This is a genomic window from Citrobacter sp. Ce129 (genome assembly GCF_030334545.1).
Classification (GTDB): Bacteria; Pseudomonadota; Gammaproteobacteria; order Enterobacterales; family Enterobacteriaceae; genus Citrobacter; species Citrobacter europaeus.
The window spans coordinates 1-57671 of sequence record NZ_JAOWDS010000060.1; the positions used below are offsets into that span (position 1 = coordinate 1).

Genomic DNA, 57671 nt, shown 5'->3' on the forward strand with positions numbered 1-57671 from the left:
GCCCTGGATTGTGATTAAGGTAGCATTCAGATATTGGCGACGATTTCTTTAATCAACGGCGGGCCTTTAAAAATAAAGCCTGAATAAATCTGTACGAGGGTTGCACCGGCAGCTATTTTCTCACGCGCGGCAATCACCGAGTCGATACCGCCAACACCAATAATCGGCAGATGACCTTTTAATTCCTGAGACAGCTGGCGAATAATTTCTGTACTTTTTAATTGCAATGGTCGACCGCTCAGGCCCCCCATTTGATCGCAATTTTTCATTCCCTGAACGAGAGAACGATCGAGAGTAGTGTTAGTTGCAATTACGCCATCAATATTATGACGAACTAAACTGTCAGCAACCTGGATCAGTTCTTCCAGAGAAAGATCCGGCGCGATCTTTACCACCACCGGAACATATTTATGGTGGATCGCTTGCAGATCATTTTGCTTATTTTTAATTGCCGTCAGGAGATCGTCCAGCGCCTCGCCGTATTGCAGTGTACGTAATCCCGGCGTATTTGGTGAAGAGATATTAATCGCGATATAACCGGCGTAAGCATAGACTTTTTCCATACAAATCAGATAGTCATCTTTGCCATTCTCTACCGGAGTATCTTTATTCTTACCAATATTAATCCCCAGAATACCGTCAAAATGCGATTTTTTAACGTTCTCAACCAGGTTATCAACCCCCAGGTTATTAAACCCCATGCGGTTGATCAAACCTTCCGCATCGACCAGACGGAACAGACGCGGTTTATCGTTACCCGGCTGAGGCCGCGGCGTCACAGTACCAATCTCAATGGAGCCAAATCCCATCGCGCCGAGTGCGTCAATGCACTCCCCGTCTTTATCCAGTCCGGCAGCAAGCCCGAGTGGATTTTTAAACGTCAGCCCCATACAGGTAACCGGTTTTGCGGGTACTTTCTGGCGGACAAGCGCTTCGAGCGGCGTGCCGGTAATGCGACGTAATTGCTGGAATGTCAATTCATGGGCGCGCTCTGGATCGAGCTGAAAAAGGGCTTTACGAACGAAGGGGTAGTACATGAACTCTCCTGGATTCCCGGTGTGCAAACCGGGGGCGTATTATGTGCGATCGCGAGCAAAAAGGGAATTGACCTGCGGCAATAAATAGCAATCGTTTTCCTGTATACAAATTTGGCAGCTAGTGTAGAGGGCGTTTATACCTCGACTGCGAGATTCAGGAAAATGGTACCCGAGGACCTTTTTTTGGCTGTCCATATTCAGCAACTACTCTACTTTTTCAATATTGAATCCGTCACGACGAACAAAATCAACTAAACGCTCAATATTTCCAAGTCCCCATTGGTTTGAAATGGCCACAAGCTCGCCTGATGGTAACTCAATCATCGCATCATCATTCATATGAAACCTGTTCTTGCGCCCTTCAGGGATATGATCTGCTAATGCTATTGTTCTGCTTTTTAATATTTCACTTAATTTTGATTTCAGCTCACTAAAATCGCTTGGGTTATGCTTCGCGATCCAGTCGGTAAAGAGCTCAAGAGCAAGTTTTCTTTTATTGAAAACCAGTCCCTTATACTTATATTCAGAGTAATCTCGATCTGATTTCTGGCTACTTGCGATTTGCTCTACGCGCTTTTCTCTGAACTTCACCTGATACTCTTCAAGCTCCGGAACAGGGATTATCTGCTCCGCATTGATTAAAACTTCACCGTTGAAGTTATATGGCGTCAAGCGGACACAACGAATATCTACTCCCTTATCTCTCAACCAGATAGCTGTTGTCGTCAATTCTTTACTAAAATCGGCTGAAGCCAGAATAATTCTGATATCTTTGCCAAAATCCACAAGTTCAGTATCTTCCAATTCAACAAAATCAAGTATCTTTGCTTTAGCATCTATATCTAAGTCGTGCTTTTGCAGATAAGCTTGATAATACTCACATGCTTTCGCAAAACTCATTGTAGAAATCATCGCGGCATATCTTAATGCTTGCAATTCCATATGTGCGCCGGCTTCATCACGTTTTAGTTCAATGACAACTAAATTAGCTTGTTTATCAATGGCTAATAGGTCTATTCTTCGTCGACTGTCTTCCCAGTCTGAAAACTCTTCCGATATAACGAGACAGTCTGGTGCGACAATATCGATAGTTTTCTTAATAGCCTCCTGCAAGTCGTAACGTTCTTGTAAGCCTTCAATAGTAAATGTCGTTTTTGTTAATGCAGTAAGGTTTTTATCAGAGATGCAGTACAGTGCCACGCTGAAATCCTTTTATCTAGTTAATTACTCGGAAACTGTAACCCATCAGCTCACTTAATTCTTCTAAAGGAAATGGTGGGGTTTGACGGTGTGACATGGCATGACAATTTGGACTCTCAGGGATCAGGTCATTGATGGGATCAAGGCGGTAGTCTTCTTTTATTACCGATAAGGGTACCAAGTGATGAACATGGATAAACCCTTCGGCAATCTTACCATAGACCTTTGACATATCCATGCCAAACACTTTGCACTAATAGCCGTGGTAGTGAAGCGCTGCCTGCCGGGCATTGCGGTCACGCTCATAGCGATTCACGGTCACCTGAGTCGCAGCCCCCTCGATATATTCAGTTTGAGCCTCGAGTTCTTCAGGGAAGATCGTGTCGCTCACCACAGCAGCACGATTTTTATCCTGAACAATATGAAAATCTTGCTCAGTCAATAATCTGACGCATTTCGAAGTGATACCGCCGGAGAAATCCTGAGGGGTAAACGCTTTGCCCGTCAAAAGCGTCGCCGCAATTCCGGTAATAGCTTTTGATGGATAGCGACGCCCCTGAGATTCCAGCTCATAAAGCTGTGCCTCTTTGAAACGATGTGAGAAGCCCGAGTCAAAGGCGTGAATGGCCTTGATGATGTACTCGCGCGGCAGCGTGTCAGGTAGTTCATTCATGGTGTGGGTTCCATTAACCAAAGGCTTTCTGAAAAAACGGCATGCGATAAAGTGACATCGATAATGCATCGACCTCACTTCTCTTGATCAGGTGATATTTTGCGAGCATCATCGCAATTATTTACCTGATTATGAAATCAATGACTTCCAGTAAAACCCTGCAACAGGCAATTGCCGACATCACCATCTGGCGTAAAGGCGAGCAGCGTACGCCGCACAAGCCTCTGTTGCTGCTTCATGTGCTGGCAAGTTATGGCAGCGATGGCATTGGATTAGCCAACCTGATAAGCGAGGCCTGTTGAGTGCCTTACAGTTGAGCCATATCCTGAATACCGAACACTGGTTCATATCCCAGATAATCCACGGTATTACCTAGATGTCAACGCCCCAGACTATCAGGCAGTTTACGATAAACTCACTTTCCGTCTGAGCTATTTTGCTAAAGAGCGAACCAAAAGCTACTGCAGCGCAGAACGTTCATTCGGGTGCAGTCAGAACTGAGAGGAAAGTAGCCGGTATCCGACAGTATTTCAGCGTCTGCTTCGTAATTACGCCGGTTATAGCGCCCGTCCTTTGGCAACAAGGGCTCGTACGCTATCCATTTTCGCGACTGGCCTCACTCCACGGCCTCTTTCAGGATCTCAAATTCCATCGTCTTCTTACCCAGAAGGTGCTGAAGCTCCCGGACCTGCTTCAGAGCAGCAGTAAGCTCAGAAGCGGGAACGACTTCCTTACGGCCGCAACGGCGATAGGGCCGCCTTCCTGGTACTGCTTCTTCCACATAAACAGCAGGCCTGGCTGAATACCGTGCAGGCGGGCACATGGGAGACATTCATGCCTGGCTCCGCCGTTTGCTGGATAATGGCGATCTTCTCCTAAAGGATTTTACGTTTACGGACTTCTTGCCCTAACAGGATCCCAGTCATCTCAAAATTGGCGTTAGTGTTAGACATATATTCAAGCCTATCTCATATCTGGAGGTACAGCTACCGTCTGGTGTTTCAGGGGGGCTACATCAGTAACAATACTGACACTGAGGGCATCAGGTCTTTCCTCAATCTCACACGCCAATTATCTGAGCAAAAATTTCTGTATATTTAGTGCATTTACAAATATATCTGAATTCGTAAACTAGATTTCAGAATTGAAAATTGGTTCTGAAAAAGGTAGACCAGTTTAGAACCTGAGCTGACTGCAGGAAATGGAATGGTTTATTCGATAAAACACGGCATTGTCGAGCAGGACGGGTATCCAATCGATCCCAAATTGCTTTTTAGACTTGGCAAATTTGTAGCTGATGATAGAGACAGCGAAACTTCTTTGGTCATCTCAAAACGCCCAGCTGAACTGAAATTTCGGTTCAGCCATGAACCATCGCCTTCATTCAGATTGTTTTTCAGGGAGGCAGAGCTTACTCCTGATCAGGTGAATTCTTTGGTGGAATACGGTTATTTTATTGCTGATGGCAAACGGGTGTATTTTGTCAGTGACAGACTTAAGGATTTCTCCGTATCTGCCTGCAACAAGCTGTCACTCCCCGGATTGCTCAAACTACTTCGCAAACTATACAGTGATGGACTTATTGATACTCTTCCATCATCACTTGTAGAGAAGCTCAGGGCACAGCAGCAGAAAATATCACTCCACGATAAACTCTTTGTCAGGGAACTCTACCCCTACCAGAATGAAGGGGTTGCATGGCTGACCTTCTGTGCAGCCAACGGAGTGGGTACCATCCTTGCCGATGATATGGGTCTGGGTAAAACTGCTCAAGTGATTGCCCTGTGCTGCGATGTTCTCGAACACAATCCTGAAGGTAGGATCCTTATTGTTGTTCCCAATCCTCTGCTGGCCAACTGGATCAGAGAATTTTCTTTTTTTGCTCCTTCACTCAGACCTTTTCTCCATTATGGGCAGAACAGGAGCGGTCTCAGTTCAGATCTTTCCGAGCACAATATAATTGTTACTCCCTATACCGTATTGAGTTCCGATATTTCGATGCTGGAAGAAATCCCGTTTGACCTTGTACTTTATGATGAAGCCAGTATGCTGAAAAATCCTCGGTCGGGAAGATCTCTTGCAGCAAGACGTCTTGATTCTGTTGCTTCCGTTGCAATGTCGGGAACTCCTGTCGAGAACTGCCTTCTTGACGTCTGGGCTCTCTGTGACCTTGTTTTCCCCGGTTTTCTCGGAAACGAGCAGGATTTCAGATCTCGTTATGTCCATCGCGAACTGTCCAAAACGCTCAATACGGATCTAAACGGGCTTGAAAACAGTCTCCGGCAGATAACCCTGCGACGTATGAAAAAAGATGTCCTGACACAGCTGCCTGAAAAAATGGATATTCACAGAGCTGTTACCGCAGGAGACAAGGAACGACATACCTATGAATCCATCATTGAGGAGATGCAGCTGGATGCGGCAAACGGAGGAGGAGGTATGCTACCCCTGATCAACAAACTACAGCAGTTTACTGCACATCCGGCTCTTCTAGATACGAGCATACCCCATGATGTCAAATCCCTATGCCTCCACAGCGCCAAATTCGAACTACTGATGATGGAACTGGACGGCATAGAACAATCCGGAGAAAAAGTCATCATCTTTGCCACATTCCAGAAGGCAATCGATCTGCTAGGTGCCGCAGTCAGGGAACGTTATGGCATAACCCCAGGAGTGATTGACGGACGGACTCCAAATGAACAAAGGCAGCCGCTGATTGACAGATTTTCCAAATCGTCCGGATTCGATCTGCTGCTGTTGCACCCTAAAACAGCCGGTATGGGGCTAAATATCACCGCTGCCACCAATGTAATCCACTATTGCCGACAGTGGAATCCGGCCCTTGAGGCACAGGCTACGGCAAGAGCATGGAGAAACGGACAGAAATCTGTGGTTAGTGTTTATTACATGTATTACGCGGATACTATCGAAGAAATGATCGATGAACGGATACGAATGAAACAGAAGCTTAGCGAGCAGGTTATTGCAGTGGCCGACTATAAAGAAACAGACAAACAGCTGATGCTGGAATATTTGGAATCGATAAAAAAATGACAGATCAAATTGAATTACAGGAAAATGATTTCCGCCCTTCTGCTGCCAGGCTGGTCGAAAGCCTCCGTGATACGGGATACAGTGAAAAAGCAGCATTTGCTGACATTATAGACAATTCAATAGCAGCTAATGCTACGAAAATTGCCATCGAGCTCCAATATCTGATGGGTGAGTTCCGAGTAGTCATTACCGATAATGGTGATGGAATGACTGAGTCCGAGCTGAAGAATGCGATGCGGTACGGTTCCGAAAAACGGCCGAATCCTAAGTCACTGGGCAAATTCGGAATGGGGCTGAAAACTGCGTCTACGGCATTCTGCCGTAGACTGGTGGTACTTTCACAGAAAGAAGGAACTGCAGTAGGCCGTATCTGGGATCTCGATACCATCAGTGAAAAAGATCGCTGGGAACTCGAGACTCCAGATGAAAACGACTATTACGACGATTTCGAAGTTCTTGAGGATTACTCCGGAAATTCAGGCACCATGATTGTCTGGGAAAAAATTGATCGTCTGATCAAGCCAGGCAGCGAAAGACAGATGCGTGATCAGATCCGGACCCTCGGCAAGGAACTTGTTGACGAACTGAGTGCCGTCTTTTTCAAATATCTTTCTTCCGGAAGCGTAGAAATTTCACTCAAAATTGCGGATGAACCCGAAATCCTTCTCCAAGGATGGGACCCCCTGTCTACTGAACTTGTTACCAGTGGTGGGGCCCGTCCCCAGCTCTTGAAAGAAAAGAAAATCCACGTCGAGTTCAACGGAAACAGCTATTCTTTCACAATCAGAGGAAGCCTGATTCCATCGCAGAATGAGCTGACTGCGGAAGAGCAGGAGGCTGTGAGATACGGATTGGATAACCAAGGGTTCTATATCTATCGAGAAGACCGGTTAATATGGAATGACGGCTGGCCTCACCGAATGTATAAAAAGGAAGGTAAGATCACCCGTCTGCGTGTCGAGCTTGTTTTCTCCCATGAACTTGATGATGTATTCAGTATCGATTTCCGCAAAAGCCGAGTGATAATCCCTGTTGAAATCCGTAGGAAACTGCAGGCGCTGATTGCTCCATGGCGTCAGGCACTACTTTCCGTTCCGTCAAAAAATCAATCTGAACAGTCCGGTTCGACACGTGCACATGGTCCTGCTGATAATGCGATAGATAAGCAGAAAAACCGTACAAAAAACTCCGATATAAAGGTTGATGGCGAAACAGTTACCATCAGAAACCAGAACCAGCCCAAACCTGCAGTAATCAACGATATACGCGTCTACGAGGACAAGACTGTCAGGGTCCACGAAGAAAACTCCCTGTTGGGTGACAATCTCTGGGAACCGTCATGTGACATAGATGGAAATACCTGCGTAACACTAGGGAAGTCGCATCCATACTTCCTGAAAATGTATGATGTCTGCAAGAACAATGTAGAAGCCATGAAAGCTCTCGACATGCTTCTGTGGAGCCTTGCAAATGCCGAACATGGTGAATACTCAGAAGCGAACAAATACACCCTGAAAGGATTCCGCCAGAAGGTCAGTGAGAGTCTTCGTTATCTCAGCCTTGAACTGCCGGATCCGGAAGAGGATTCAGAATGAGTTATGAATACGATCTGGCCGATTTCAAACGTTACCTTTACGACAAAAACCACAGTTACAGGGTAGATGGACTGATTTTCTGGCAGAACAGGATTCCGCTGCCGATTGACCTGTTCAATCGAATATTCGATGAATCTGATCTGATAATTGCAGATTTTGTCTATCAGGTAGCAGCAAGCGCTGCCGTTTTCAGCGAAAAAGAGTCATTCGAGAGTACCTTCGGGCTGGAAGTAACAAATCTTCCAACCGACAAGCTTAAAGCGGAAATACCAGCACTGTCCACGTGGGTGGATGAACATCTGCCTGAAAATTGCAGAATTGTCCGTATGATATATGAAATCGCGGAGCTTCTGGGCCTTTCAGAGTTCAGGTTTTCCGGTGATAGGATCGCAAAATCGCTTGCTCACCAAGGGAAAAAGTATGCCCGTCTATTCATGCCGAGTCCGGTAAAGGATCTGGTGAACAACATTCAGGGATGTGACACCATCGGGCAGGACAATACTGACATGTTCGGTAATATCATTGCCGACCGTTATAACATTTACCGTTCAGGTTTCAGTGATGCCTTGGCTATCATATTCAATGCCCTACTCGAATTTAGGCTCCTGTTTTCTGGAAACAGCGGCAATCTGCCTAGATTTAGGGTAATGATGACTGCTCCTGACGACATCGATATTCGTTTCGGTAAAACAGCCGACGGTTCATTGTGGGAACCAGGTTACGGGGACGATCATTTCATAACAATCAATACTGAACATCCCGTGATGAAAAATCAGGCAAAAGACCAAGGCTGTGCACTGGCCGAATTGCTGTTTTTTATGGGGCAGTATGAAAACTCTCAGTTTTCGGACCAGAACAAGAAATTTATTGAAAACATGCGACAGACAATATCCAGAAATCTCTGGATCAAGTATGACTAGTTTTTCTCATGCAAGGACGGGACAAGTATGCTTTCAGAACTGGATATGGTGATGAACTGGTTCAAAAATGAACCAGAATCGGCATGGCAATTCGATGAGATCGGATTCGATGATGAAACAAGAACGGTTCTATCAAAAACCGGACTGACATTGCTGGACCATACAGCACGGATGGAAACTGGAAGCGGGTATCACTGTTATATACCATGCCAGTATCTGATGTATATGCTAAAGATCGGGCCATTTGTAAGACTACTGGACAACTACATCTCTGTATTCGAAGAAATCAAAAAAAATATGTTTCCGGCAGAATTCGAAGCAATGATCGAAAGCGGAACGTCAAACGAGCAGGCGCTCGTTTCGCTGGACATCTACAGCCGCAGCAACTTTTTCTGGGCTTTCAAAGATCCCAGAACAAGACTTGAGGCAAAAAATCTAATAAACACGAGCTCAAAAACTGGGAAAAAGAGTTATAGGCAATCCGATGATTTTGTCAAATCGGTCTTGCTGGCATCATTGCCGGTCCCGAATGTAAGCTCGGAAACACTCGGTACCCTGATTCTTGATCTGGTGCGTTCTCAAGAAACATATGATTACCTTCAAAGGAGATATATGCCCAGTCTTCCTTATATGTTCAGTGTTCCTGAAGGGGATGAACTACTGTTCAGAATAATGACAACGATTGGCTGGTCCGGTCAGTTTGAGCCTTTACTGGGGTCTGACCCCGATGCCGAATTTGTTTCATGGAATGATATAGACAGGGCATTTCTTCTCCGCCCATCTAGGGAACCCGGCAATGCGCTGTATGTCCAGAATCCCGTCCATTTTTCTGTTCCGCTGGAGAAATATATTTTCATCAGAAAGGGTCTCTTGGATACTCCCGATTCACTTGAAAAAATATCGGTTCTGGTTTCCGGTTTATGGCTGGGGATGAGTATCCGGAACAGAGAGGGCAAGTTCTTTTTCGAGTCATCGACTAGAGCCTCAGTATCCGGACCTAGAGTGACCGGTGGAACGAACAGAATCTTCTATGGGGCACCCGGTACGGGAAAAAGTTACAGGGTCCATGGTGAAATGAGTGACGGTGCAGAAAAGATTGTCACAGTTTTCCATCCTGATACTCAGCATAACGATTTTGTCGGTGCCCTGAAGCCTAAAATGGAAAAGAATGAACAGGGCGAAAGCAGCATAACCTACAGTTTCAGACCAGGCCCTTTTACCTGCGCTCTCATACTGGCCATTGCTCGTCCAGACAGAAAGGTCTGTCTCATTATCGAAGAAATCAACCGTGCTTCTGCTGCAGCTGTCTTCGGCGAGCTTTTCCAGCTTCTAGACAGGGAGCCTGATGGAACGAGTACCTACAGTATCAATGCCACTGATCCGGATATGCTCGAGTATATTAATATGGAACTAGGTACTATGGGATGTACTCCTGTCGATAGCCTACGGATCCCGTCCAATATGTCTCTACTGGCTACCATGAACAGCAGTGATCAGGCAGTTATGCCGCTAGATACTGCATTCAAACGGCGCTGGAATTTCGAATATCTGCCAATCGATTTATCAAAACCGGAGATCCCACAAACCGAAATCGTTTTCACCACCAATTCAGGAAAATATTCGGTACTCTGGCGCGATTTTGCTCAAATTATTAATGACACCCTTGTCGAATGTGAAATAGCAGAGGATCGTCTGATCGGCCCGTTTTTCCTAGATTCTAAAGAATTGGAAAATGGGGAAGCAGCGAAAGCTGCCCTTGGCGGAAAACTGTTCATCTATTTGTGGGATGATGTGCTGAGACATGTCGGACACCAGAAAATATTTGCGTCTACCTTCAGGACTTTCGGCAACCTATCTGCAGCATTTCGCAATGACATGGCTGTTTTCTCTACTGCCGTAGAGAACAGACTTGAAGGGGTGGGCACTCCTGTTGACATGTACAGAGATCCGCAAGATGTTGCCAGTTGATATTCTGTATCTTTCAGACAGGACACCTGTCACCGATCGCAGTATTCCTGTGACCGTGCTCGATGAGCTGAGAAACAGGGGGCTGCTGGCCCCCGACATGCAGAAAATCCATTTCTGTGGAGTCATATCTTTCAGTGGAGGTCTGGCTGTATTTCTGCCACGAAATAACAGTTCTTCTCGTGAATCGCAGGCTCTTTCAGCACATTATCTGCTCCGCTCACTCCTGAAATTTTACCGAGATAGAGACACCGGTGTTTTTGATGGGGATGCAGGAACCGGACTTATCGGTGGTGAATCCCTGTCGTTGGCAACTGCACTGATTGACGACTATCAGACGAATGGTCTCTATGTCCGCCGGATTAGAGTCGATACAACCAACTCCGGAAAAGTTGTATGGCCGGAGACTATTGCTCGAGGGACTGCCTATCCTAGCCCATCTGGGCCTGTATATATCGATACTGTAACCACACGTTCGCGCTACCTCACCGATAGCGAGACAGCAAAGATTCATGCCTCTGTAATGAGGGAGCTCTATCAGGTATACGGAATGCTCTGGACAGGCAGTCAGGGCACTCCTGAACAACTGCAGAATGTTCCGCGTCCTGAGGGAAATGTTTTCTCATGGGTTGTACACCTAAGAAGAGAACTGCAGTTCAGCTATTCCGAAAGGGATATTTTCCTTTTGCGCAGACTGATCATGTATCTTGAAACAGGGAGAGGAACGGGGAATGGCGGGGTTCTTATCGGTGTCAGGAAGTTTCACAGTCTGTGGGAAGCCATGCTGGATGAATGCTTGGTGGGTAAATACCGAGTTAATAATAAATTGCCTATACCCGTGTATCTGGCCGGCAGTGACAAGTTTGTTCCCGTTGCCAACAAGAACCAGAGAACGGATACGGTTCTCCACAATGAAGAAAAAACGCACGTCGCGATCATTGATGCCAAATACTATGATGCGAAGACACCGGATAGTGCTCCTGGTTGGCCGGATCTGGTAAAACAGTTTTTCTACCAGAAGGCGCTTTCTTACCTAGTGCCGGTCGGTACCCACATCACAAACCATTTCATTTTTCCTGGAACAGAAAAGCCACTCAGGGCTGTCCATGTTGCGGAAAGGGGAAAGGTTCTGGTTACGGAAGCTGACTGTCTGTCCGAATATCCGCCGATTCATTGCCATTACCAGGATCCCCTAGAACTACTTCGGCTGTATTCAACTGGAGAAAAGCTGGTAGAACTGACCCGCGAAATTTTTACAGTCTGAAAAGATTCGGACTATGCCTAGAAATGTCGATAGACATGAGACCCCCTCATTGATTGATCATCCGTACAGTGATACTATCGCCGGGAATAAAACCGGATAAGGTGAGCATGGGATGGACAGTAAGAATAAATTCCAATATATCAAAAATATGAGAAAAAAATTAGGCATAGGTCGCACCGAATTTGCCAATCTTCTCGGACTCGGTGCAGCCGGAGAACGTACGGTCCGAGGATGGGAAGAAGAGGAACATGAACCGTCTTCCGTCAAATGGCAGGCCATTCTCGATTTGGAAAAGAAGATGACTGAATATCTGGAAAACGCACCTTTCCGCCAGAAGCCAGCAAATGAATGCAATTTCACCTTCATCGATCTGTTTGCTGGTATCGGCGGTATTCGTCTTCCTTATCAGCAGCAAGGAGGGCACTGTGTATTCTCATCCGAATGGGACAAGTTCTCCCAGAAGACCTATCTAACGAATTTCGGCGAAATGCCCCAAGGTGATATCACTAGAATTCCGGCATCCGACATTCCTGATCACGATGTACTGCTTGGCGGATTTCCATGCCAGGCTTTTTCACAGGCCGGTTTGAAAAAAGGTTTCAGCGATACCCGTGGAACCATGTTCTTCGAAATCCAGCGGATCATGACAGCCAAGCGTCCAAAGGCATTCATGTTGGAAAATGTCAAGCAACTGCAGGGACATGATAAGGGTCGTACCCTGAAGACCATTCTCGATATCCTGCGGGGCAACGGACCCCATTCCGTTCCGGACGATATCCCGATTAGTGAGGATGCCCGCAATGCTCTGTCCGAAAAACTCAATTACTGGGTCGATTACCGTGTACTGCGTGCAGGTGACTTCGGTGCCCCTCAGAACCGTGAACGTATTTTCATCGTTGGTTTTGACCGTGACTATTATAGGGGCGTGGATTTTGACAGTGTATTCAGATGGCCGGTACCTCCTATGACTCCGACCCGTGTTGGTGACATTCTGGAAGACCTCGATCGTCTGCCTCTGTCACAAGACAGATATACCATCTCGGATAGACTGTGGATGGGTCACCAGAAACGAAAACTGGAACACGAAAAGAAAGGAAACGGTTTCGGCTATTCTCTTTTCAACAAGGACAGTGAATACACTAATACCATCAGTGCCCGTTATTACAAGGACGGCTCCGAAATCCTGATTGACCAGTCACATTTGGGTAGGAACCCGCGCAAGCTAACTCCGCGGGAATGTGCACGTCTACAGGGATTCCCTGACGACTACATCGTCGATGCTGTTTCACAGGGCCAGATCTACAAGCAATTTGGCAACTCTGTCTGCATGAATGTCATCCGTGCGGTCTCGGAACAGTTGGTCGAAACTATGAAAAAAGCCGAAATACTGGCTGGTAAGAACCAGAGTCTGGAGCGAACAACAGGCTAATGACCCTGCAGTGGAAGAAAATGTCTTGATGTGATGCCCCTCCTTTACTGAAGCAGCCAATGTAATACTGCCACGGTTTGCGTTTGCTATGGCAGTAAATCACATCACTACATACGTACCCTTTTCATTATCACAATATTCCTCATTGTTAGACTGCATACTGCGCCATCCACTTCCGATCTGATGGCTTCACCACTTTTTTGCCAATCTAAGCATCCCTTCAAACGAACCATTCACTTTTAGAGATCTTCCTTCCGACTGCTCTTGACCCGCCATCTCCGGACAGCTTTTGTAGCTTAAATTAACGATGCCCGCTGCCGCGGGTATTCTCTCGGAAAGAGATATCCCAACGCACTGTGCGGGTGTGCTCCTCTTTCATCTTCATGCCGCGGTACGAGTAACGCACACCTTTAATTTCTTCTCGTTTTGCAGGTACTCGCCAGAGAGATTTATCGAAGTCGAACTCATCCCAACGCGCGAAATGCAACTCACTGGAACGCACAACATATTGATTTTTAAGGAATAATTGGGCTTTTTCGGATGGTCTTGGAAGTACTAATGGTGCCGAAGGCCGGACTCGAACCGGCACGTATTTCTACGGTTGATTTTGAATCAACTGCGTCTACCGATTTCGCCACTCCGGCACGGAAGGGATGCGGAAAACGTTGTGGATTATACCTGTCGTGTGCCACCATGCAAGTGCCAGCGTGTGTCCGGCTCGCTAAGTGTTGAAAATTTCAGCATTACCTTTCTTAGCTGCAATCAACATCACGGTTTCGCCCACGCAAGAACCCCCTTAATCCCCCCTTCTGCGAAGCGTCCCGTTTCCCCATGCTCTACACTTCCAATTCAACACCACACTGAGGGAAACACGATGTCGATGATAAAAAGCTACGCTGCAAAAGCGGCGGGCAGCGAACTCGAACTCTATGAATATGATGCGGGCGAGCTTAAGCCGGAAGATGTCGAAGTCCAGGTCGATTACTGCGGTATCTGCCATTCCGATTTGTCGATGATCGACAACGAATGGGGATTCTCTCAGTATCCGCTGGTTGCCGGGCATGAGGTGATTGGTCGCGTGGCGGCGCTCGGCAGCGCGGCGCAAGATAAGGGTCTGAAGGTTGGTCAGCGCGTTGGGATTGGCTGGACGGCGCGCAGCTGCGGGCATTGCGACGCCTGTATCAGCGGCAATCAGATCAACTGCCTGGAAGGCTCCGTGCCCACCATTCTTAATCGCGGCGGCTTTGCCGAGAAGCTGCGGGCCGACTGGCAGTGGGTGATCCCCTTGCCGGAGAGCATCGACCTGGCGGCGGCCGGTCCCTTGCTGTGCGGCGGCATCACGGTGTTCAAACCGCTGCTGATGCACCATATCACCGCCACCAGCCGCGTTGGGGTGATCGGCATCGGCGGCCTGGGGCATATCGCCATTAAGTTGTTACACGCGATGGGTTGCGAAGTCACCGCGTTCAGCTCCAATCCAGCGAAAGAGCAGGAAGTGCTGGCGATGGGGGCGGATAAGGTGGTCAACAGCCGCGATCCGGATGCGCTAAAAGCGCTGGCGGGCCAGTTCGATCTCATTATTAACACGGTTAACGTCGATCTCGACTGGCAGCCCTATTTTGAAGCGCTGGCCTACGGCGGTAACTTCCACACCGTCGGCGCGGTGTTGAAGCCGCTGCCGGTGCCGGCGTTCACTTTGATAGCTGGCGATCGCAGCATCTCCGGTTCGGCGACCGGTACGCCGTTCGAACTGCGCAAGCTGATGAAGTTTGCCGGTCGCAGCAAGGTGTCGCCTACCACCGAGCTGTACCCGATGTCGCAAATTAACGACGCTATCCAGCACGTGCGTGATGGCAAGGCCCGCTACCGCGTGGTGCTGAAAGCCGACTTCTGATGCCGGGCTCAGTCCCGCAAGGGGCTGGGCCTATTGCCCGTTACGAAACGCGAGCACCGCCTGGCGGCACTGTTCCGTCACATGCTCGATGTCATGGTTCACGTCGATGCGGGCAATATCGCGTTCATCCTCCTGCGGACACTCCAGCGCGTCGAACTGGCTTTTGAGTAATCCCACCGGCATAAAATGCCCTGCCCGACGCTGCATGCGCGCCAGAATGGTCTCGTAGTCGCCGTCCAGCCACAGGAAATGCACATTCGGGCTGCCCTGACGCAATATATCGCGATACTGTTTTTTTAATGACGAGCAAACAATAAACCCGGTCTCATTCTTTTTATATAAACTGTATGAGGCATCATTTAATCGTGCTAACCACGGCAGTCGGTCTTCATCGGTTAATGGAATACCTTCAGACATTTTATCAATATTTTTGGCCGGATGGAGATCGTCGCCATCAATAAATTTAGCCGATAACACTGCGGCAATTTTGCTGCCAATTAAAGATTTACCGCTACCCGAAACGCCCATCAAAATATAACTTTCCCCGGCCATCTAAAAAACTCCAGATTTATATTCCATGGCGCGATACTACGCCTTCCACATTGCAGAATTCACCTTTTTTCGCCGCGGCTGCGTAGATTTACAAGGCGCATCACGTTATGCGTAACATTGTAGTGTAACAATTTTCCAGCGTGACCTGCGTCACAAATAATAACAATCAAAACCGTTTAAATGCTGCCGAGGTTACTACCTGACCAGTGAGGCATTTATGCAAGTCAAAACCCAATCCTGCGTTGTTGCGGGTAAGAAAACTGTTGCCATAACCGACCAAAATATTGAATGGGATAATAAAGGAACATTAGTGCAAATTACCCGCGGCGGTATCTGTGGTTCCGATTTACATTATTACCAGGAAGGGAAAGTCGGTAATTTTACCGTTAAAGCGCCGATGATTTTAGGCCATGAAGTTATTGGTAAAGTGGTGCGCAGCGATTCAAAAGAATTACATGAAGGTCAGTCGGTGGCTATTAATCCGTCGAAACCATGTGGCCACTGTAAATACTGTTTGCAGCACGAAGAAAACCAGTGCACGGAAATGCGCTTTTTTGGCAGCGCCATGTATTTTCCCCACGTCGACGGCGGTTTTACCCGGTTTAAAACCGTCGATACTGCGCAGTGCATCCCTTACCCCCAAGAGGCTGATGAAAAAGTCATGGCCTTTGCCGAACCGCTGGCGGTAGCGATCCACGCCGCGCATGAAGCAGGTGACCTGCAGGGCAAGCGTGTGTTTATCTCCGGCGTCGGTCCTATCGGCTGTCTGATCGTCAGCGCGGTGAAAACGCTCGGCGCAGCAGAGATTGTCTGTGCTGATATCAGCCCGCGCTCGCTGTCGCTTGCCCAGCAGATGGGGGCTGACACGCTGATTAACCCGCAACAGGACTCGCTCGACGAGTGGAAAAAAGAGAAAGGCTACTTCGACGTCAGCTTCGAAGTCTCCGGCCATCCATCCTCAATCACCACCTGTCTGGAAGTCACCTGCGCAAAAGGCGTGATGGTGCAGGTCGGCATGGGCGGCGCGGTGCCGGACTTCCCGATGATGATGCTGATCGGCAAAGAGATCGCGCTCAAAGGCTCGTTCCGCTTTACCACCGAGTTCAACACAGCGGTGTCGTGGCTGGCGAATAACGTTATCGATCCGCTGCCGTTACTCAGCGCCGAATATCCGTTTACCGAGCTTGAACAGGCGCTGATCTTCGCCGGGGATAAAACCCAGGCGGCGAAAGTCCAGCTCGTTTTTGCAGAAACAAAATAAGGAATAACATGATGAACGATCTTTTTTCACTGGACGGCAAAAACATTCTGATCACCGGTTCGGCTCAGGGTATTGGTTATTTACTGGCGACCGGGCTGGGTAAATATGGCGCGCAGATTATCGTCAATGATATTACGCCAGAGCGCGCGGAGGCCGCCGTCGCCAAACTGCAGCAGGAAGGGATCCGCGCCGTTGCCGCGCCGTTCAATGTTACGCATAAACAGGACATTGATGCCGCCATCGAGCATATCGAAAAAGACATTGGCCAAATTGATGTGCTGGTGAATAACGCCGGTATCCAGCGTCGCCATCCGTTTACCGAGTTCCCGGAACAGGACTGGAACGATGTGATTGCCGTTAACCAGACGGCGGTATTCCTGGTCTCGCAGGCGGTAACGCGTCGCATGGTGGAACGCCAGGCCGGGAAGGTCATCAACATCTGTTCCATGCAGAGTGAACTGGGCCGCGACACCATTACGCCGTACGCCGCCTCCAAAGGCGCGGTAAAAATGCTCACCCGCGGGATGTGCGTTGAGCTGGCACGCCATAATATCCAGGTCAACGGTATCGCGCCGGGCTACTTCAAAACCGAAATGACCAAAGCGCTGGTCGAGGATGAAGCTTTCACCTCCTGGTTGTGCAAACGTACGCCAGCCGCGCGCTGGGGCGATCCGCAGGAGCTGATCGGCGCGGCGGTATTTCTCTCTTCTAAAGCATCCGATTTTGTAAACGGTCACCTGTTGTTTGTCGATGGCGGCATGCTGGTCGCCGTCTGATACCACACAACGCAACATCACGCAGCGCCCAGGCGCTGCATTTTTGGCTCCCCCCTAAATAATTCGAGCTGTAGCCAACACACCTGCAACTTGAAGTATGACGGGGATATAAGAGAAACGATTATGCCATTAATAATAATTGCGGCAGGCGTCGCGCTGCTCCTGGTCCTGATGATTGGCTTTAAAGTTAACGGCTTTATTGCTCTGGTCCTGGTGGCGGCGGTCGTTGGTTTTGCCGAAGGGATGGATGCCCAGGCCGTTCTGCACTCAATACAAAATGGGATCGGCGGGACGCTCGGCGGGCTGGCGATGATCCTCGGGTTCGGCGCGATGCTCGGTAAGCTGATTTCCGATACCGGCGCGGCTCAGCGCATCGCCACCACGCTGATTGGCACGTTCGGTAAAAAACGTGTGCAGTGGGCGCTGGTGATCACCGGTCTGGTGGTCGGTCTGGCGATGTTCTTCGAAGTCGGCTTTGTTCTGCTGCTGCCGCTGGTATTTACGGTGGTGGCCTCTTCCGGTCTGCCGCTGCTGTATGTTGGCGTGCCAATGGTGGCAGCATTGTCCGTGACCCACTGTTTTCTGCCGCCGCATCCGGGGCCTACCGCGATTGCCACCATTTTCGAGGCCAATCTCGGCACCACCCTGCTGTACGGATTTATTATTACTATCCCGACGGTGATTGTCGCCGGGCCGCTGTTTTCTAAGCTGCTGACCCGCTTTGAGAAAGCGCCGCCGGAAGGGTTATTCAACCCGCATCTGTTCACTGAAGAAGAGATGCCGTCGTTCTGGAATAGTATCTTTGCGGCGGTAATCCCGGTCATACTGATGGCGGTCGCCGCAGTGTGCGAAATTACGCTGCCGAAAACCAACAGCGTGCGGGTGTTCTTTGAGTTTATCGGCAACCCTGCGGTCGCGTTGTTTATCGCTATCGTGCTCGCCATTTTTACCCTTGGTCGCCGTAACGGACGGACGATCGAGCAAATTATGGATATCATTGGCGACTCTATCGGCGCGATCGCGATGATTGTGTTCATCATCGCCGGGGGCGGCGCGTTTAAGCAGGTTCTGGTCGACAGCGGCGTGGGGCAATACATCTCGCACCTGATGACCGGCACGTCGCTTTCTCCGCTGCTGATGTGCTGGACGGTAGCCGCGTTGCTGCGCATCGCGCTCGGTTCAGCCACCGTGGCGGCGATCACTACCGCAGGCGTGGTGCTGCCGATTATTAACGTCACCCACGCCGACCCGGCGCTGATGGTGCTGGCTACCGGCGCGGGCAGCGTGATTGCCTCCCACGTTAACGATCCGGGATTCTGGCTGTTTAAAGGCTATTTTAATCTCAGCGTGGGGGAAACGTTGCGCACCTGGACGGTGATGGAAACGCTGATTTCCATTATGGGTCTGCTGGGCGTTCTGGCGCTGAACGCCATCCTGCATTAAAACGGTCATCACCGGGGAGCACAGGTCAGCGCTCCCCGGTACTGGAGAGAAGATGAGGAACCACAGAATTTCTTTGCAAGACATCGCCACGCTGGCGGGCGTGACCAAAATGACGGTGAGCCGCTACATTCGCTCGCCGAAAAAGGTCGCAAAGGAAACCGGTGAACGCATTGCGCAGATTATGGAGGAGATTAATTACATCCCTAACCGCGCGCCCGCGATGCTACTGAACGCGCAAAGCTATACGCTCGGCGTGCTGATCCCCTCGTTTCAAAACCAACTGTTCGCCGACATTCTGGCCGGTATTGAATCGGTCACCTCCGACCATAATTATCAGACGCTGATCGCCAACTACAATTATGACCGGGAATCCGAGGAAGAGTCGGTGATCAATCTGCTGTCGTATAATATCGACGGCATTATCCTGTCCGAGAAATATCACACTCTGCGCACGGTTAAATTTCTGCGTTCAGCCAACATACCGGTAGTAGAACTGATGGATATTCAGGGCGATCGTCTGGACATGGAAGTAGGGTTCGATAACCGTCAGGCGGCGTTTGATATGGTCAGCACCATGCTGGACAAACGCCAGCGCCGCAAAATCCTCTACCTTGGTTCAAAAGATGATGTCCGCGATGAACAGCGCTATCGCGGCTATTGCGATGCCATGACGCGTCGGGGTCTGACGCCGCTGCGCGTCAATCCGCGATCTATTTCCTCTATTCATCTTGGCACCCAGATGATGCGGGACGCGCTCACCGCGCATCCGGATTTAGACGGCGTATTTTGTACCAACGACGACATCGCGATGGGCGCACTGCTGCTGTGCCGCGAACGCGAGCTGGCCGTTCCGGAGCAGATCTCGATTGCTGGTTTTCACGGGCTGGAAATGGGCCGGCAGATGATCCCCAGCCTCGCCAGCGTGATCACTCCGCGTTTCGACATTGGCCGTATGGCGGCACAGATGCTGCTGAGCAAAATCAAGAACAACGACCATAATCACAACACCGTGGATTTGGGGTATCAGATTTACCACGGCAATACGCTTTAACTCATTTTCTCTCGCCATCGCATATTCTCTTTGATGGACATTGCCTATACTCCAGGCAGGATAAATGGAGGAAATCTCAATGAGCGCACCCCTGCTAATTGCCCGCACGCCGGACACCGAACTGTTTTTATTGCCAGGCATGGCCAACCGTCACGGGCTGATTACCGGCGCGACCGGGACCGGTAAAACCGTCACGCTACAGAAGCTGGCCGAATCGTTGTCCGAGATTGGCGTGCCGGTATTTATGGCCGATGTGAAAGGTGACTTAACCGGCGTAGCCGAGGAAGGACAAGCCTCTGAAAAGCTGCTCGCCCGACTGAAAAACATCGGCATTACCGACTGGCAACCGCATGCTAATCCGGTCACAGTGTGGGATATCTTCGGCGAAAAAGGTCACCCCGTGCGGGCCACGGTATCTGACCTCGGTCCGCTGCTGCTGGCCCGTTTGCTGAACCTCAACGATGTGCAGTCCGGCGTACTGGATATTATCTTCCGCATTGCCGATGACCAGGGTCTGTTGCTGCTCGATTTCAAAGACCTGCGGGCCATCACTCAGTATATTGGCGATAACGCCAAATCCTTCCAGAATCAGTACGGCAATATCAGTAGCGCCTCGGTCGGGGCTATCCAGCGCGGACTGCTGTCGCTGGAGCAACAGGGTGCGGCGCACTTTTTTGGCGAACCGATGCTGGACATCAAAGACTGGATGCGTACCGACGCCAGCGGCAAAGGGATGATCAACATCCTCAGCGCCGAGAAGCTCTACCAGATGCCCAAACTGTACGCCGCCAGCCTGCTGTGGATGCTCTCCGAACTGTACGAACAATTGCCGGAAGCGGGCGATCTGGAGAAACCAAAACTGGTGTTCTTCTTCGATGAAGCGCACCTGCTGTTCAACGATGCCCCGCAGGTGCTGCTGGATAAAATCGAGCAAGTCATCCGTCTGATTCGCTCGAAAGGGGTCGGCGTGTGGTTCGTCTCGCAAAACCCGTCGGATATTCCGGACAACGTGCTCGGCCAGTTGGGCAACCGTGTGCAGCACGCCCTGCGCGCCTTCACGCCGAAAGACCAGAAAGCGGTGAAAACCGCGGCGCAAACCATGCGCGCCAACCCGGCATTTGATACCGAAAAAGCCATTCAGGAACTGGGTACCGGCGAGGCACTAATCTCGTTTCTTGATGCCAAAGGCAGCCCGTCAGTGGTTGAGCGAGCGATGGTGATTGCACCGTGTTCACGGATGGGACCGGTGACAGATGACGAGCGCAACGGGCTGATTAATCACTCTTCGCTGTACGGCAAATATGAGGAAGAGGTCGACCGTGAATCCGCCTATGAACGTTTGCAGCAAGGCGTGCAGGCCAGTACCGAGCAGCAAAATACGCCTCCCGCCAACGGTAAAGCGGTTGAGGTGGACAGCGGTATTCTCGGCGGGTTGAAGGATATTCTGTTTGGCAGCACCGGACCACGTGGCGGCAAGCGCGATGGCGTAGTACAGAGCGTGGCGAAAAGCGCGGCGCGCCAGGTCACCAATCAGATAATCCGCGGTATGTTGGGAAGTTTGATGGGCGGGAGAAAACGTTAACAGGAAGCCCCTCCCGCACAGCGGGAGGGGTAGATATTACGACTTACGCAGCATCAGCCACAGGCTAATCAAGAAGAAGCTGGCGCTTGGCAACAGCGCACCGATAATCGGCGGAATGCCGTACACCAGCGTCAGCGGGCCAAAGATTTGGTCCAGCACATAGAACACAAAGCCAAAGCTAATCCCTGTCACCACGCGCACGCCCATCGGCACGCTACGCAGCGGACCAAAGATAAACGACAGCGCCATCAGCATCATGACCGCCACAGACAGCGGCTGGAAGACTTTGCTCCACATATTGAGCTGATAGCGTCCGGCGTCCTGGCCGCTCGACTTCAGGTACTTCACGTAGTTATGCAGACCGCTAATCGACAGCGCATCAGGATCCAACGCCACGACGCCGAGCTTGTCGGGCGTAAGGTTGGTTTTCCAGGTACCGCTCACCGTTTGCGATCCGGTGATTTGCTTCGGATCGGTCAGGTTGGATTCATCCACCTGCGCCAGACGCCAGACCTTTTGTTCCGGGTCAAACGTCGCGCTTGCGGCATAGCGAACGGACTGCAGACGGCGTTTGTCGTTAAAGGAGTAGATGCTAATCCCACCTAACTCGGCGTCGCCTTTCACCCGCTCGATGTAGACAAAGCTGTCGCCATCTTTCGCCCACAATCCCTGCTGGGTGGAGAGCAACGAGCCGCCGTACATCTGCTGCGCACGGTAGTTACGCGCCATCTGTTCACCCTGCGGCGCCACCCATTCACCGATGGCCATCGTCAGCAGCACCAGCGGAATCGCGGTTTTCATCACCGACAACGCCACCTGCATACGGGTAAAGCCGGAAGCCTGCATCACCACCAGTTCGCTGCGCTGGGCCAGCATGCCCAGACCCAACAAAGCACCCAGCAGCGCCGCCATCGGGAAGAAGATCTGGATATCTTTCGGCGCGCTGAGCAGGGTATACAGCCCGGCGCCCATCGCATCGTAGCTCCCCTGCCCGGCTTTTTTCAGCTGGTCGACAAACTTGATGATCCCGGAGAGCGACACCAGCATGAACAACGTCATCATGATGGTGGTGAAAATGGTTTTACCGATATAGCGGTCAAGTACACCAAAAGGCTGCATTATACCGCTCCTTTACGCATAAAACGGGCACGCAAGCGGCGCATCGGCACCGTATCCCAGAGGTTAAGCACAATCGCCAGCGCCAGATACGCCAGGTTAACCGTCCACATCCAGAATACCGGATCCAGCTTACCTTTACCGCCGTTCGACTTCAGCGACGTCTGCACCAGGAAGAACAGCAAATAGAGCAGCATGGCTGGCAGCATCGACAGTACGCGACCCTGACGCGGGTTCACCACGCTCAGCGGTACGACCATCAGCGCCATCATAAATACGGTGAATACTAACGTGATACGCCAGGTCAGCTCCGCGCGGGCGCGATCGGTATCGGTCGTCCACAGCGTACGCATGTTCATCTGGTCGGTATCGTTTGGATCCAGCGCCACGGCCTGATGACCGATAATCGCCTGATAATCCTGGAAGTCAGTAATGCGGAAATCGCGCAGCAGCGCGGTCCCTTCAAAGCGCGTACCCTGGTTAAGCGTCACGATCTGAGAGCCATCGCGCGTCTGGGTAAGATGTCCGGAATCCGCTACCACCACCGAAGGACGGGCGTTACCTTTCGGGCGGATTTGCGCGAGGAACACATCGTTGAAGTTGCTGCCGTCAACGCTTTCGATAAACAGCACCGAACCGCCGTTAGTCGCCTGTTGGAACTGGCCCTGAGCGAGCGCCGCCATACCGGGGTTCGCTTTCGCCTCCGCCAGCACTTCGTCCTGATGTCTGGAGGACCACGGTCCAGCCCACATCACGTTGACCGCCGCAATAATACTGGTAAACAGCGCCAGCACCATCGCCGCTTTCACTAATACAGCCTTGCTCAGCCCACAGGCGTGCATGACCGTAATTTCACTTTCGGTATACAGTTTGCCCAGCGTCATCAGCAGCCCGAGGAACAGGCTTAAGGGCAAGATAAGTTGCGCCATTTCTGGCACGCCCAGCCCCAGCAGCGAGAGCACCAGATTCGCCGGGATATCACCGTCAACCGCCGCACCAAGGATCCTGACCAGCTTTTGACAAAAGAAGATCAAAAGCAGGATGAATAGGATCGCAAGTTGGCTTTTGAGCGTTTCCCGAACCAGATATCTTATGATTATCACTTTAAATACGCCCGTAAAAACCCGTCTTTTGCCGGAATTTAGCTTGTTTCATGGCTTAAACGTCATTTATTCTCTTGAGTCGTCGAAATCGTCGCTAAGATCATTATACTCAACGGATCCACCTCTCAGAAATTGTTCTGACGTGCCAATGCCGTAATAACGTTAAGATTAACACGAAGTCACCGCAACAGCGGGTATGAGTTACGAAAGCTTGCAATTCTATCCGTAGCCACCGCCGTTGTCTTTAAGATTCAGGAGCGTAGTGCATGGAGTTCAGTGTAAAAAGCGGTAGCCCGGAGAAACAGCGGAGTGCGTGCATCGTCGTGGGTGTCTTTGAACCACGCCGCCTCTCTCCGATTGCAGAGCAGCTCGACAAGATCAGCGACGGGTACATCAGCGCACTGCTGCGTCGTGGTGAACTGGAAGGCAAACCGGGTCAAACCCTGTTGCTGCACCATGTTCCTAACGTTCTGTCTGAGCGAATTCTCCTCATTGGGTGTGGCAAAGAGCGCGAACTTGATGAGCGCCAGTACAAGCAGGTCATTCAGAAAACCATCAATACGCTGAATGATACTGGCTCAATGGAAGCCGTCTGCTTCCTGACTGAGCTGCACGTCAAAGGGCGCAACAACTACTGGAAAGTGCGCCAGGCCGTTGAGACGGCACAGGAAACGCTATACAGCTTTGATCAACTGAAGACCAACAAAAGCGAGCCGCGTCGCCCGCTGCGTAAAATGGTCTTCAACGTACCGACCCGCCGCGAATTGACCAGCGGTGAGCGTGCTATCCAGCACGGTCTGGCGATCGCCGCCGGTATTAAAGCGGCAAAAGATCTCGGCAACATGCCGCCGAACATCTGTAACGCCGCCTACCTGGCCTCTCAGGCGCGCCAGCTGGCAGACAGCTACAGCAAAAATGTTGTGACCCGCGTGATCGGCGAACAGCAGATGAAAGAGCTGGGCATGCACTCTTATCTGGCCGTCGGTCACGGCTCGCAGAACGAGTCGCTGATGTCGGTCATCGAGTACAAAGGTAATCCGTCCGAAGACGCGCGTCCGATTGTGCTGGTCGGTAAAGGGTTAACCTTCGACTCCGGTGGTATCTCCATCAAACCTGCCGAAGGCATGGATGAGATGAAGTACGACATGTGCGGTGCTGCAGCGGTATACGGCGTGATGCGCATGGTGGCTGAGCTTCAGTTGCCAATCAACGTCGTCGGCGTGCTGGCGGGTTGCGAAAACATGCCGGGTGGCCGCGCGTATCGCCCAGGCGATGTACTGACCACGATGTCCGGGCAGACCGTTGAAGTGCTCAACACCGACGCCGAAGGCCGTCTGGTGCTGTGCGACGTGTTAACTTACGTCGAGCGCTTTGAGCCAGAGGCGGTGATTGACGTTGCAACCCTGACCGGCGCGTGCGTGATTGCGCTGGGCCATCACATCACCGGCCTGATGTCGAACCACAATCCGCTGGCACATGAGCTGATCGGCGCGTCCGAGCAGGCTGGCGACCGCGCGTGGCGTTTGCCGCTGGGTGATGAATACCAGGAGCAGTTAGAGTCCAACTTTGCGGATATGGCGAACATCGGCGGACGTCCTGGCGGAGCCATTACCGCAGGCTGCTTCCTGTCACGCTTTACCCGTAAGTACAACTGGGCGCACCTGGACATCGCCGGTACCGCATGGCGTTCAGGGAAAGCCAAAGGCGCAACCGGTCGTCCGGTGGCGCTGTTGTCGCAGTTCCTGCTCAATCGCGCCGGTTTTAACGGCGAAGAGTAAGTTTGAGATTGCCCCGTAGGCCGGATAAGCGCAGCGCCATCCGGCCTACGGTGTGCTCATGGCAACGCATTTAAATCCACCACAAGAAGCCCCATATATGAAGAATGCGACGTTCTATCTTCTGGACAACGACACACAACAAGATGGCTTAAGCGCCGTTGAGCAACTGGTGTGTGAAATTGCCGCAGAACGTTGGCGGGCTGGCAAGCGCGTGCTGATCGCCTGTGAAAACGAAAAGCAGGCTCTTCGACTGGATGAAGCCCTTTGGGCAAGACCGGCAGAAAGCTTTGTTCCGCATAATCTGGCGGGTGAAGGCCCCAGAGGCGGCGCGCCGGTAGAAATAGCCTGGCCGGAGAAACGCAACAGCAGCCCGCGCGACCTGCTGATCAGTTTGCGCGTTGGCTTTGCAGATTTTGCCACCGCTTTCACAGAAGTGATAGACTTCGTTCCTTACGAAGATTCTTTGAAACAATCGGCACGCGATCGCTACAAAGCTTACCGCGTGGCTGGTTTTAACCTGAATACGGCAACCTGGAAATAATGGAAAAGACATACAACCCACAAGATATCGAACAGCCGCTTTACGAGCACTGGGAAAAGCAGGGCTATTTCAAACCTAACGGCGATGAAAGCAAAGAGTCCTTCTGCATCATGATCCCGCCGCCGAACGTCACCGGCAGTTTGCATATGGGTCATGCTTTCCAGCAAACCATCATGGATACCATGATCCGCTACCAGCGCATGCAGGGCAAAAACACCCTGTGGCAGGCCGGTACCGATCACGCGGGTATCGCCACCCAGATGGTGGTTGAGCGTAAGATTGCCGCTGAAGAAGGTAAAACCCGTCACGACTACGGTCGCGAAGCGTTTATCGACAAAATCTGGCAGTGGAAAGCGGAATCCGGCGGCACCATTACCCGTCAGATGCGCCGTCTCGGCAACTCCGTTGACTGGGAGCGCGAGCGCTTCACCATGGACGAAGGCCTTTCCAATGCCGTGAAAGAAGTTTTCGTTCGCCTGTACAAAGAAGACCTGATTTACCGTGGCAAGCGCCTGGTGAACTGGGACCCGAAACTGCGCACCGCCATCTCTGACCTGGAAGTGGAAAACCGCGAGTCTAAAGGCTCCATGTGGCACATCCGCTATCCGCTGGCCGACGGCGCGAAAACCGCAGACGGTAAAGATTACCTGGTCGTCGCCACCACCCGTCCGGAAACTATTCTGGGCGATACCGGCGTGGCCGTGAACCCGGAAGATCCGCGTTATAAAGATCTGATCGGCAAGTTCGTTATTCTGCCGCTGGTTGACCGCCGTATTCCGATCGTGGGCGATGAACATGCCGATATGGAAAAAGGCACCGGCTGCGTGAAGATCACGCCTGCGCACGACTTTAACGACTACGAAGTCGGGAAACGTCACGGCCTGCCGATGATCAACATTCTGACCTTTGATGGCGACATCCGCGAAACCGCAGAAGTGTACGACACCAAAGGCGAAGAGTCTGACGTTTACTCCAACGCTATCCCGGCTGAATTCCAGAAGCTGGAACGCTTTGCCGCGCGTAAAGCGATCGTCGCAGCCGTTGACGCGCTGGGCCTGCTGGAAGAAATTAAACCGCACGATCTGACCGTACCTTACGGTGACCGTGGCGGCGTAGTTATCGAACCGATGCTGACCGACCAGTGGTACGTCCGTGCCGACGTGCTGGCGAAACCGGCGGTAGAAGCGGTTGAGAACGGCGACATTCAGTTCGTACCAAAACAGTACGAAAACATGTACTTCTCCTGGATGCGTGATATTCAGGACTGGTGCATCTCTCGTCAGCTGTGGTGGGGTCACCGTATCCCGGCATGGTATGACAACGACGGCAACGTCTACGTTGGCCGTACCGAAGACGAAGTGCGTCAGGAAAACAACCTCGGCGCCGACGTTGCGCTTCGTCAGGACGAAGACGTTCTCGATACCTGGTTCTCCTCCGCGCTGTGGACCTTCTCTACCCTCGGCTGGCCGGAAAACACCGACGCGCTGCGTCAGTTCCACCCAACCAGCGTGATGGTTTCCGGCTTCGACATCATCTTCTTCTGGATTGCCCGCATGATCATGATGACCATGCACTTCATCAAAGATGAAAACGGCAAGCCGCAGGTGCCGTTTAAGACCGTCTACATGACCGGTCTTATCCGCGACGACGAAGGCCAGAAGATGTCCAAATCCAAGGGTAACGTGATTGACCCGCTGGATATGGTCGACGGTATCTCGCTGGCGGACCTGCTTGCTAAGCGTACCGGCAACATGATGCAGCCGCAGCTGGCAGAGAAGATTGCCAAACGTACCGAGAAGCAGTTCCCGGACGGCATTGAGCCGCACGGTACCGACGCCCTGCGTTTCACCCTGGCGGCGCTGGCCTCTACCGGTCGCGACATCAACTGGGATATGAAGCGTCTGGAAGGTTACCGTAACTTCTGTAACAAGCTGTGGAACGCCAGCCGCTTCGTGCTGATGAACACCGAAGGAAATGATTGCGGCTTCAACGGCGGCGAAATGACCCTGTCGCTGGCGGACCGCTGGATCCTCGCTGAATTCAACCAGACCGTTAAAGCGTACCGCGAAGCGCTGGATAACTTCCGCTTCGACATCGCCGCGGGCATCCTGTACGAGTTCACCTGGAACCAGTTCTGCGACTGGTATCTGGAACTGACCAAGCCAGTAATGACCGGTGGTTCCGAGTCTGAACTGCGCGGCACCCGCAATACACTGGTTACCGTGCTGGAAGGTCTGCTGCGCCTGGCGCACCCGATTATTCCGTTCATCACCGAGACCATCTGGCAGCGCGTGAAAGTGATTTGCGGCAACACCGCAGATACCATCATGCTGCAGCCGTTCCCGGAATATAACGCTGCACAGGTTGATGAAGCCGCGCTTGCTGATACCGAATGGCTGAAACAGGCGATCGTTGCCGTACGTAACATCCGTGCGGAAATGAACATCGCACCGGGCAAACCGCTGGAGCTGTTGCTGCGCGGTGCGAGCTCCGATGCGGAGCGTCGTGTGAACGACAACCGCAGCTTCCTGCTGAACCTGGCACGTCTGGAAAGCATCACCGTGCTGCCAGCCGATGACAAAGGTCCGGTTTCGGTGACCAAAATCATCGACGGCGCCGAGCTCCTGATCCCGATGGCGGGCCTCATCAACAAAGAAGATGAACTGGCGCGTCTGGCGAAAGAAGTGACGAAAATCGAAGGTGAGATTGCCCGTATCGAAGGCAAGCTTTCCAACGAAGGGTTTGTCGCTCGCGCACCGGAAGCGGTCATCGCTAAAGAGCGTGAGAAGCTGGACGGTTACGCAGAAGCAAAAGCGAAGCTGATTGAGCAGCAGGCGGTCATCGCCGCGCTGTAATCATCGTGCCTGTACGTTTGCCGGATGGCGCTGCGCTTATCCGGCCTACAGCACCGTCAACGTAGGTCGGATAAGCGTAGCGCATCCGACACTACTGACGATTAAAAAGCCTCTGGCGTCCTCGCTCAGAGGCTTTTTATTGAATTATCCTCGCTTGCGCTTCCCCTCACCGCAGTGGTATTAACTGCATATGTTCCACGTTTATGTCATGAGTTCGCTATGAGTGTCATTACCCCTGTTTCTGCGACGCTACGCCGCATTACCGCCGACGATAACGCCGCTATTGCCCACGTCATCCGCGAGGTCTCTGCCGAACACGGCCTGACCGCCGATAAAGGTTACACGGTGGCCGATCCGAATCTGGATGAGCTGTTCCAGGTTTACAGCCAGCCGGGCGCGGCCTACTGGGTGGTTGAGCAGAATGGTCAGGTAGTGGGCGGCGGCGGCGTCGCGCCGTTAGGCTGTAGCGAACCGGACATTTGCGAGCTGCAAAAGATGTACTTTCTGTCGAGCGCACGCGGTCAGGGGCTGGCGAAAAAGCTGGCGCTAATGGCGCTGGATCACGCCCGCGAGCAGGGGTTTAAGCAGTGCTATCTGGAGACCACGGCGTTTCTGACCGAGGCTATCCGCCTGTATGAACATTTAGGCTTTGAGCATATCAGCGAAGCGCTCGGCTGTACCGGGCACGTGGATTGCGAAGTGCGGATGTTAAAGCCCCTCTGACTTCACGCCGAGGGGCCATGTCGGCCTTACTGCATCTCAGTTGAAAGCATCAGGCGAATTACGCCAGCCGCGCGAGCGGTTGGCAGCTTCAGCACCTGTGACCAGAGATCCTGTACTATCTCACAAGCAATCTTCTCTTTGCCGATCGCTTTCGTCGGATCGGCCATGATCTGAATATCATCCCCGTAGCGCTGTACCAGCCCAGGGCTTATTGCTTGCAGATCCTGCAACGCCAGCTGCTTCTCTTCTGCCGTGACCGTATGTTTTTTTGGGCCGTGTGAGGCATACATCATGCTCATATCACTCGCCATACGACGATCCATGATCTCACGCGGAACAAGACGCGCCGGGTTAATCCCACCTTTTACCGCCGGAAACAGAAAGCGGAAGCATTCGTCATCACCTATTTTGGCCACAGCAGCGATCTGCTCAAGGTTAATTTTCATATATTCAATGACGTTGGCATCTGGCGCCTGCTGCAATCTTGCCATTTGTAGCTGAAGAATTTGCGGCTGTATCGCGTCGATGACCTGCTGTTCACTGCTCCCTGCTTTCTTCATCTGCGCTGCCTGGCTGATAATTTTTTGTGTCAGTTCAGGTTCCTGCTCCTTAATGACCTGAAACGCCGGATTAGAGAGCATCGCTTTTTCAAACTGCTGCTCTTCAGTCAGACCATAATCCGGGCTTTCACGGGGGATCAGGTAGTGCACATCAAACAGATTCCACGCGATAATTGCCACTACAAAAATTACCGCGCCGGAAATCTTGCCCAACCAGCCTTTTTTGCGAAACATGCCGACGACGATAGCAATCACCGCCCCGATATAACCTGCCAACAATACGTGTGCCCAGTTCATTAACCATCCTTTTGCCAAATCGTCTCGGTTATGGGGATATATTTCCCCTTCGCGTCTTTTGATTATCACGGCAGCAGCGAGTGATTTCCAGCCACCAGATTTTGCTAACAGAAACAGGAAGGATTAAACCGCGCGGCGATAGGCACCGCGCGTCTCAGAAGGGTGCTAAGCCGGTACGCCGCTGTGAAAACGGAATTCATCGTCGGGAGAGGTAATCAACGCGGCTTCGACTTCGCCAAAGAACCGCACCCGGCTACTGATATCATCAGCCGAAACCTGCTGCGCCAGCGCCAGATAGTCCTGATAGTGCCGCGCTTCGGATCGCAGTAGCGACAGATAAAACGCCTGTAAATCCTCATCCAGGTACGGCGCCAGCGCGGCGAACCGTTCACAGGAACGCGCCTCAATGTAAGCCCCGCAAATCAGTTTATCGATTAGCGTTAGTGGCTCGTGGGTGCGCACCTCTTTGAGCATGCCTTTGGCATAACGGCTGGCGGTAATTTTGACGTAGGGAATGTTGCGGCTCATCATCGCCTCACGCACCTGCCAGAAGTGGTGCAGCTCTTCTTTGATCAGCAAAACCATACTGTCGATAAGCTTGCGTCCCCACGGGTCGTCGGTTTGCGGCATCACGCTTTTGCTTATCTGTTTATTCAGCGCAATAAAATCCGGTTCATCCCCTTCTCTGAAAGCATACGCCTCATAGGGTTTCAGCCAGTCCAGCAGCGCCTGCGATCCCTGTTTATCTGCGACATACTTACGCACCAGCAGCATGGCCGTTTGCGCCGCTTTCAGCTCACAGACGAGATGATCGGTCAGTAACAGTGGAAGATTCGCCGGATCTCGCGCTTTATCAAGCCAGGCCTGAGGCGTTTTACAGTGCAGGAAGTTGTGGATTGGGGAGAGTATTTGCAGGTAATCCATACGTAGTCCTTGGCCTACGGCAGCAAATGCCACCGTAGGTCAGCAGATGACTTAGTGACGCACGCCGTCATCATCTTCGTCGACGAGATCTTCATCGTCGCCGTCTTCACCTTCTTCGCCGTTCGGGTCTTCAAAATAGGTGCCCCAACCGTCGTATTCCACATCATATTTTTCAGCCAGGTTCATCAGTTGCTCAACCTGAGCGTCAATCAACTCGGCATTCAGAGCACATTCGCTCAGGATGTCACAGCAAATAACCGTGTCGCCTTCTTCCACTTCCAGCTCTTCCGGCTCGGTCACTTCATAACCCAGCTTGAAGGCTTCTACAGCCGCTTTTTCCAGGGTTTCAAAGTCATCTGCGGAAAGGTGATGCTCAATGGTGTACAGCGCGTCTGGATCGCTGCCATCTTCGAGTAGCTCTTCAATAATCAAGCGCGTTTCTTCACGCTGTTCTTCCAGTAGTTCCGGGTTTGCCATGGCTCGTTCCTCATAATGTCCTGCCGATACTCTTATTGTCACATACCGCTGACATTGCCTCCACCTTTCCAGGAAAGATTTGTTAAACAAGGTTGCAAATGAATAAACATCCATATAAATTGAATTTTAATTCAATAAATGGCCTAAGCCATGTGAGGGAACCATGTCTACGTTTTATCAGAAACATTTTTTGAAACTGCTTGATTTCACGTCTTCTGAACTCACGTCACTGCTCAAGCTCGCCGCACAGCTGAAGGCGGAGAAGAAAAACGGTACTGAGGTCGCTAAACTCACCGGTAAGAACATCGCGCTCATCTTCGAAAAAGACTCAACCCGTACCCGTTGCTCTTTCGAAGTTGCCGCATACGATCAGGGCGCGCGCGTAACGTATCTCGGATCGAGCGGCAGTCAGATTGGTCATAAAGAGTCGATCAAAGACACCGCCCGCGTGCTCGGTCGTATGTACGACGGTATTCAGTATCGGGGACACGGTCAGGAGATTGTCGAGACGCTGGCGGAATATGCCGGCGTTCCGGTATGGAACGGATTAACCAACGAGTTTCACCCTACCCAGCTGCTGGCCGACTTGCTCACAATGCAGGAACACCTGCCGGGGAAAGCGTTTAATGAGATGACGCTGGTCTACACCGGCGATGCCCGCAACAACATGGGCAATTCCATGCTGGAAGCCGCCGCGTTAACTGGGCTGGATCTGCGTCTGGTCGCGCCGCAGGCCTGCTGGCCGCAAGAAAGCCTGGTCGCGGAGTGCAAAGCGCAAGCGCTGAAAAACGGCGGCAATATTACGCTGACCGAAGATGTCGCCACGGGCGTGAAAGACGCGGACTTTATCTATACCGACGTTTGGGTATCAATGGGTGAAGCGAAAGAGAAGTGGGCCGAACGTATTGCGCTACTGCGTAAGTATCAGGTTAATAGCGCGATGATGGCGTTGAGCGGCAATCCGCAGGTGAAGTTCCTGCACTGCCTGCCCGCGTTTCATGACGATCAAACCACGCTTGGCAAACAAATGGCGCAGGAATATGGTCTGCATGGCGGTATGGAAGTGACCGATGAGGTCTTCGAATCACCCGCCAGCATCGTATTTGATCAGGCGGAAAACCGGATGCACACCATCAAAGCGGTGATGGTGGCGACATTAGTGAAGTGAGAGCATGGATGAAAAGAATGCCGGATGGCGATGCTAAGCATCTTATCCGGCCTACAACCGCGCTCCCGTAGGCCGGGCAAGGCGAAGCCGCCCCCGGCAAATACGCTTATTCCACCCGCATTTTCACTACGGCTTTGCGTACCATCGCTGGGGCACCGACCGCGCACAGCGGTTTATGCACTTCGCCCGGATAGAACACCACGAAATCACCTTCATTCAGCACGACCGTTTTCTCCTGTACCCCTTCCGCCACGAAGGCGATATCTTTGTCAGCCAGCCAGTCAGTTTCCGGCGCGCCTGCAGGCTGGGTGCTGAAAGTCATTCCTTCCTGGCCTTTGAGCAGGATCTGAATATCCAGATAGCGGGCGTGATATTCGGCGCGGCGCTGCGCAAACGGCTCCGTCATATCTTCAGCAATCAGATAAAACAGACGATCGCCGTCGATGTCGTGCTTACCTTTTTCCGTCGCATCCGTCACATGCGCTTTAATGTGTTCAATCGCCTGACGCAGCTCTTCCGGCAGCCAGGCATCCAGGTTGTGAATATTGCCGACAATCATCTCAAACCCCTTAATTAAAACATCGTTTCATTTTAGTTGTTATACGAAAAAACGCTCTGCCATACCACTGCTATTTACCGATATTTTGCGTCAACGCATGTTTATCGCTGATGATGTTAAATAATTGCTAACTCTCAGCAACAGGTTATGCATAAACTTTGCATAACTTTCGGCTACCCTTTTTCAACTCCATCAGTAACCCACTGTTATTGAAAGCTTTATTAGAAAAACCAGCTACCGGTCACAGTTCACCTCTCCTTCGTTATCCTTCTTCATCGTCATATTTATTTTGAAATAAACTTTACCGCAAAAATAATAAAATCATATATTCGCATAATAATTCACCATGCATAAAAAAGTACAAATAAATCAATATATTACTTATATTGCAACACTCTAAAAGTGTACATAAAATTAACACCAATAAATAACAAGACATATTCCCGCGTAGTAATTCAATTATTCGCATTTTTATTTTATTAATTCTCCGAGCCATATCATAAATTAAACATCAAAAGTCAAATACCGACCTGACTGTGAAATAAATCACGTTTCCTCATCAAATAAGATCTAAATATAGATTCTGAAATCAGCTGAAAAATCATGACTGCGATAAATATTATTTGCAGGCATCTCCTCTTTATTTTTTAAAATAGTATTAAAGGAATAATGATGGAAAAGCATTATGTCGGTTCTGAAACCGGTCAATTACGTAGCGTGATGCTACACCGCCCTAACCTCAGCCTAAAAAGGCTGACGCCGTCAAATTGTCAGGAACTGCTTTTTGATGATGTTCTTTCGGTAGAACGTGCAGGAGAAGAGCATGACATATTCGCCAACACGTTGTGTGAACAGGGAATTGAGGTTCTGTTACTCACTGATTTATTGACACAAACCCTGGATATCCCAGATGCCAAAAGCTGGCTACTGGATACACAAATTTCTGATTATCGCCTTGGCCCCGCTTTCGCCACGGATATTCGCGCCTGGCTTGCAGATATGCAGCATCGGGAACTCGCCCGGCATTTAAGCGGTGGGCTAACCTACGGAGAAATTCCTGCCTCAATCAAAAATATGGTGGTCGATACTCACGATATTAATGATTTCATTATGAAGCCATTACCAAACCACTTATTTACCCGCGACACCTCATGCTGGATATATAACGGTGTGTCCATTAACCCAATGGCTAAAACCGCGCGACAAAGAGAAACCAATAACCTAAGGGCGATCTACCGTTGGCACCCCCAATTTGCCGATGGTGAATTTATTAAATATTTCGGCGATGAAAATATTAATTACGACCACGCCACATTAGAAGGTGGAGATGTGCTGGTCATTGGTCGCGGCGCGGTTCTCATCGGTATGTCGGAACGCACAACGCCGCAAGGAATCGAGTTCCTTGCCCAGTCGCTATTCAGCCATCGCCAGGCAGAACGCGTCATTGCGGTCGAACTGCCTAAACATCGCTCCTGCATGCATCTCGATACCGTAATGACCCACATCGATATCGATACCTTCTCCGTCTACCCGGAAGTCGTGCGTCCTGATGTGCAGTGCTGGACCCTGACACCTGACGGGCGCGGCGGCCTGAAAAGGACGCCGGAAAATACGCTGCTCCATGCTCTCGAGAAAGCGCTGGGCCTCGACCAAATTCGGCTGATCACCACCGGAGGTGACGCCTTCGAAGCCGAACGTGAACAGTGGAATGACGCCAACAACGTCCTGACGCTTCGCCCCGGTGTGGTCGTAGGCTACGAGCGCAACATCTGGACCAACGAGAAATACGACAAAGCCGGCATCACCGTTTTACCCATTCCTGGCGACGAACTTGGACGCGGACGCGGCGGCGCACGCTGCATGAGCTGCCCACTGGAACGCGACGGTATTTAAGGAAAAGTCATGGAAAACAAACCTACCCTGGTTGTGGCTCTGGGCGGCAATGCATTACTTAAACGCGGCGAGCCGCTGGAAGCTGACATCCAACGCAAGAATATTGAGCTGGCAGCAAAAACTATCGCTCAACTCACGCAGCAATGGCGCGTGATCCTGGTACACGGCAATGGCCCTCAGGTTGGACTTTTGGCGTTGCAAAACAGCGCGTATGCCAGCGTCACCCCCTATCCGCTCGACATTCTCGGCGCGGAAAGTCAGGGAATGATTGGCTATATGCTGCAACAGGCGCTGAAAAACCAGCTTCCACAGCGTGAAATTAGTGTGCTGCTGACTCAGGTTGAAGTCGATGCTCACGATCCGGCTTTCAGCAATCCCACTAAATATATCGGGCCGATTTACGATGCCCCCCAGGCCAACGCATTGCAGGCGGAAAAAGGCTGGGTTTTCAAAGCTGATGGTCAAGCGTTCCGCCGCGTTGTGCCCTCTCCACAACCCAAACGTATCGTTGAAAGTGACGCTATTCGCACATTGATCGCCCGCGATCATTTGGTTATCTGCAACGGCGGCGGCGGTGTACCGGTGGTGGAAAAAGCCGATGGCTACCACGGTATTGAAGCGGTGATCGACAAAGATCTCTCCGCTGCCCTGCTCGCCAGCCAAATCAACGCCGATGCGCTGCTGATCCTGACTGACGCTGATGCCGTGTACCTCGACTGGGGCAAACCTACTCAGCGCCCGCTGACCCAGGTTACGCCGGAACTACTCGGTGAAATGCAATTCGACGCCGGTTCAATGGGCCCCAAAGTCACCGCCTGCGCGGAATTTGTCTCTCTCTGTCACGGAATAGCAGGCATCGGCTCATTGGCCGACGGTTCGGCCATCCTCGCCGGAGACAAAGGCACGCTCATTCGGCTCGAAACCACCGACGCTAACGCTTAGGGCTTTTTTGCCGGACGGCGCCTGCGCCATATCCGGCCTACATAAGGACATTTTCATGACTGTTAACCTGAAGAATCGCAATTTTCTCAAACTGCTGGATTACACCCCGACGGAAATCCAGTACCTGATCGATCTGGCTATCGAGTTAAAAACGGCAAAAAAGGCCGGGCGCGAAAGACAGACGCTGGTGGGTAAAAATATCGCGCTGATCTTCGAAAAAACCTCAACCCGCACCCGCTGCGCCTTTGAAGTCGGCGCTTTCGATCAGGGCGCACAGGTGACCTATCTCGGTCCAAGCGGATCGCAGATCGGTCACAAAGAATCGATGAAAGATACCGCCCGCGTGCTAGGCCGCATGTACGACGGCATTGAGTACCGCGGATACGGTCAGGACATTGTCGAGGAACTGGGGCAATTTGCCGGGGTTCCGGTATGGAATGGACTGACTAATGAATTTCACCCTACGCAGATCCTCGCGGATCTGATGACCATGCTGGAACACGCGCCGGGCAAAACCTTACCTGAACTGAGCTTCGCCTACCTCGGTGACGCCCGCAATAACATGGGTAATTCGCTGATGGTAGGCGCGGCGAAAATGGGGATGGACATCCGCCTCGTCGCCCCTAAATCCTTCTGGCCGGATGAAAAACTGGTTGCCGAATGCCGTGAAATCGCCGGCGTGACGGGCGCGCGCATTACGCTCACAGAGGATGTCGAGGAAGGCGTATACGACGTCGATTTCCTCTACACCGATGTCTGGGTCTCTATGGGCGAACCCAAAGAAGCCTGGGCAGAACGCGTAAGTCTGATGACGCCCTATCAGATTAACCAACGGGTCATCAACGCAACCGGTAACCCCAATGTGAAATTTATGCACTGTCTGCCCGCCTTCCATAACGAGCACACAAAAGTTGGACGTGAAATTGAAATGGCCTACGGCCTGAAAGGGCTTGAAGTCACGGAAGAGGTTTTTGAATCAGCGCATTCAATCGTCTTCGACGAAGCAGAGAACCGGATGCATACCATTAAAGCGGTAATGGTAGCGACCCTCGGCGACTAACCCCAGCGGGCATATGTCGCCTGACGGCATATGCCCAAGCTATCCGGAGAACATCATGGGCAAATTCAAATTTCCCAGTGCATATACCATCCTGTTTATTCTCATTGCGCTCGTCGCGGTTATGACCTGGATAGTCCCGGCAGGGAAATACCAGATGGCGATGAATGCGACCCTGGGTAAAGAAGTGCCGGTTGCCGGGACTTATGCCCCCACAGAAGCGCACCCGCAAGGTTTTACCGCTGTACTGCTGGCCCCGATTGACGGTCTTTACAACCACGAAACCTATACCGCAGGCGCAATTGATGTGGCGTTGTTTGTCCTGATTATTGGTGGGTTTCTCGGCGTAGTAAATAAAACAGGCGCCATCGACGCAGGTATCGAGCGCGTGACGGTCAGGTTGAACGGTAAAGAGGAGTGGATGATCCCCATTCTGATGGGACTTTTCGCCGCCGGAGGTACGATTTACGGGATGGCGGAGGAATCACTCCCATTCTACACATTGCTGGTTCCGGTAATGATGGCCGCACGCTTTGATCCGTTGGTTGCCGCCGCTACCGTTCTGCTCGGCGCAGGCATTGGCACACTCGGCTCGACAATCAACCCTTTCGCAACGGTTATCGCGGCTAACGCCGCCGGGATCCCCTTCACCCAGGGAATGCTGATGCGCATTCTGCTGCTGGTCGTCGGCTATGTTATCTGCGTGGTGTGGGTCATGCGCTATGCACGGAAAGTTCGCAGCCATCCTGAACTCTCCATCGTGGCAGATAAAATGGAGGAAAACCGCGTCCATTTTCTCGGTAGTCGCGCCAATACCAATCTTGAATTCACAACAACGCGTAAATGGATCCTGCTGATTTTCGCCGCTGCCTTTGCGGTTATGATCTATGGGGTGGCGGTGCTCGGTTGGTGGATGGCAGAAATTTCCGGGGTTTTTCTGGCATCTGCGATTATCGTCGGCGTCATCGCCCGTATGAGTGAGGAGGAATTTACTGGCACATTCATTGACGGGGCACGTGACCTGCTTGGCGTCGCGCTAATTATCGGTATTGCACGTGGCATCGTAGTGGTGATGGATAACGGCATGATCACCCATACTATCCTGCACAGTGCGGAAAATGTCGTCTCCGGACTTTCCACCACCATTTTCATCAATGTGACCTACTGGCTGGAAGTTTTGCTCTCCTTCCTGGTCCCTTCCTCTTCGGGTCTGGCGGTCCTCACCATGCCCATTATGGCCCCGCTGGCCGACTTCGCGCATGTCCCCAGGGATCTGGTCGTCACCGCGTATCAATCCGCTTCCGGCATTGTGAATCTGATTACGCCCACCTCAGCAGTTGTGATGGGCGGGCTGGCCATCGCCCGCGTTCCTTACGTGCGATACCTGAAATGGGTCGCCCCGCTCCTGCTCATTTTGACGTTACTGAACATGGCCGTTCTGAGTATCGGCGCGATGTTGTAGTCCTTTTAGCCGTCGGATCCCGACGGCTTTTTTGAGCGCACTCTCGTTTTTCTGCACAACCGCCCGTTTGAGCCGTTATTGATACTGCAAATGTGGTGAATTTCGCCATCACATTGATACAAATGATAAATTTAGGGTGTATTTATGAAGGAATTCGATGATTACTCGACCAAAGAGCAGAAACAACTGGCGATTTGTCAGCGCCTGATTACTGAAAAAAGCTACCTGTCCCAGGAAGCGCTTCGCCGCGATCTCCAACAGCATGGTTTTACCGGAATTAGCCAGTCAACGGTATCCCGTCTGCTGAAACTGCTCGGGGCTATAAAAATAAGAAATACAAAAGGGCAAAAAATTTATTCTGTAAATCCGCAATCACGACCCGCTCCCGATGCTGCCCGATCGGTTGCTGAAATGGTGGTCAGCGTGGAACATAATAGCGAGTTTATCCTCATTCACACGGCAGCAGGTTATGGCCGTGCCGTTGCCAGAATCCTCGATTACCACGCGTTACCAGAGATTCTGGGGGTCATCGCTGGCAGCAGTATTGTCTGGGTTGCGCCGCGAGTAGTGCAGCGCACGGGGCTAGTGCACAAACAGATTAACTATCTATTTAAAATGAATTAAAATTCATAAGAACCGTTTGCGGTGAATAAATTGTGCATTTTCCGCTTGATCCCATAACGGAGCTGAGTATAATCGCGGACAATTTGCCGGGAGGATGTATGGTTCAGTGTGTACGACATTTTGTCTTACCGCGTCTGAAAAAGGACGCTGGCCTGCCGTTTTTCTTTCCGTTGATCACCCATTCCGAGCCCCTCAATTGAGGGGCTTTTTTTTTGCCCAGGCGTCAGGAGATAAACATGGCTAACCCGCTCTATCAAAAACACATCATTTCCATAAACGACCTCAGCCGCGACGACCTCAATCTGGTCCTCGCGACGGCGGCGAAATTAAAAGCTAACCCGCAGCCGGAGCTGTTAAAGCATAAGGTGATCGCCAGCTGCTTCTTTGAGGCGTCAACCCGTACCCGTTTATCCTTTGAAACCTCCATGCACCGCCTGGGCGCCAGCGTGGTGGGTTTTTCTGACAGCAGCAACACGTCGCTGGGCAAAAAAGGCGAAACCCTGGCCGATACCATTTCCGTCATCAGCACCTATGTCGACGCTATCGTCATGCGTCATCCGCAGGAAGGCGCCGCACGTCTGGCAACGGAGTTCTCCGGCAACGTTCCGGTACTGAACGCTGGCGACGGCTCCAACCAGCATCCCACCCAAACGCTGCTGGACCTGTTTACCATTCAGGAAACTCAGGGTCGCCTGGACAATCTGCAAATCGCCATGGTGGGTGACCTGAAATATGGCCGTACCGTCCACTCCCTGACCCAGGCGCTGGCGAAGTTCGAAGGTAACCGCTTCTACTTCATCGCCCCGGACGCGCTGGCCATGCCGCAATACATTCTGGATATGCTGAACGAAAAAGGTATCGCCTGGAGCCTGCACGGCACTATCGAAGAGGTGATGGCGGAGGTCGATATCCTCTACATGACCCGCGTACAGAAAGAGCGTCTGGACCCGTCCGAATACGCCAACGTGAAAGCACAGTTTGTCCTGCGCGCCAGCGATTTGAACGGCGCCAGAGCGAACATGAAGGTGCTGCATCCACTGCCGCGCATCGATGAAATCACCACCGACGTCGATAAGACGCCGCACGCCTGGTATTTCCAGCAGGCTGGCAACGGCATCTTCGCCCGCCAGGCGTTACTGGCACTGGTACTGAATAGCGAACTGGCACTGTAAGGGAGAAAAAGAGATGACACACGATAACAAACTGCAGGTTGAAGCCATCAAACGTGGCACCGTGATTGACCATATTCCCGCGCAGGTTGGTTTTAAGCTGCTGACGCTGTTCAAACTGACGGAAACCGACCAACGCATCACCATCGGCCTGAACCTGCCGTCTGGCGAGATGGGCCGTAAAGATCTGATAAAGATTGAAAATACGTTCCTGACCGACGAGCAGGTAAACCAGCTCTCCCTGTATGCCCCGCAGGCAACGGTAAACCGCATTGACGATTATGATGTCGTGGGTAAATCACGCCCGAGCCTGCCTGATCGTATCGACAACGTGCTGGTTTGCCCGAACAGCAACTGCATCAGCCATGCTGAACCAGTATCTTCCAGTTTTGCAGTGAAAAAGCGCGCTGATGACATCGCACTCAAATGCAAATACTGTGAAAAAGAGTTTTCGCATTATGTGGTGCTGGCCAACTAATTGGGGTTGGTTATGAAATGTGGCCTCTCTATAATGGCCGGGAACATTCTACTACCGCTGTAATTCAGGAGAAATCATGAGCAAGACTATCGCGACGGAAAATGCACCAGCAGCAATCGGCCCATACGTTCAGGGCGTTGACCTGGGTAGCATGGTAATCACTTCCGGTCAGATCCCGGTCGATCCGAAGACCGGTGCCGTAGCGGAAGACGTGTCCGCTCAGGCACGTCAGTCGCTGGAAAACGTAAAAGCTATCGTTGAAGCAGCAGGCCTGAAAGTGGGCGACATCGTAAAAACGACCGTTTTCGTTAAAGACCTGAACGATTTCGCAACCGTAAACGCGACCTACGAAGCATTCTTCACCGAGCACAACGCGACTTTCCCTGCGCGTTCTTGCGTAGAAGTTGCCCGTCTGCCGAAAGACGTGAAAATCGAGATTGAAGCGATCGCCGTTCGTCGCTAAGTCTCCTTGCGCCGGATGGCGGCTTCGCCTCGTCCGGCCAACGCACGGGTAGTTTACAGGCCCGGTAAGCGCGAGCGCCACCGGGCATTTATCACATCACACCAAACAGTTTCGGCAGGAACAGCGAAATCGCCGGAATGTACGTCACGAGCATCAGCACCAGGAATAGCACAAGGTAGAATGGCAACATCGCCTTTACCACCTGCTCTATTTTCTGCTTACTCACCGCACTGGCCACAAACAGCACCGACCCTACCGGCGGCGTAATCAGGCCGATCCCTAAGTTCACCAGCATGATCATGCCAAAATGGACCGGATCAATACCGAGCGCGTTGGTCACCGGCAGCAGAACCGGCGTCAAAATCAGAATCAGCGGCGCCATATCCATCAGCGTACCGATCAGCAGCAGCATGATGTTAATGCACATCAGAATGACGTATTTGTTGTCCGAGATGCTGGTGAAGGCTTCAGTGATACGCATCGGCAACTGCATATAGGTCATGACGGCACCGAACGCAGCGGCAAAGCCTATCAGGATCATGACGATCGTGACCGTTTTCACCGTGCGGAACATCAGCTTCGGCAGCTCAGACCATTTATAGTCACGATAGATAAACATGGTGACAAAGAAGGCCCACAGGCAAGCAATTGCCGCAGACTCCGTTGCGGTAAAGATACCAGACAGGATGCCGCCCATGATGATCACAACCGTCATCAATCCCCACAGCGTATCGACGAAAATCTTCAGCGCCTGGCGAAACGGTACGCGTTCCCCTTTTGGATAACCGCGTTTGTGCGCGAAAGCCACGCACATGACCATCAGGCTGAAGCTTAACAGCAGGCCCGGCAGGATCCCGGCGATGAACAGCGCGGCAATCGACACCGTCCCCCCCGTTGCCAGCGAGTAGATAACTGAGTTATGACTGGGCGGTGTGAGGATCGCCTGTACCGAGCCGCTGGCAGTGACCGCCGCGGCAAAGTCGCGCGGATAGCCTTTTTTATCCATCTCTGGGATCATTACCGAACCGATGGACGCGGTATCGGCCACGGACGATCCGGAAATGGCGCCAAAAAAGGTCGATGCCACAATGTTTACCAGCGACAGCCCACCGCGAATAAAGCCAACGAAAATATAGGCAAAGTTCACCAGTCGCCGCGCAATTCCTCCTTCGGCCATAATAGCCCCGGCCAGAATAAAGAATGGGATCGCCAGCAGCGAAAACTTATTCACCCCGCTGGTCAGTTGGATCATTACCGCTTCCAGCGGAATATCTATATACCAGGCCCCAATGATGGCGCTAATGCCAACCGCGTACGCTACCGGTACCCCAATCGCCAGCATAATGCCGAGCGTAAAGACGAGAATAAATGCATCCATCTGCTTTCCTTTCTGAAATGGGGGCGGTAACTAGCTGGTCGATCCCAGCATGACAACGGGACGTTGGTACTGCGGACCACGGAAAATCTTTTCTGCGATAAACAGCAGCGTTATGGCAGAGCCAATCGGCAACGGAAGATAGTTTTGCCCGGCGCTTAAAAGCGGGAATTCCGCCACGGGCTGGTCCCACAGTTCAAGACAGAGATTGGTTCCGTACCAGAGGATAAACAGGCTTATCGCCACCAGCATTACGTCTGCGATTACCGAACAATAACGGCCGGAAGCATCACCCAAACGGTCAGTCACCATGCTCACCGCGATATGCGAGCCTGCGCGATAGCTTACCGCCGCGCCAATAAAGGTGAATGTCACCATACAAAGAATGGCGACGGGTTCTGGCCATGACAGGGCGTTATTCAGAACATAACGCGCGAATATGCCAATAGGGATAATGGCGACCATGACCAATAATGCGATACCGGCAATCCACATTGACACTCGATAAAGAAAATCCATTACCGATGAATAGCATTCACCCATAATCATCACCTCGAATTAATCAAAAGATTCAGGCGGAGGGTTGATATCCTCCACCTGATGAATTACTTCACATCCTGAATACGTTTGATCAAATCCTGGTGGTCTTTACCGTAATTATCCCGCACTGACTGCGTGGCTTTATAGAAATAGTCCGTATCAATATCGTGGAACTGAACGCCATTGGCTTTCATGGTCTCCAGCGATTTCGCATTATAATCCTGCCAAAGTTTGCGTTGCTCTACCTGGGCTTCTTTAGCGAGTTTAATAATGAGATCCTGGTCTTCTTTTTTCAACTTATCCCATTTAGCTTTCGAGAACAGAAAAAGCTCAGGAATAATAAAGTGTTTGCTCCAGGTATAGTTTTTCACGACCGGCAAATAGTTATGCGCAACAAACGTTGGCGGATTATTTTCCGTGCCATCAATAACGCCGGTCTGCATGCCGCTAAATACTTCACTGACGCCCATCACAACGGCGTTAGCGCCCATCGCTTTCAGGGTATCCAGCGCTATCGGACTTCCTTGAACGCGGATTTTCATACCGTGTAAATCTTCCGGTTTCACCACCGGATTTTTGGTGATTAGATTGCGCGTTCCGGCATCCATCCAGCCGAGGAACACCAGCCGCGATTTGGTGTTGGCCGTCAGACGGTCGCCAATCTCCTGACCGATCATGCCGTCGAGAACCTTATGCAGGTGGTCTTCATCGCGAAAAATATACGGCAGGGTAAAGACGTTAATTTCAGGGAGAATGGCGGCAACCGGCGTCATTGAAACGCGAATAATATCGATAGCGCCCAATTGCGCCTGTTCAATCATCTGTTTTTCATCACCTAACACGCCACCGGGAAATGTTTTAATCTCCAGACGACCGTCGGTCGCGGCGCTAAGTTTCTCCCCCATATGTTTGACGGCAACTACGTTCGGGTAATCAGCCGGATGCACATCTGCGGCGCGAAAGGTTTGTGCCAGCGTGGCATGACTCGCCAGTAATACAGACGCGCCAATACACAGACTTAACAGGTTTTTTGTCAGTTTCATTTGTCCTTCTCCAGAAGTTCATAATATCCATTAACAGGAATAGCTTGCAGAGCAAATGACTGCCGGAATTAAAAACGGGCAGCGAGAAACTTTCTTAACGACGTTACCTGCGCAGACTAACTGGTGTAACAATTTATTTCGATGACTGTGTTCACAAAAAATCGCAGATGCTTATAATTTTTAGCACGCTGTTTCATTTTTGCAACGCAGATCGTTTTATTGATAAAAAAGCAACGCAAAGAAGGGGATTTGATACTAATTGCCCGCGTTGGTATTTCAATAAAAATAAAACACCAATATTTCTGGAGAATATCTTTCGAATGAAAAAGAGAAATGCAGGATGGTATTAACACCATCCTGCAGAAGAGAAGTTGAGGATTACTGCCAGCCGTAGCGGCGGCTATAAAAACCTTTCACAAGCTGGGTTAATGTCATGTAACCCGCCAGAATCGCAACCAGCCACGGGAAGTAGCTCAGCGGCAGCGCCTGCAACTGCAGATAGCTGGCCAGCGGCGAGAACGGTAATGCAATGCCCACCACCATTACCACCAGCGTCATTAGCATCAACGGCCATGCGGCGCGGCTTTGGATGAACGGCACGCGACGGGTACGGATCATATGCACAATCAGCGTTTGTGACAGCAAGCCCACCACGAACCAGCCAGACTGGAACAATGTCTGATGCTCTGGCGTATTAGCATGGAACACGAACCACATCAGGCAAAATGTCAGAATGTCGAAGATCGAGCTGATCGGTCCAAAGAAGATCATAAAGCGGCCTAATTCAGCGGGATTCCAGCGCTGCGGCTTTTTGATCTGCTCTTCGTCGACATTATCAAACGGAATCGCCACCTGGGATACATCGTACAGCAGGTTCTGGATCAGTAAGTGCAGCGGCAACATCGGCAGGAACGGTAAGAAGGCGCTCGCCACCAGCACGCTAAACACGTTACCGAAGTTAGAACTGGCCGTCATTTTAATGTACTTCAGCATGTTAGAAAAAGTACGGCGTCCTTCGATCACCCCTTCTTCCAGCACCATCAGACTCTTTTCCAGCAGGATGATATCAGCAGCTTCACGCGCAATATCAACCGCGCCGTCAACGGAGATACCGATGTCCGCAGCGCGCAGCGCCGGGGCGTCGTTAATGCCATCGCCCATAAAGCCGACCACATGACCTTCGCGCTTGAGCAGCGTGACAATGCGCTCTTTATGCATCGGCGTCAGACGAGCAAACAGCGTGGTACGCTGGGCAAGTCGGGCCAGCTCATCGTCACTTAACCCCTCAATGCTGCTGCCGATAACCACATCGCCCGCATCCAGCCCCACTTCATGACACACTTTCGCCGCCACCAGCTCGCTATCGCCAGTGAGGATTTTCACCGTAATACCGCTGGCTTTCAGCGCTTTCAGCGCCGGCGCAGTAGTCTCTTTCGGCGGATCGAGGAACGCGATATAGCCTTCGAGGATCAGATCCGACTCATCAATACGCTGGTAATCACCTTCACGCGCGGGCAGGTACTTGGTGGCCACCGCCACTACGCGCAGCCCCTGGCGGTTCAGCGTGTCCGTGACGCGTTTCACCCGACGCAGCATGCCCTCATCCAGGGGGACAATCTCGCCGTTGTGGCGCACCTGGGTGCAAACGTTAAGGATCTCCTGCAACGCGCCTTTACATACCAGTTGATGCACATCGGTTTCTTCTGCGACCACCACCGACATGCGGCGGCGTTCGAAATCAAACGGGATCTCATCGATTTTCTGCCAGCGGGTTGAGAGCTGGCGGGCAGATTCTTCGTCCACCCCCTCCAGCACCGCCGTATCCAGCAGATTCTTCAGCCCGGTCTGATAATGGCTGTTCAGCCACGCAGAATGCAGGACGTGTTCGCTGGGCTTTCCTGAGATATCCGTGTGATTCTCTAGCACAATTTTATCCTGAGTCAGGGTACCGGTTTTATCAGTGCACAGGATATCCATTGCGCCAAAGTTTTGGATGGCGTCGAGGTGTTTGACGATGACCTTTTGTTTTGACAGCTTCACCGCCCCGCGCGCCAGCGTCGAGGTGACGATCATTGGCAGCATTTCCGGGGTCAGTCCCACTGCCACAGACAGGGCAAACAGCGCCGCTTCCCACCAGTCGCCTTTGGTATAGCCGTTGATGATGAGCACAATGGGCGCCATCACCAGCATAAAGCGGATCAGCAGCATGCTGACGCGGCTGATCCCTTTCTGGAATGCATTTTGCTCGCTTTCCTGCTCGCTGACGCGGCCCGCCAGTTGCCCAAACCAGGTATTAGCTCCGGTTGAAATCACGATGGCCTGTGCCGTGCCGCTCACCACGTTGGTGCCCATAAAGCACAGGGTATCGCATTCCAGCGGGTTGCTTTGCTGCGGGTCGCGGCTGGTTGCAACTTTCTCCACCGGCAGCGATTCACCGGTCAGCGAAGCCTGGGCCACGAACAGGTCACGCGCCTGCACCACGCGCAGATCGGCCGGGATCATATCTCCTGCCGCCAGCTTGATAATATCGCCGGGAACCAACTGGTCGATCGGCAGTTCAACCCAGCCATTCTCCCCTTTCTCGTTAATAACGCGCAGTACCGTGGCGGTGTTGCTGACCATCGCTTTCAGCGCATCTGCCGCTTTGGTGGAACGCGCCTCCTGCACAAAATTCAGCAGCGTAGAGATGACGACCATCAGCGCGATGACGCCAGCGGCAAACAGATCTTCGGTGGCATAGGAAATCGCACCGAGGATGGTCAGCAGAATGTTAAACGGGTTACGGTAGCAGACCCACAGATGCACCCACCATGGCGACGGCTTCTGCGCCGGCAACTGGTTCTCGCCATGTAATTCGCGAGCGTTTTCCACTTCCGCGGCGTTCAACCCTTCCGGGTGCGTGCCGAACGTTTTCCACAGCGCTTCTTCGTCCATCAGGGCCATTTTCAGGCAATGTTCGCTCAGCGATGGCGGGATCGGCGTGCTGGCAACGGTCTGGGCATTAGGCAACGGATCGCGATGCACCAGACGATGCGGTAAATGGCGGTTTAGTCGGGCAAACAACTGGCGAGTCATATTTTTGAACATAGGCAGTCCCTCTGCACCAGTATAAACAGGCGCAGTAAATCCTTCAGGCGTGGCAAGGCCTTGCCTGATGGCAATTATTAAATCACAACAGGGACGTCAGAACGTCACTGTCTTACTGTTCCGGTAAGACAGTGAAAGACAGGCTTACCGGAAAGGGTTGTTTCTCCGTCTCGGGAGAGGGGTGGGATCGGGATCCATATAGCCTCCGGTAAGTGAATGATTTGCGCTGCGGATTATACGCAGAAAACCATAAGGTTTGTGGCAATTATGGCGATATGATAAACCATGGAAACTAAACCAAACGTATACCAGACTTTGCCCATTGCACCGCGCTTGAGTAAAGTTATTCTCTATTTGGCATAACTTCACACGCAACACGGGAAAACAGGATGCAAAACCGGCTGACAATTAAAGACATCGCCCGCTTAAGCGGCGTGGGAAAATCGACCGTTTCCCGTGTGCTTAACAATGAAAGCGGCGTGAGCGAACGCACGCGCGAACGCGTTGAAGCGGTGATGAACCAGCACGGTTTTTCCCCTTCCCGCTCCGCACGCGCCATGCGCGGTCAAAGTGATAAGGTGGTGGCGATTATCGTCACGCGTCTGGACTCGCTTTCGGAAAATCTCGCGGTGCAAACCATGCTACCGGTCTTTTATGAGCAGGGCTACGACCCGATCATGATGGAAAGCCAGTTCTCGCCCGAGCTGGTTGAGGAGCACCTCGGCATGCTCAGACGCCGCAATATTGACGGCGTGGTGCTGTTTGGTTTTACCGGCATTACTGAATCCATGCTCGCCTCCTGGCAGGATTCGCTGGTGCTGCTGGCAAGAGATGCGAAAGGCTTTGCCTCGGTCTGCTATGACGATGAGGGCGCCATTCGCACCCTGATGCAGCGTTTATACGATCGCGAGCATCGCCAGATCAGCTTTCTTGGCGTTCCTCATAGCGACGTAACCACCGGTAAGCGCCGCCATGAAGCCTACCTGGCGTTCTGTAAGAAACACAAACTGCACCCCGTCGCCGCGCTGCCGGGTCTGGCCATGAAGCAGGGCTATGAGCAGGCCGCCAACGTCATCACCCCAGAAACCACCGCTTTAGTCTGCGCGACGGATACCCTCGCCCTTGGGGTCAGTAAATATTTGCAGGAGCAGCGAATAGAGAACCTGCAGCTGGCGAGCGTGGGCAGCACGCCGCTGATGAAATTCCTCCATCCGGAAATTATCACCGTCGATCCAGGATACGCTGAAGCCGGACGACAAGCGGCCTCACAGCTGGTCGAGCAGATCAACGGCCGTAGCGAACCACGACAAATCGTTATACCTTCCGCCCTCTCCTGATCGCTTTCTGAGCGTTAATTTGTGATCTTCGCTGCGTTTCGGGAACGTTCCCATTTTTAAAATTTCATCGACGATATACTCTGGCGCCAACAACGAGAGAGTTGCCGAATGACGACGCTACAGCGTCTTTTCCGGTCTACGGGGAACACACATCATCATGAGCAAAATAAAACAAGCAGACATCGACCGGCTGATTGAGCTGGTAGGCGGGCGCGACAATATCGCCACGGTGAGTCACTGCATTACTCGCCTGCGTTTTGTGCTGAATCAGCCTGCGAATGCCAGGCCGAAAGAGATCGAACAATTGCCGATGGTCAAAGGCTGCTTCACCAACGCCGGACAGTTTCAGGTGGTGATTGGCACCGAGGTGGGCGATTACTACCAGGCGCTGTTGGCGACAACCGGGCAGGCCAGCGCCGACAAAGAGCAGGCGAAAAAGGCCGCGCGACAGAATATGAAATGGCACGAACAGCTCATTTCTCATTTTGCGGAGATCTTCTTCCCGCTGCTGCCTGCGCTTATTAGCGGCGGCCTGATCTTAGGTTTCCGTAACGTGATCGGCGATCTGCCCATGAGCAACGGGCAGACGCTGGCGCAGATGCATCCTTCGCTGAAAACCCTTTATGACTTCCTGTGGCTGATTGGCGAAGCGATCTTCTTCTATCTGCCGGTCGGGATCTGCTGGTCGGCGGTGAAAAAAATGGGCGGTACGCCGATCCTCGGAATTGTACTGGGCGTGACCCTGGTTTCTCCGCAGTTAATGAACGCCTATCTGCTCGGCCAGCAGGTACCTGAAGTGTGGAACTTCGGCCTGTTCAGCATTGAGAAAGTCGGCTATCAGGCGCAGGTTATTCCGGCACTGCTGGCCGGACTGGCGCTCGGATTTATTGAAACGCGCATGAAACGCATCGTGCCGGATTATCTGTATCTGGTGATCGTCCCGGTGTGCTCGCTGATCCTTGCGGTATTCCTTGCGCACGCCTTTATCGGTCCGTTTGGCCGCATGATCGGCGACGGTGTCGCGTTTGCGGTCCGGCATCTGCTGACCGGCAGCTTTGCCCCGATCGGCGCGGCGCTGTTCGGCTTCCTGTACGCACCGCTGGTGATCACCGGCGTGCATCAGACCACGCTGGCTATCGACATGCAAATGATTCAGAGCATGGGCGGTACGCCGGTATGGCCGCTGATCGCACTGTCGAATATCGCCCAGGCCTCTGCGGTGGTCGGGATCATTATCTCCAGTCGTAAACACAACGAACGTGAAATCTCCGTTCCTGCCGCAATCTCCGCTTATCTTGGGGTAACTGAACCGGCAATGTACGGGATCAACCTGAAATACCGCTTCCCGATGCTGTGCGCGATGATCGGCTCCGGTCTCGCCGGACTGCTGTGCGGCCTGAACGGTGTGTTGGCGAATGGGATTGGCGTCGGCGGCTTGCCGGGCATCCTCTCCATTCAGCCGACCTACTGGCAGGTCTTTGGTATGGCGATGGTCATTGCGATTGTTATCCCAATGGTACTGACCTCATTCGTTTACCAGCGTAAATACCGTCTGGGTACATTACAAATTGTCTAACTTTTCTTCGGGGCGCAGTTGCGCCCCAGCGTATTTTCAGGAAACAACCATGAATATTCCCCACTGGTGGCAAAACGGCGTTATCTATCAGGTTTACCCCAAGAGTTTTCAGGACACCACCGGCAGCGGCACCGGCGATTTACGCGGCGTAACGCAGCGTCTCGACTATCTGCAAAAGCTGGGGGTCGATGCCATCTGGCTGACGCCGTTCTATATTTCGCCGCAGGTTGATAACGGCTACGACGTCGCGGATTACATGTCTGTCGATCCGGCCTACGGTACGCTTGCAGACTTTGACGAACTGGTAGCGCAGGCAAAAGCGCGCGGTATCCGTATTATTCTTGATATGGTGTTTAACCACACCTCAACTCAGCACGCCTGGTTTCGTGAAGCGCTGGATAAAGACAGCCCGTATCGTCAGTTTTATCTCTGGCGCGACGGCACGCCAGACAGCCCGCCGAATAACTGGCGTTCCAAATTTGGCGGCAACGCCTGGGGTTGGCACGCCGAAAGCGAGCAGTACTATCTGCACCTCTTTGCTCCGGAGCAGGCCGACCTGAATTGGGAAAACCCGGCGGTCCGTGCCGAGCTTAAGAAAGTGTGCGAGTTCTGGGCCGATCGCGGCGTGGACGGGCTGCGTCTCGACGTGGTGAATCTTATCTCTAAAGATCAGGACTTCCCGAACGATCCTGACGGCGATGGCCGCCGTTTTTATACGGACGGACCGCGCGCGCATGCGTTTTTACGCGAGATGAACCGCGACGTCTTCACACCCCGCAACCTGATGACGGTCGGGGAAATGTCGTCCACCACGCTGGAAAACTGCCAGCAGTATGCCGCACTCGATGGCAGCGAACTGTCGATGACCTTTAACTTCCACCACCTGAAAGTGGATTACCCCAACGGTGAGAAGTGGACGTTAGCAAAACCCGACTATGTGGCGCTCAAAACCCTGTTCCGCCACTGGCAGCAGGGTATGCACAATCAGGCATGGAATGCGCTGTTCTGGTGTAACCACGATCAGCCGCGCATCGTGTCGCGTTTTGGCGATGAAGGGAAATACCGCGTTCCGTCGGCCAAAATGCTGGCGATGGTGCTGCATGGCATGCAGGGCACCCCCTACATCTACCAGGGGGAAGAGATTGGCATGACCAACCCGCATTTCCGCCAGATTACCGATTATCGCGATGTGGAAAGCCATAACATGTTTGCCACCCTGAACGGCCAGGGACGCGATGCGCAAGAGCTGCTGGCGATCCTCGCCAGCAAATCCCGCGATAACAGCCGCACGCCGATGCAATGGGATGCCAGCAAACACGCGGGCTTCACCGCGGGTCAGCCGTGGATCGATCTGTGTGACAACGCGGCGGATATCAACGTAGCGGCAGCGCTGAGTGATACCGACTCGGTGTTCTATACCTATCAGAAGCTGATCGCCTTACGCAAAGCGGAGCCAGTTATCACCTGGGGCGACTACCAGGATCTGCTGCCGGACAGCCCGCATCTGTGGTGCTATCAACGAGAGTGGCAAGGCCAACGGCTGCTGGTGATTGCTAATTTGAGCGATACCGTCCAGAACTGGCAGCCGACCCAAACCGACGGAAACTGGCAGGTGCTAATGCACAACTATGCCGAAGTCGCCAGCCAACCTGCAGACATGACGCTACGTCCTTTTGAAGCCGTCTGGTGGGTGCAAAAATAGCTTGCAATTATGTTCTGGCCCGGTACGCATAGCGCTGCCGGGCTTTGTTACATACGCTTAGCTTACCCTTCTGTTTTTGCTGAATAAATAATCAGAATTTTCTACCTACAATTTACAATCGGCTGTACTGCCCGTCATCTGTACGCTCCGATTTTTACTTTGCGCTACATCAAAAAAATCGTAAACATCCTTGATGCAAATCACTACATATAGAACTTAAAATGCACGCCGACCCAATATGTTGTATTAATCGACTACAATTGCTACAACTACAGTGCACCGCTTGACGGTGGAATTGTGGATAAAGTGGGTCAGGATTGCGGGAAGTCATTGGCAATAGAGATGAATAAAGCCATGGCCGCTTCCCCAACCTCTGTGGATAACCTGTTCTTATAAATATGGAGTGATCATGACACCGCATGTGATGAAACGAGATGGCTGTAAAGTGCCGTTTAAATCAGAGCGCATCAAAGAAGCCATTCTGCGTGCAGCTAAAGCAGCGGGAGTCGATGACGCAGATTACTGTGCCACCGTCGCAGAAGTCGTTAGTAGCCAGATGAATGAGCGCAGCAAGGTCGATATCAACGAGATCCAGACAGCGGTAGAAAACCAGCTGATGTCTGGCCCGTATAAACAACTCGCCCGTGCGTACATCGAATATCGCCACGACCGTGATATACAGCGTGAAAAACGTGGCCGTCTGAACCAGGAAATTCGTGGTCTGGTTGAGCAAACCAACTCTGCTCTGCTGAATGAAAACGCCAACAAAGACAGCAAAGTGATCCCGACCCAGCGCGACCTGCTGGCCGGTATCGTTGCCAAACACTACGCACGTCAGCACCTGCTGCCGCGTGATGTCGTCCAGGCGCACGAGCGTGGTGATATTCACTATCACGACCTCGACTACTCTCCGTTCTTCCCAATGTTTAACTGCATGCTGATCGACCTGAAAGGCATGCTGACGCAGGGTTTTAAAATGGGTAACGCGGAGATTGAACCGCCAAAATCCATCTCTACCGCGACCGCCGTCACCGCGCAAATCATCGCGCAGGTTGCCAGCCATATTTATGGCGGCACCACCATTAACCGTATTGACGAAGTTCTCGCACCGTTCGTGACCGAGAGCTTTAACAAGCATCGCAAAACCGCTGAAGAGTGGCAGATCCCGGACGCCGACGGCTATGCGCATTCCCGTACCGAGAAAGAGTGCTACGACGCCTTCCAGTCGCTCGAGTATGAAGTGAATACCCTGCATACCGCCAACGGTCAGACGCCGTTTGTTACCTTCGGTTTTGGTCTGGGAACCAGTTGGGAATCGCGTTTGATCCAGCAGTCCATTCTGCGTAACCGCATTGCTGGCCTGGGTAAAAACCGTAAAACTGCGGTCTTCCCGAAACTGGTGTTCGCGATTCGTGACGGCCTGAACCACAAGTTTGGCGATCCGAACTACGACATCAAACAGCTGGCGCTGGAGTGCGCGAGCAAGCGTATGTATCCGGACATCCTGAACTACGATCAGGTAGTCAAAGTCACCGGTTCGTTCAAAACGCCAATGGGCTGTCGCAGCTTCCTCGGCGTGTGGGAAAACGAGAACGGCGAACAGGTTCACGATGGCCGTAACAACCTCGGCGTTATCAGCCTCAACCTGCCGCGTATCGCGCTGGAAGCCCATGGCGATGAAGCCACCTTCTGGAAACTGCTCGACGATCGTCTGGTGCTGGCGCGTAAAGCGCTGATGACCCGTATTGCGCGTCTGGAAGGCGTGAAAGCTCGCGTTGCGCCAATTCTGTATATGGAAGGTGCCTGCGGCGTGCGTCTGAAAGCGGACGATGATGTGTCAGAAATCTTTAAAAACGGTCGCGCGTCCATCTCTCTGGGCTACATCGGCATTCACGAGACCATCAACGCGCTGTTTGGCGACAAGCACCTGTACGACAGTGAGCAGCTTCGCGCCAAAGGTATCGCCATTGTGGAACGCCTGCGTCAGGCGGTCGATCAGTGGAAAGACGAGACCGGTTACGGCTTTAGCCTGTACAGCACGCCAAGTGAAAACCTGTGCGATCGTTTCTGCCGTCTGGATACCGCCGAGTTTGGCGTAGTGCCGGGTGTCACCGACAAAGGTTACTACACCAACAGCTTCCACCTCGACGTGGAGAAGAAGGTAAACCCGTACGACAAGATCGATTTCGAAGCGCCGTACCCGCCGCTGGCAAGCGGAGGCTTCATTTGCTACGGCGAATACCCAAATATTCAGCACAACCTGAAAGCGCTGGAAGACGTCTGGGATTACAGCTATCAGCACGTGCCGTATTACGGGACCAACACGCCCATCGATGAATGCTACGAGTGCGGCTTTACCGGCGAGTTCGAATGCACCAGCAAAGGCTTCACCTGCCCGAAATGTGGTAACCACGACGCGGCCCGCGTGTCGGTCACCCGCCGCGTATGCGGTTATTTAGGCAGCCCGGACGCGCGTCCGTTTAACGCTGGTAAGCAGGAAGAAGTGAAGCGCCGCGTTAAGCATTTAGGCAATGGGCAGATAGGTTAATTTCCGTTTGCAAAGGCCGTAGGCCTGATAAGACGCAATAGCGTCGCCATCAGGCATCACAATGTTGCCGGATGCGGTGCAAGCACCTTATCCGGCCTACATGCTTTCTGGACATCCTCTATGCAATACCACCAATATTACCCCGTCGATATCGTCAATGGCCCTGGAACCCGCTGCACCCTGTTTGTCTCCGGGTGCGTGCACGAATGCCCCGGTTGCTATAACAAAAGCACCTGGCGGCTCAATTCCGGCGAACCGTTTACCAAAGAGATGGAAGATAAGATCATTGCCGATCTGAACGACACGCGCATTCACCGTCAGGGGATTTCGCTGTCCGGCGGCGATCCGCTACATCCGCAAAACGTGCCGGATATTCTGCAACTGGTACAGCGTATTCGCGCTGAGTGTCCGGGAAAAGATATCTGGGTGTGGACCGGCTACAAGCTTGAGGAACTCAACGCTGCGCAAATGCAGGTGGTGGATCTCATCAACGTGCTGGTCGACGGCAAATTTGTGCAGGATCTGAAAGACCCGGCGCTGATCTGGCGCGGCAGCAGCAACCAGGTGGTACATCATTTGCGTTAACACGCGATCTGGAGAGGCTTTTTCACAGCCTCTCCGTCCATTTGCTCATTCGCGACTGCGCTTTACCTGTGGCATCAATGGCGCGCCCATCCGGCAACCAGCGTTGCGCCTCACCTTTCATTATCCCCTTTTCATAAGATAAACGCTGGGCAAGCGTCCCGTCCGGGTAAAACTGTTCGCTGAGAGAGTGGCGCAGCCCTTGCTGCCACTGTTCACGTAGCTGTACCTGCCCGGAAGGATAAAAGCTGTGGCATTCGCCGTGCAGTTGACCGTTAAGCCACTGCTCTTCTCGCAGTAGCTCACCGTTTTCCGAGAAGTAACGAGCAATACCGTCCGGCTTGCCCTCACGATACGCCTGCTGCATGGCAAGCTGGCCGTTAGGATGCCAGCGCTCCATCATCCCGTTCAGCATCCCCTGCTGGTAACGCAGAACCGCCAGCAGGCGTCCGTTTTCTTCAATTCGCGTTTCACCGTTAAGCTGGTCGTTTGCGAAATTCGCTCGTAGCAGGGTGCTATCCTGTTGATACTCCTGCGTATCGCTCATCAGTTAATCTTCACCATCCCGCCCTTAATCATCAGCATCCCGCCGCCATCCACAGTCTGAGTGGCGCTGGCTTTGCTGGTGAGCGTGGCCTTCGCTTCGTGGGTTATCGTCGCGGCCTTTTGAGTCAGCGAGGCTTTCGCTTCACTGGCGATGTTGGTGGCATCCAGCTTCATACTGCCCGATGCGCTGGCGTTAAGACCCGCCCCGCTCTTGATGTCCAACGTTTTGCCGCTCTCCAGGGTTAGCGTACCGCTGACCTTAATCGTCAGGTTGCCGTCGACGTTCAGCGTGTAGTTGCCCTTTACCTTATGCGTCTGGTTGCCGTCGATGGCGTGTTCCTGATCGCCCTTCACCGTGACGCTGCGCTTCTCTTTTACCTCCAGCGTGTCGCTGCCTTTTTCAATTTTCACCGTCCGGTTGCCTTTTTTTAGGGTGACGGTTTCGTTGCCCTCTTCAATAGTGCGCGTACGATCGTTTTTGACGCTCTGAATGTCGTCATGGCTGATAGTCGTTTTGCTGTCGTTGAGCACGGTGAGCTGGAAGTCTTTCTGCGCCTGCATCGCCAGCAGTTCGGCATCTTTTTTATCGTCGAAGCGCAGTTCGTTAAAACCTTTTTCGCTGTGGGTTTTTATCCCGGACTGGGTTTGATTCGCCGGAAGCGCGTACGGCAACGCATTCGCGCCGTTATACACACAGCCGGTAATGAGCGGTTTATCCGGGTCGCCGTCGATAAAGCTCACCACCACTTCCTGACCGATGCGCGGGATAAACTGCGCGCCAAAGCCATTGCCGCTCCAGGCGGTGGCGACCCGCAGCCAGCAGGAGCTGGTTTCGTCGCTTTTACCCTCTCTGTCCCACGGGAACTGCACCTTCACCCGACCAAGCTTATCGGTCCAGATCTCTTCTCCGCTTTTACCCACCACCAGCGCCGTCTGCGTATGCATAAAGGGCTGCGGCGTCACGGCAAGCGGGCGATACGGCGTGGCCTTCGGGATGGCGGTGAAGCGGTTGCGATAATGTTCACCGTCGTACTCGTGGCTGACGGCGGTGATTAGCCAGTCGATGTTTAGCACCTTGTCATCGTGATCGGTTAAGGTGAACCAGTGCCCGGCCATCAGCGCCGCACAGTCGCTTTCACCGACCAGCTGTTTGGCCTGCGCCTTCAGGGCATTAACCTTCCACGCCGCCAGCGCGTCGCCTTCGGCTTTAACGCTAAAACGCCCCGGATGCTGATACTGCATCCCGCCCTTCTTCTCCCCGGCCTGTGCAAACAGCGCGGCTTTTGGCTGTTCATAGTTATAGTCGCTGCTCTGGAAGCCCTGCGCGGTGGCCTGCAAACGCAGCTGTGCCGAACGAATCATGCCGGTTTCCCGTGCGCCGCTTGCTGCGGCCTGATACTTGACCTTTTTATCGCCAGTAATCGGCGGGAAGGCGCTGTTGTCATCC

The 57671-nt window shown here is 52.3% G+C and carries 51 protein-coding genes, 1 tRNA gene and 4 pseudogenes (1 of these 56 running past the window's edge); 34 read left to right on the forward strand and 22 right to left on the reverse strand.

The genetic code is table 11. The features are described 5' to 3' along the window. Positions 1–26: 26 nt before the first annotated feature. The 3 genes and pseudogenes from pyrD to OGV77_RS11165 all read right to left on the reverse strand — a co-directional run bounded on the left by pyrD (position 27) and on the right by OGV77_RS11165 (position 2910). The gene (pyrD, locus tag OGV77_RS11155) at positions 27–1037 is read right to left on the reverse strand and encodes a quinone-dependent dihydroorotate dehydrogenase (RefSeq protein ID WP_087050383.1); all 1011 of its coding nucleotides are present in this window, start codon (positions 1035–1037) and stop codon (positions 27–29) included. 204 nt (positions 1038–1241) lie between these two features. After that, positions 1242–2237 (reverse strand): PDDEXK family nuclease, encoded by a 996-nt coding sequence (locus tag OGV77_RS11160; protein ID WP_087051791.1) that lies wholly within the window; start codon positions 2235–2237, stop codon positions 1242–1244. Positions 2238–2253: 16 nt separating this feature from the next. After that, positions 2254–2910, reverse strand: a pseudogene (locus OGV77_RS11165) (HNH endonuclease). Between the two features lie 140 nt (positions 2911–3050). Between OGV77_RS11165 and OGV77_RS11170 the strand changes: the two are divergent. Continuing rightward, positions 3051–3164, forward strand: a pseudogene (locus tag OGV77_RS11170) (phosphorothioated DNA-binding restriction endonuclease); the annotation flags it as partial. Between the two features lie 94 nt (positions 3165–3258). Beyond that, on the forward strand, positions 3259–3411 hold the full coding sequence (locus OGV77_RS11175; RefSeq protein WP_231130630.1) for a YagK/YfjJ domain-containing protein: 153 nt from the start codon (positions 3259–3261) through the stop codon (positions 3409–3411). Between the two features lie 68 nt (positions 3412–3479). Here OGV77_RS11175 and OGV77_RS11180 read toward each other — a convergent pair. Then, positions 3480–3779: pseudogene (locus OGV77_RS11180) on the reverse strand (transposase); the annotation flags it as partial. 337 nt (positions 3780–4116) lie between these two features. On the opposite strand from OGV77_RS11180, the gene OGV77_RS11185 reads away from it, so the two are divergent. The 6 genes from OGV77_RS11185 (at position 4117) to OGV77_RS11210 (ending at position 13140) form a co-directional block, all read left to right on the forward strand. Then, a complete protein-coding gene (locus OGV77_RS11185; RefSeq protein ID WP_087051789.1) occupies positions 4117–5967 on the forward strand; it encodes a DEAD/DEAH box helicase in 1851 nt (616 codons plus the stop codon). Next, a complete protein-coding gene (locus OGV77_RS11190; protein ID WP_087051788.1) occupies positions 5964–7562 on the forward strand; it encodes an ATP-binding protein in 1599 nt (532 codons plus the stop codon). The genes OGV77_RS11185 and OGV77_RS11190 overlap by 4 nt, the downstream gene beginning before the upstream one ends. After that, positions 7559–8482 carry a hypothetical protein gene (locus tag OGV77_RS11195; protein ID WP_087051787.1) on the forward strand — a complete coding sequence of 308 codons (924 nt, stop codon included), beginning with the start codon at positions 7559–7561 and terminating at the stop codon, positions 8480–8482. The genes OGV77_RS11190 and OGV77_RS11195 overlap by 4 nt, the downstream gene beginning before the upstream one ends. A 27-nt stretch (positions 8483–8509) precedes the next feature. Continuing rightward, positions 8510–10450 carry an AAA family ATPase gene (locus OGV77_RS11200; RefSeq protein ID WP_087051786.1) on the forward strand — a complete coding sequence of 647 codons (1941 nt, stop codon included), beginning with the start codon at positions 8510–8512 and terminating at the stop codon, positions 10448–10450. Beyond that, entirely contained in the window at positions 10437–11711 is a 1275-nt protein-coding gene (locus tag OGV77_RS11205) for an LlaJI family restriction endonuclease (protein ID WP_087051785.1), read from the forward strand. Before OGV77_RS11200 ends, OGV77_RS11205 begins: the two co-directional genes overlap by 14 nt. A gap of 112 nt (positions 11712–11823) precedes the next feature. Next, a complete protein-coding gene (locus OGV77_RS11210; RefSeq protein WP_087051784.1) occupies positions 11824–13140 on the forward strand; it encodes a DNA cytosine methyltransferase in 1317 nt (438 codons plus the stop codon). Between the two features lie 364 nt (positions 13141–13504). On the opposite strand, the pseudogene OGV77_RS11215 reads toward OGV77_RS11210, so the two are convergent. Together OGV77_RS11215 and OGV77_RS11220 are read right to left on the reverse strand one after the other, a co-directional pair. Then, a pseudogene (locus OGV77_RS11215) lies at positions 13505–13642 on the reverse strand (tyrosine-type recombinase/integrase); the annotation flags it as partial. Between the two features lie 57 nt (positions 13643–13699). After that, positions 13700–13784, reverse strand: a tRNA-Leu gene (locus OGV77_RS11220). 230 nt (positions 13785–14014) lie between these two features. Here OGV77_RS11220 and ahr point away from each other — a divergent pair. Beyond that, a complete protein-coding gene (gene ahr, locus OGV77_RS11225) occupies positions 14015–15034 on the forward strand; it encodes an NADPH-dependent aldehyde reductase Ahr (protein ID WP_016155584.1) in 1020 nt (339 codons plus the stop codon). Positions 15035–15064: 30 nt separating this feature from the next. Here ahr and idnK read toward each other — a convergent pair whose 3' ends face one another. After that, a complete protein-coding gene (gene idnK, locus OGV77_RS11230; protein ID WP_047358547.1) occupies positions 15065–15586 on the reverse strand; it encodes a gluconokinase in 522 nt (173 codons plus the stop codon). A 217-nt stretch (positions 15587–15803) separates the two neighbouring features. Between idnK and idnD the strand changes: the two genes are divergently transcribed. The 5 genes from idnD (at position 15804) to OGV77_RS11255 (ending at position 21699) form a co-directional block, all read left to right on the forward strand. Next, positions 15804–16847 carry an L-idonate 5-dehydrogenase gene (idnD, locus tag OGV77_RS11235; RefSeq protein WP_087051782.1) on the forward strand — a complete coding sequence of 348 codons (1044 nt, stop codon included), beginning with the start codon at positions 15804–15806 and terminating at the stop codon, positions 16845–16847. Positions 16848–16858: 11 nt separating this feature from the next. Continuing rightward, positions 16859–17623 carry a gluconate 5-dehydrogenase gene (idnO, locus tag OGV77_RS11240; protein WP_047406550.1) on the forward strand — a complete coding sequence of 255 codons (765 nt, stop codon included), beginning with the start codon at positions 16859–16861 and terminating at the stop codon, positions 17621–17623. Positions 17624–17746: 123 nt separating this feature from the next. After that, complete coding sequence (idnT, locus tag OGV77_RS11245; RefSeq protein WP_016155581.1) at positions 17747–19066, forward strand: gnt-II system L-idonate transporter; 1320 nt, start codon at positions 17747–17749, stop codon at positions 19064–19066. Positions 19067–19118: 52 nt separating this feature from the next. Beyond that, complete coding sequence (idnR, locus tag OGV77_RS11250) at positions 19119–20117, forward strand: DNA-binding transcriptional regulator IdnR (protein WP_043018255.1); 999 nt, start codon at positions 19119–19121, stop codon at positions 20115–20117. Positions 20118–20196: 79 nt separating this feature from the next. Continuing rightward, complete coding sequence (locus OGV77_RS11255) at positions 20197–21699, forward strand: helicase HerA-like C-terminal domain-containing protein (protein WP_047413287.1); 1503 nt, start codon at positions 20197–20199, stop codon at positions 21697–21699. A gap of 36 nt (positions 21700–21735) precedes the next feature. Here the strand turns inward: OGV77_RS11255 and lptG are convergent, their stop codons facing one another. The 3 genes from lptG to OGV77_RS11270 form a co-directional block, all read right to left on the reverse strand. Next, positions 21736–22818, reverse strand: a complete 1083-nt coding sequence (lptG, locus tag OGV77_RS11260) for an LPS export ABC transporter permease LptG (protein ID WP_043018254.1) — start codon at positions 22816–22818, stop codon at positions 21736–21738. Then, on the reverse strand, positions 22818–23918 hold the full coding sequence (gene lptF, locus OGV77_RS11265) for an LPS export ABC transporter permease LptF (protein WP_047406555.1): 1101 nt from the start codon (positions 23916–23918) through the stop codon (positions 22818–22820). Before lptF ends, lptG begins: the two co-directional genes overlap by 1 nt. Positions 23919–23980: 62 nt before the next feature. Then, positions 23981–24031 (reverse strand): hypothetical protein, encoded by a 51-nt coding sequence (locus tag OGV77_RS11270; protein WP_212723231.1) that lies wholly within the window; start codon positions 24029–24031, stop codon positions 23981–23983. 153 nt (positions 24032–24184) lie between these two features. Between OGV77_RS11270 and pepA the strand changes: the two genes are divergently transcribed. From pepA to OGV77_RS11290, 4 genes are all read left to right on the forward strand, one after another. Further along, entirely contained in the window at positions 24185–25696 is a 1512-nt protein-coding gene (pepA, locus tag OGV77_RS11275; protein WP_003025870.1) for a leucyl aminopeptidase, read from the forward strand. A 97-nt stretch (positions 25697–25793) separates the two neighbouring features. Next, positions 25794–26237, forward strand: coding sequence for a DNA polymerase III subunit chi (holC, locus tag OGV77_RS11280; RefSeq protein ID WP_003025862.1), 444 nt, complete (start codon positions 25794–25796; stop codon positions 26235–26237). Continuing rightward, positions 26237–29092, forward strand: coding sequence for a valine--tRNA ligase (locus OGV77_RS11285; protein ID WP_087051780.1), 2856 nt, complete (start codon positions 26237–26239; stop codon positions 29090–29092). Before holC ends, OGV77_RS11285 begins: the two co-directional genes overlap by 1 nt. A 219-nt stretch (positions 29093–29311) precedes the next feature. After that, complete coding sequence (locus OGV77_RS11290; protein ID WP_075145277.1) at positions 29312–29815, forward strand: GNAT family N-acetyltransferase; 504 nt, start codon at positions 29312–29314, stop codon at positions 29813–29815. A gap of 26 nt (positions 29816–29841) precedes the next feature. On the opposite strand, the gene OGV77_RS11295 is transcribed toward OGV77_RS11290, so the two are convergent. The 3 genes from OGV77_RS11295 to rraB all read right to left on the reverse strand — a co-directional run bounded on the left by OGV77_RS11295 (position 29842) and on the right by rraB (position 32073). Further along, complete coding sequence (locus OGV77_RS11295; RefSeq protein WP_075145278.1) at positions 29842–30672, reverse strand: topoisomerase II; 831 nt, start codon at positions 30670–30672, stop codon at positions 29842–29844. 165 nt (positions 30673–30837) lie between these two features. Next, positions 30838–31596: a tRNA isopentenyl-2-thiomethyl-A-37 hydroxylase MiaE gene (miaE, locus tag OGV77_RS11300; RefSeq protein ID WP_047406563.1), complete on the reverse strand. Its 759-nt coding sequence runs from the start codon at positions 31594–31596 to the stop codon at positions 30838–30840. A gap of 51 nt (positions 31597–31647) precedes the next feature. Next, a complete protein-coding gene (rraB, locus tag OGV77_RS11305) occupies positions 31648–32073 on the reverse strand; it encodes a ribonuclease E inhibitor RraB (RefSeq protein ID WP_003025845.1) in 426 nt (141 codons plus the stop codon). Positions 32074–32171: 98 nt separating this feature from the next. Here rraB and argL point away from each other — a divergent pair, with 98 nt between their 5' ends. After that, complete coding sequence (argL, locus tag OGV77_RS24845; RefSeq protein WP_370867251.1) at positions 32172–32267, forward strand: putative translational regulatory protein ArgL; 96 nt, start codon at positions 32172–32174, stop codon at positions 32265–32267. Further along, a complete protein-coding gene (gene argF / locus OGV77_RS11310) occupies positions 32237–33241 on the forward strand; it encodes an ornithine carbamoyltransferase (RefSeq protein WP_043018248.1) in 1005 nt (334 codons plus the stop codon). Before argL ends, argF (OGV77_RS11310) begins: the two co-directional genes overlap by 31 nt. Before the next feature lie 106 nt (positions 33242–33347). Here argF (OGV77_RS11310) and OGV77_RS11315 read toward each other — a convergent pair whose 3' ends face one another. Beyond that, positions 33348–33800, reverse strand: a complete 453-nt coding sequence (locus OGV77_RS11315) for a YhcH/YjgK/YiaL family protein (protein WP_043018247.1) — start codon at positions 33798–33800, stop codon at positions 33348–33350. Positions 33801–34472: 672 nt separating this feature from the next. Here OGV77_RS11315 and arcA point away from each other — a divergent pair. The 5 genes from arcA to OGV77_RS11340 all read left to right on the forward strand — a co-directional run bounded on the left by arcA (position 34473) and on the right by OGV77_RS11340 (position 39778). After that, complete coding sequence (gene arcA, locus OGV77_RS11320) at positions 34473–35693, forward strand: arginine deiminase (protein ID WP_087051779.1); 1221 nt, start codon at positions 34473–34475, stop codon at positions 35691–35693. A gap of 9 nt (positions 35694–35702) precedes the next feature. Beyond that, on the forward strand, positions 35703–36635 hold the full coding sequence (arcC, locus tag OGV77_RS11325) for a carbamate kinase (RefSeq protein ID WP_043018245.1): 933 nt from the start codon (positions 35703–35705) through the stop codon (positions 36633–36635). 55 nt (positions 36636–36690) lie between these two features. After that, positions 36691–37695, forward strand: a complete 1005-nt coding sequence (argF, locus tag OGV77_RS11330) for an ornithine carbamoyltransferase (protein ID WP_047406573.1) — start codon at positions 36691–36693, stop codon at positions 37693–37695. A gap of 55 nt (positions 37696–37750) precedes the next feature. Continuing rightward, positions 37751–39154 (forward strand): YfcC family protein, encoded by a 1404-nt coding sequence (locus OGV77_RS11335; protein ID WP_043018243.1) that lies wholly within the window; start codon positions 37751–37753, stop codon positions 39152–39154. Positions 39155–39298: 144 nt separating this feature from the next. After that, positions 39299–39778, forward strand: a complete 480-nt coding sequence (locus OGV77_RS11340; protein WP_087051778.1) for an arginine repressor — start codon at positions 39299–39301, stop codon at positions 39776–39778. On the opposite strand, the gene OGV77_RS11345 is transcribed toward OGV77_RS11340, so the two are convergent. Next, on the reverse strand, positions 39775–39897 hold the full coding sequence (locus OGV77_RS11345; RefSeq protein WP_085951582.1) for a hypothetical protein: 123 nt from the start codon (positions 39895–39897) through the stop codon (positions 39775–39777). The genes OGV77_RS11340 and OGV77_RS11345 overlap by 4 nt on opposite strands. Between OGV77_RS11345 and pyrL the strand changes: the two genes are divergently transcribed. The 4 genes from pyrL (at position 39877) to ridA (ending at position 41888) form a co-directional block, all read left to right on the forward strand. Beyond that, positions 39877–39978, forward strand: coding sequence for a pyr operon leader peptide (pyrL, locus tag OGV77_RS11350; RefSeq protein WP_003025819.1), 102 nt, complete (start codon positions 39877–39879; stop codon positions 39976–39978). The genes OGV77_RS11345 and pyrL overlap by 21 nt on opposite strands. Positions 39979–40014: 36 nt before the next feature. Next, positions 40015–40950, forward strand: coding sequence for an aspartate carbamoyltransferase (pyrB, locus tag OGV77_RS11355; protein ID WP_016151493.1), 936 nt, complete (start codon positions 40015–40017; stop codon positions 40948–40950). 13 nt (positions 40951–40963) lie between these two features. Further along, on the forward strand, positions 40964–41425 hold the full coding sequence (gene pyrI / locus OGV77_RS11360) for an aspartate carbamoyltransferase regulatory subunit (protein ID WP_043018241.1): 462 nt from the start codon (positions 40964–40966) through the stop codon (positions 41423–41425). A 76-nt stretch (positions 41426–41501) separates the two neighbouring features. Further along, positions 41502–41888 carry a 2-iminobutanoate/2-iminopropanoate deaminase gene (gene ridA / locus OGV77_RS11365; RefSeq protein ID WP_000047544.1) on the forward strand — a complete coding sequence of 129 codons (387 nt, stop codon included), beginning with the start codon at positions 41502–41504 and terminating at the stop codon, positions 41886–41888. A 91-nt stretch (positions 41889–41979) separates the two neighbouring features. On the opposite strand, the gene OGV77_RS11370 is transcribed toward ridA, so the two are convergent. From OGV77_RS11370 to mgtL, 5 genes are all read right to left on the reverse strand, one after another. Beyond that, the gene (locus OGV77_RS11370) at positions 41980–43266 is read right to left on the reverse strand and encodes a TRAP transporter large permease (protein ID WP_003839607.1); all 1287 of its coding nucleotides are present in this window, start codon (positions 43264–43266) and stop codon (positions 41980–41982) included. 30 nt (positions 43267–43296) lie between these two features. Then, positions 43297–43806 carry a TRAP transporter small permease gene (locus OGV77_RS11375; protein WP_087051777.1) on the reverse strand — a complete coding sequence of 170 codons (510 nt, stop codon included), beginning with the start codon at positions 43804–43806 and terminating at the stop codon, positions 43297–43299. 62 nt (positions 43807–43868) lie between these two features. Further along, entirely contained in the window at positions 43869–44846 is a 978-nt protein-coding gene (locus OGV77_RS11380; RefSeq protein ID WP_043018239.1) for a TRAP transporter substrate-binding protein, read from the reverse strand. A gap of 378 nt (positions 44847–45224) precedes the next feature. Continuing rightward, positions 45225–47933: a magnesium-translocating P-type ATPase gene (mgtA, locus tag OGV77_RS11385; protein WP_087051776.1), complete on the reverse strand. Its 2709-nt coding sequence runs from the start codon at positions 47931–47933 to the stop codon at positions 45225–45227. 144 nt (positions 47934–48077) lie between these two features. Beyond that, the gene (gene mgtL / locus OGV77_RS24740) at positions 48078–48131 is read right to left on the reverse strand and encodes a mgtA regulatory leader peptide MgtL (RefSeq protein ID WP_191229402.1); all 54 of its coding nucleotides are present in this window, start codon (positions 48129–48131) and stop codon (positions 48078–48080) included. 191 nt (positions 48132–48322) lie between these two features. On the opposite strand from mgtL, the gene treR reads away from it, so the two are divergent. The 5 genes from treR (at position 48323) to nrdG (ending at position 55681) form a co-directional block, all read left to right on the forward strand. Continuing rightward, entirely contained in the window at positions 48323–49270 is a 948-nt protein-coding gene (gene treR, locus OGV77_RS11390; protein ID WP_075145281.1) for a trehalose operon repressor TreR, read from the forward strand. 157 nt (positions 49271–49427) lie between these two features. Next, on the forward strand, positions 49428–50846 hold the full coding sequence (gene treB / locus OGV77_RS11395; RefSeq protein ID WP_043018236.1) for a PTS trehalose transporter subunit IIBC: 1419 nt from the start codon (positions 49428–49430) through the stop codon (positions 50844–50846). A 49-nt stretch (positions 50847–50895) separates the two neighbouring features. After that, complete coding sequence (gene treC, locus OGV77_RS11400; protein WP_087051775.1) at positions 50896–52548, forward strand: alpha,alpha-phosphotrehalase; 1653 nt, start codon at positions 50896–50898, stop codon at positions 52546–52548. 409 nt (positions 52549–52957) lie between these two features. After that, positions 52958–55096 carry an anaerobic ribonucleoside-triphosphate reductase gene (gene nrdD, locus OGV77_RS11405; protein ID WP_043018234.1) on the forward strand — a complete coding sequence of 713 codons (2139 nt, stop codon included), beginning with the start codon at positions 52958–52960 and terminating at the stop codon, positions 55094–55096. A 120-nt stretch (positions 55097–55216) separates the two neighbouring features. Then, positions 55217–55681 carry an anaerobic ribonucleoside-triphosphate reductase-activating protein gene (gene nrdG, locus OGV77_RS11410; RefSeq protein WP_047406606.1) on the forward strand — a complete coding sequence of 155 codons (465 nt, stop codon included), beginning with the start codon at positions 55217–55219 and terminating at the stop codon, positions 55679–55681. Between the two features lie 22 nt (positions 55682–55703). Here the strand turns inward: nrdG and OGV77_RS11415 are convergent, their stop codons facing one another. Both OGV77_RS11415 and OGV77_RS11420 read right to left on the reverse strand, forming a co-directional pair. After that, positions 55704–56225 (reverse strand): toxin-antitoxin system YwqK family antitoxin, encoded by a 522-nt coding sequence (locus OGV77_RS11415; RefSeq protein WP_087051774.1) that lies wholly within the window; start codon positions 56223–56225, stop codon positions 55704–55706. Further along, positions 56225–57671, reverse strand: partial view of a type VI secretion system Vgr family protein gene (locus OGV77_RS11420; RefSeq protein ID WP_087051773.1) — the 3' portion only. 518 nt of this gene lie beyond the right edge of the window; only the last 1447 of its 1965 coding nucleotides appear in the window; the start codon falls outside the window, past its right edge — the gene reads right to left on this strand; its stop codon occupies positions 56225–56227. The genes OGV77_RS11415 and OGV77_RS11420 overlap by 1 nt, the downstream gene beginning before the upstream one ends.

What these genes read in the sequence shown, in the direction of transcription:
- OGV77_RS11375 (WP_087051777.1), bottom strand. Translation starts at nt 43,806, where the DNA reads ATGGGTGAATGCTATTCATCGGTAATGGATTTTCTTTATCGAGTGTCA.
- argF (WP_047406573.1), top strand. Translation starts at nt 36,691, where the DNA reads ATGACTGTTAACCTGAAGAATCGCAATTTTCTCAAACTGCTGGATTAC.
- OGV77_RS11285 (WP_087051780.1), top strand. Translation starts at nt 26,237, where the DNA reads ATGGAAAAGACATACAACCCACAAGATATCGAACAGCCGCTTTACGAG.
- arcC (WP_043018245.1), top strand. Translation starts at nt 35,703, where the DNA reads ATGGAAAACAAACCTACCCTGGTTGTGGCTCTGGGCGGCAATGCATTA.
- idnT (WP_016155581.1), top strand. Translation starts at nt 17,747, where the DNA reads ATGCCATTAATAATAATTGCGGCAGGCGTCGCGCTGCTCCTGGTCCTG.
- miaE (WP_047406563.1), bottom strand. Translation starts at nt 31,596, where the DNA reads ATGGATTACCTGCAAATACTCTCCCCAATCCACAACTTCCTGCACTGT.
- pyrI (WP_043018241.1), top strand. Translation starts at nt 40,964, where the DNA reads ATGACACACGATAACAAACTGCAGGTTGAAGCCATCAAACGTGGCACC.
- OGV77_RS11190 (WP_087051788.1), top strand. Translation starts at nt 5,964, where the DNA reads ATGACAGATCAAATTGAATTACAGGAAAATGATTTCCGCCCTTCTGCT.
- OGV77_RS11345 (WP_085951582.1), bottom strand. Translation starts at nt 39,897, where the DNA reads ATGTCGTACACACTGAACCATACATCCTCCCGGCAAATTGTCCGCGAT.
- argL (WP_370867251.1), top strand. Translation starts at nt 32,172, where the DNA reads ATGAATAAACATCCATATAAATTGAATTTTAATTCAATAAATGGCCTA.
- OGV77_RS11415 (WP_087051774.1), bottom strand. Translation starts at nt 56,225, where the DNA reads ATGAGCGATACGCAGGAGTATCAACAGGATAGCACCCTGCTACGAGCG.
- rraB (WP_003025845.1), bottom strand. Translation starts at nt 32,073, where the DNA reads ATGGCAAACCCGGAACTACTGGAAGAACAGCGTGAAGAAACGCGCTTG.
- idnD (WP_087051782.1), top strand. Translation starts at nt 15,804, where the DNA reads ATGCAAGTCAAAACCCAATCCTGCGTTGTTGCGGGTAAGAAAACTGTT.
- idnK (WP_047358547.1), bottom strand. Translation starts at nt 15,586, where the DNA reads ATGGCCGGGGAAAGTTATATTTTGATGGGCGTTTCGGGTAGCGGTAAA.
- lptG (WP_043018254.1), bottom strand. Translation starts at nt 22,818, where the DNA reads ATGCAGCCTTTTGGTGTACTTGACCGCTATATCGGTAAAACCATTTTC.
- OGV77_RS11335 (WP_043018243.1), top strand. Translation starts at nt 37,751, where the DNA reads ATGGGCAAATTCAAATTTCCCAGTGCATATACCATCCTGTTTATTCTC.
- idnO (WP_047406550.1), top strand. Translation starts at nt 16,859, where the DNA reads ATGAACGATCTTTTTTCACTGGACGGCAAAAACATTCTGATCACCGGT.
- OGV77_RS11205 (WP_087051785.1), top strand. Translation starts at nt 10,437, where the DNA reads ATGTTGCCAGTTGATATTCTGTATCTTTCAGACAGGACACCTGTCACC.
- pyrL (WP_003025819.1), top strand. Translation starts at nt 39,877, where the DNA reads ATGGTTCAGTGTGTACGACATTTTGTCTTACCGCGTCTGAAAAAGGAC.
- OGV77_RS11295 (WP_075145278.1), bottom strand. Translation starts at nt 30,672, where the DNA reads ATGAACTGGGCACACGTATTGTTGGCAGGTTATATCGGGGCGGTGATT.
- pepA (WP_003025870.1), top strand. Translation starts at nt 24,185, where the DNA reads ATGGAGTTCAGTGTAAAAAGCGGTAGCCCGGAGAAACAGCGGAGTGCG.
- OGV77_RS11255 (WP_047413287.1), top strand. Translation starts at nt 20,197, where the DNA reads ATGAGCGCACCCCTGCTAATTGCCCGCACGCCGGACACCGAACTGTTT.
- pyrB (WP_016151493.1), top strand. Translation starts at nt 40,015, where the DNA reads ATGGCTAACCCGCTCTATCAAAAACACATCATTTCCATAAACGACCTC.
- OGV77_RS11210 (WP_087051784.1), top strand. Translation starts at nt 11,824, where the DNA reads ATGGACAGTAAGAATAAATTCCAATATATCAAAAATATGAGAAAAAAA.
- ahr (WP_016155584.1), top strand. Translation starts at nt 14,015, where the DNA reads ATGTCGATGATAAAAAGCTACGCTGCAAAAGCGGCGGGCAGCGAACTC.
- OGV77_RS11195 (WP_087051787.1), top strand. Translation starts at nt 7,559, where the DNA reads ATGAGTTATGAATACGATCTGGCCGATTTCAAACGTTACCTTTACGAC.
- idnR (WP_043018255.1), top strand. Translation starts at nt 19,119, where the DNA reads ATGAGGAACCACAGAATTTCTTTGCAAGACATCGCCACGCTGGCGGGC.
- OGV77_RS11185 (WP_087051789.1), top strand. Translation starts at nt 4,117, where the DNA reads ATGGTTTATTCGATAAAACACGGCATTGTCGAGCAGGACGGGTATCCA.
- OGV77_RS11340 (WP_087051778.1), top strand. Translation starts at nt 39,299, where the DNA reads ATGAAGGAATTCGATGATTACTCGACCAAAGAGCAGAAACAACTGGCG.
- OGV77_RS11370 (WP_003839607.1), bottom strand. Translation starts at nt 43,266, where the DNA reads ATGGATGCATTTATTCTCGTCTTTACGCTCGGCATTATGCTGGCGATT.
- OGV77_RS11200 (WP_087051786.1), top strand. Translation starts at nt 8,510, where the DNA reads ATGCTTTCAGAACTGGATATGGTGATGAACTGGTTCAAAAATGAACCA.
- OGV77_RS11290 (WP_075145277.1), top strand. Translation starts at nt 29,312, where the DNA reads ATGAGTGTCATTACCCCTGTTTCTGCGACGCTACGCCGCATTACCGCC.
- pyrD (WP_087050383.1), bottom strand. Translation starts at nt 1,037, where the DNA reads ATGTACTACCCCTTCGTTCGTAAAGCCCTTTTTCAGCTCGATCCAGAG.
- OGV77_RS11315 (WP_043018247.1), bottom strand. Translation starts at nt 33,800, where the DNA reads ATGATTGTCGGCAATATTCACAACCTGGATGCCTGGCTGCCGGAAGAG.
- ridA (WP_000047544.1), top strand. Translation starts at nt 41,502, where the DNA reads ATGAGCAAGACTATCGCGACGGAAAATGCACCAGCAGCAATCGGCCCA.
- mgtA (WP_087051776.1), bottom strand. Translation starts at nt 47,933, where the DNA reads ATGTTCAAAAATATGACTCGCCAGTTGTTTGCCCGACTAAACCGCCAT.
- OGV77_RS11380 (WP_043018239.1), bottom strand. Translation starts at nt 44,846, where the DNA reads ATGAAACTGACAAAAAACCTGTTAAGTCTGTGTATTGGCGCGTCTGTA.
- arcA (WP_087051779.1), top strand. Translation starts at nt 34,473, where the DNA reads ATGGAAAAGCATTATGTCGGTTCTGAAACCGGTCAATTACGTAGCGTG.
- treC (WP_087051775.1), top strand. Translation starts at nt 50,896, where the DNA reads ATGAATATTCCCCACTGGTGGCAAAACGGCGTTATCTATCAGGTTTAC.
- treR (WP_075145281.1), top strand. Translation starts at nt 48,323, where the DNA reads ATGCAAAACCGGCTGACAATTAAAGACATCGCCCGCTTAAGCGGCGTG.
- nrdD (WP_043018234.1), top strand. Translation starts at nt 52,958, where the DNA reads ATGACACCGCATGTGATGAAACGAGATGGCTGTAAAGTGCCGTTTAAA.
- treB (WP_043018236.1), top strand. Translation starts at nt 49,428, where the DNA reads ATGAGCAAAATAAAACAAGCAGACATCGACCGGCTGATTGAGCTGGTA.
- holC (WP_003025862.1), top strand. Translation starts at nt 25,794, where the DNA reads ATGAAGAATGCGACGTTCTATCTTCTGGACAACGACACACAACAAGAT.
- nrdG (WP_047406606.1), top strand. Translation starts at nt 55,217, where the DNA reads ATGCAATACCACCAATATTACCCCGTCGATATCGTCAATGGCCCTGGA.
- argF (WP_043018248.1), top strand. Translation starts at nt 32,237, where the DNA reads ATGTCTACGTTTTATCAGAAACATTTTTTGAAACTGCTTGATTTCACG.